This window comes from Chryseobacterium sp. 7, assembly GCF_003663845.1.
GTDB lineage: Bacteria > Bacteroidota > Bacteroidia > Flavobacteriales > Weeksellaceae > Chryseobacterium.
On the sequence record NZ_RCCA01000001.1, the window covers coordinates 3,748,643 to 3,806,313 of the forward strand.

At 35.7% G+C, this 57,671-nt stretch carries 49 protein-coding genes and 2 tRNA genes (2 of these 51 running past the window's edge); 25 read left to right on the top strand and 26 right to left on the bottom strand.

The window, feature by feature from the left end; translation table 11 throughout:
- A protein-coding gene (locus tag CLU97_RS17190) for a hypothetical protein (RefSeq protein ID WP_121489016.1) crosses the window boundary here: on the top strand, positions 1-1,254 show its 3' portion. 1,974 nt of this gene lie to the left of the window's left edge; the window shows 1,254 of its 3,228 coding nt (coding positions 1,975-3,228); the start codon falls outside the window, past its left edge; it ends in the stop codon at positions 1,252-1,254.
- A gap of 114 nt (positions 1,255-1,368) precedes the next feature.
- Positions 1,369-2,364 (top strand): tRNA dihydrouridine synthase DusB, encoded by a 996-nt coding sequence (gene dusB / locus CLU97_RS17195; protein ID WP_121489017.1) that lies wholly within the window; start codon positions 1,369-1,371, stop codon positions 2,362-2,364.
- Positions 2,365-2,417: 53 nt separating this feature from the next.
- Here the strand turns inward: dusB and deoC are convergent, their stop codons facing one another.
- From deoC to CLU97_RS17220, 5 genes are all read right to left on the bottom strand, one after another.
- Positions 2,418-3,161, bottom strand: coding sequence for a deoxyribose-phosphate aldolase (gene deoC / locus CLU97_RS17200; RefSeq protein ID WP_121489018.1), 744 nt, complete (start codon positions 3,159-3,161; stop codon positions 2,418-2,420).
- Positions 3,162-3,165: 4 nt separating this feature from the next.
- Positions 3,166-3,636, bottom strand: coding sequence for an Lrp/AsnC ligand binding domain-containing protein (locus CLU97_RS17205; protein ID WP_047379047.1), 471 nt, complete (start codon positions 3,634-3,636; stop codon positions 3,166-3,168).
- 28 nt (positions 3,637-3,664) lie between these two features.
- Positions 3,665-4,600, bottom strand: coding sequence for an endonuclease/exonuclease/phosphatase family protein (locus tag CLU97_RS17210; RefSeq protein WP_121489019.1), 936 nt, complete (start codon positions 4,598-4,600; stop codon positions 3,665-3,667).
- Between the two features lie 375 nt (positions 4,601-4,975).
- Complete coding sequence (gene trmD / locus CLU97_RS17215; protein ID WP_121489020.1) at positions 4,976-5,650, bottom strand: tRNA (guanosine(37)-N1)-methyltransferase TrmD; 675 nt, start codon at positions 5,648-5,650, stop codon at positions 4,976-4,978.
- Entirely contained in the window at positions 5,647-6,909 is a 1,263-nt protein-coding gene (locus tag CLU97_RS17220; RefSeq protein WP_121489021.1) for an NAD(P)/FAD-dependent oxidoreductase, read from the bottom strand. Before CLU97_RS17220 ends, trmD begins: the two co-directional genes overlap by 4 nt.
- 66 nt (positions 6,910-6,975) lie before the next feature.
- Here CLU97_RS17220 and CLU97_RS17225 point away from each other — a divergent pair, with 66 nt between their 5' ends.
- Positions 6,976-7,839 carry a glycoside hydrolase family 25 protein gene (locus CLU97_RS17225; RefSeq protein ID WP_121489022.1) on the top strand — a complete coding sequence of 288 codons (864 nt, stop codon included), beginning with the start codon at positions 6,976-6,978 and terminating at the stop codon, positions 7,837-7,839.
- A gap of 111 nt (positions 7,840-7,950) precedes the next feature.
- Here CLU97_RS17225 and CLU97_RS17230 read toward each other — a convergent pair whose 3' ends face one another.
- The gene (locus tag CLU97_RS17230) at positions 7,951-8,463 is read right to left on the bottom strand and encodes a 5' nucleotidase, NT5C type (RefSeq protein WP_121489023.1); all 513 of its coding nucleotides are present in this window, start codon (positions 8,461-8,463) and stop codon (positions 7,951-7,953) included.
- A 205-nt stretch (positions 8,464-8,668) separates the two neighbouring features.
- Between CLU97_RS17230 and CLU97_RS17235 the strand changes: the two genes are divergently transcribed.
- A complete protein-coding gene (locus CLU97_RS17235) occupies positions 8,669-10,561 on the top strand; it encodes an ABC-F family ATP-binding cassette domain-containing protein (protein ID WP_121489024.1) in 1,893 nt (630 codons plus the stop codon).
- 161 nt (positions 10,562-10,722) lie between these two features.
- On the opposite strand, the gene CLU97_RS17240 is transcribed toward CLU97_RS17235, so the two are convergent.
- Positions 10,723-11,778: a Gfo/Idh/MocA family oxidoreductase gene (locus CLU97_RS17240; protein ID WP_121489781.1), complete on the bottom strand. Its 1,056-nt coding sequence runs from the start codon at positions 11,776-11,778 to the stop codon at positions 10,723-10,725.
- Positions 11,779-11,957: 179 nt separating this feature from the next.
- On the opposite strand from CLU97_RS17240, the gene CLU97_RS17245 reads away from it, so the two are divergent.
- From CLU97_RS17245 to CLU97_RS17255, 3 genes are all read left to right on the top strand, one after another.
- A complete protein-coding gene (locus CLU97_RS17245; RefSeq protein ID WP_121489025.1) occupies positions 11,958-14,231 on the top strand; it encodes a TonB-dependent siderophore receptor in 2,274 nt (757 codons plus the stop codon).
- Positions 14,232-14,326: 95 nt separating this feature from the next.
- Positions 14,327-14,842 (top strand): hypothetical protein, encoded by a 516-nt coding sequence (locus CLU97_RS17250; protein ID WP_121489026.1) that lies wholly within the window; start codon positions 14,327-14,329, stop codon positions 14,840-14,842.
- Positions 14,843-15,109: 267 nt separating this feature from the next.
- The gene (locus tag CLU97_RS17255; RefSeq protein WP_121489027.1) at positions 15,110-15,700 is read left to right on the top strand and encodes an outer membrane beta-barrel protein; all 591 of its coding nucleotides are present in this window, start codon (positions 15,110-15,112) and stop codon (positions 15,698-15,700) included.
- 96 nt (positions 15,701-15,796) lie between these two features.
- Here the strand turns inward: CLU97_RS17255 and CLU97_RS17260 are convergent, their stop codons facing one another.
- The gene (locus CLU97_RS17260) at positions 15,797-16,432 is read right to left on the bottom strand and encodes a peroxiredoxin (RefSeq protein WP_121489028.1); all 636 of its coding nucleotides are present in this window, start codon (positions 16,430-16,432) and stop codon (positions 15,797-15,799) included.
- 95 nt (positions 16,433-16,527) lie between these two features.
- Here CLU97_RS17260 and CLU97_RS17265 point away from each other — a divergent pair, with 95 nt between their 5' ends.
- Complete coding sequence (locus tag CLU97_RS17265) at positions 16,528-17,415, top strand: mechanosensitive ion channel family protein (RefSeq protein WP_121489029.1); 888 nt, start codon at positions 16,528-16,530, stop codon at positions 17,413-17,415.
- Positions 17,416-17,873: 458 nt separating this feature from the next.
- Here the strand turns inward: CLU97_RS17265 and sucC are convergent, their stop codons facing one another.
- The 5 genes from sucC to CLU97_RS17290 form a co-directional block, all read right to left on the bottom strand.
- Positions 17,874-19,064 (bottom strand): ADP-forming succinate--CoA ligase subunit beta, encoded by a 1,191-nt coding sequence (sucC, locus tag CLU97_RS17270; protein WP_034694875.1) that lies wholly within the window; start codon positions 19,062-19,064, stop codon positions 17,874-17,876.
- A gap of 131 nt (positions 19,065-19,195) precedes the next feature.
- The gene (locus CLU97_RS17275; RefSeq protein WP_121489030.1) at positions 19,196-20,473 is read right to left on the bottom strand and encodes a chloride channel protein; all 1,278 of its coding nucleotides are present in this window, start codon (positions 20,471-20,473) and stop codon (positions 19,196-19,198) included.
- Between the two features lie 2 nt (positions 20,474-20,475).
- On the bottom strand, positions 20,476-20,862 hold the full coding sequence (locus CLU97_RS17280) for a DUF423 domain-containing protein (protein ID WP_121489031.1): 387 nt from the start codon (positions 20,860-20,862) through the stop codon (positions 20,476-20,478).
- A 1-nt stretch (position 20,863) separates the two neighbouring features.
- A complete protein-coding gene (locus tag CLU97_RS17285; RefSeq protein WP_121489032.1) occupies positions 20,864-21,934 on the bottom strand; it encodes a hypothetical protein in 1,071 nt (356 codons plus the stop codon).
- Between the two features lie 166 nt (positions 21,935-22,100).
- A complete protein-coding gene (locus tag CLU97_RS17290; protein WP_121489033.1) occupies positions 22,101-23,429 on the bottom strand; it encodes a hydroxymethylglutaryl-CoA reductase, degradative in 1,329 nt (442 codons plus the stop codon).
- Positions 23,430-23,585: 156 nt separating this feature from the next.
- Here CLU97_RS17290 and CLU97_RS17295 point away from each other — a divergent pair, with 156 nt between their 5' ends.
- Both CLU97_RS17295 and CLU97_RS17300 read left to right on the top strand, forming a co-directional pair.
- Positions 23,586-24,845, top strand: a complete 1,260-nt coding sequence (locus CLU97_RS17295) for a putative DNA modification/repair radical SAM protein (RefSeq protein WP_121489034.1) — start codon at positions 23,586-23,588, stop codon at positions 24,843-24,845.
- Between the two features lie 177 nt (positions 24,846-25,022).
- The gene (locus CLU97_RS17300) at positions 25,023-25,781 is read left to right on the top strand and encodes a TIGR03915 family putative DNA repair protein (RefSeq protein ID WP_121489035.1); all 759 of its coding nucleotides are present in this window, start codon (positions 25,023-25,025) and stop codon (positions 25,779-25,781) included.
- Between the two features lie 309 nt (positions 25,782-26,090).
- On the opposite strand, the gene CLU97_RS17305 is transcribed toward CLU97_RS17300, so the two are convergent.
- Positions 26,091-26,891 (bottom strand): DNA alkylation repair protein, encoded by an 801-nt coding sequence (locus tag CLU97_RS17305; RefSeq protein WP_121489036.1) that lies wholly within the window; start codon positions 26,889-26,891, stop codon positions 26,091-26,093.
- Between the two features lie 95 nt (positions 26,892-26,986).
- Here CLU97_RS17305 and CLU97_RS17310 point away from each other — a divergent pair, with 95 nt between their 5' ends.
- The 4 genes from CLU97_RS17310 (at position 26,987) to gap (ending at position 30,386) form a co-directional block, all read left to right on the top strand.
- A complete protein-coding gene (locus CLU97_RS17310; RefSeq protein ID WP_121489037.1) occupies positions 26,987-27,337 on the top strand; it encodes a winged helix-turn-helix transcriptional regulator in 351 nt (116 codons plus the stop codon).
- 63 nt (positions 27,338-27,400) lie between these two features.
- Entirely contained in the window at positions 27,401-28,279 is an 879-nt protein-coding gene (locus CLU97_RS17315) for a DUF4846 domain-containing protein (protein ID WP_121489038.1), read from the top strand.
- Positions 28,280-28,362: 83 nt separating this feature from the next.
- Complete coding sequence (gene pfkA, locus CLU97_RS17320) at positions 28,363-29,349, top strand: 6-phosphofructokinase (RefSeq protein ID WP_121489039.1); 987 nt, start codon at positions 28,363-28,365, stop codon at positions 29,347-29,349.
- 32 nt (positions 29,350-29,381) lie between these two features.
- Positions 29,382-30,386, top strand: coding sequence for a type I glyceraldehyde-3-phosphate dehydrogenase (gene gap, locus CLU97_RS17325; RefSeq protein WP_047096698.1), 1,005 nt, complete (start codon positions 29,382-29,384; stop codon positions 30,384-30,386).
- A 67-nt stretch (positions 30,387-30,453) separates the two neighbouring features.
- On the opposite strand, the gene CLU97_RS17330 is transcribed toward gap, so the two are convergent.
- Positions 30,454-32,310 (bottom strand): hypothetical protein, encoded by a 1,857-nt coding sequence (locus CLU97_RS17330; protein ID WP_121489040.1) that lies wholly within the window; start codon positions 32,308-32,310, stop codon positions 30,454-30,456.
- A 144-nt stretch (positions 32,311-32,454) separates the two neighbouring features.
- Here CLU97_RS17330 and CLU97_RS17335 point away from each other — a divergent pair, with 144 nt between their 5' ends.
- From CLU97_RS17335 to recA, 3 genes are all read left to right on the top strand, one after another.
- Entirely contained in the window at positions 32,455-33,255 is an 801-nt protein-coding gene (locus CLU97_RS17335) for a response regulator transcription factor (RefSeq protein ID WP_121489041.1), read from the top strand.
- Positions 33,256-33,328: 73 nt separating this feature from the next.
- Complete coding sequence (locus tag CLU97_RS17340) at positions 33,329-34,519, top strand: oxygenase MpaB family protein (protein WP_228437772.1); 1,191 nt, start codon at positions 33,329-33,331, stop codon at positions 34,517-34,519.
- A 229-nt stretch (positions 34,520-34,748) separates the two neighbouring features.
- On the top strand, positions 34,749-35,750 hold the full coding sequence (recA, locus tag CLU97_RS17345) for a recombinase RecA (RefSeq protein ID WP_121489043.1): 1,002 nt from the start codon (positions 34,749-34,751) through the stop codon (positions 35,748-35,750).
- Positions 35,751-36,067: 317 nt separating this feature from the next.
- On the opposite strand, the gene CLU97_RS17350 is transcribed toward recA, so the two are convergent.
- On the bottom strand, positions 36,068-37,501 hold the full coding sequence (locus CLU97_RS17350) for a hypothetical protein (protein ID WP_121489044.1): 1,434 nt from the start codon (positions 37,499-37,501) through the stop codon (positions 36,068-36,070).
- A gap of 154 nt (positions 37,502-37,655) precedes the next feature.
- Entirely contained in the window at positions 37,656-40,556 is a 2,901-nt protein-coding gene (locus CLU97_RS17355) for an alpha/beta hydrolase family protein (protein WP_121489045.1), read from the bottom strand.
- A 154-nt stretch (positions 40,557-40,710) separates the two neighbouring features.
- Between CLU97_RS17355 and htpG the strand changes: the two genes are divergently transcribed.
- Positions 40,711-42,606 carry a molecular chaperone HtpG gene (htpG, locus tag CLU97_RS17360; protein ID WP_121489046.1) on the top strand — a complete coding sequence of 632 codons (1,896 nt, stop codon included), beginning with the start codon at positions 40,711-40,713 and terminating at the stop codon, positions 42,604-42,606.
- Positions 42,607-42,956: 350 nt separating this feature from the next.
- Complete coding sequence (locus CLU97_RS17365; protein WP_121489047.1) at positions 42,957-43,349, top strand: helix-turn-helix transcriptional regulator; 393 nt, start codon at positions 42,957-42,959, stop codon at positions 43,347-43,349.
- A gap of 293 nt (positions 43,350-43,642) precedes the next feature.
- Here CLU97_RS17365 and CLU97_RS17370 read toward each other — a convergent pair whose 3' ends face one another.
- Positions 43,643-43,939, bottom strand: a complete 297-nt coding sequence (locus CLU97_RS17370; RefSeq protein WP_121489048.1) for an MGMT family protein — start codon at positions 43,937-43,939, stop codon at positions 43,643-43,645.
- 75 nt (positions 43,940-44,014) lie between these two features.
- On the opposite strand from CLU97_RS17370, the gene CLU97_RS23790 reads away from it, so the two are divergent.
- Positions 44,015-44,161 carry a hypothetical protein gene (locus tag CLU97_RS23790; protein ID WP_183084601.1) on the top strand — a complete coding sequence of 49 codons (147 nt, stop codon included), beginning with the start codon at positions 44,015-44,017 and terminating at the stop codon, positions 44,159-44,161.
- 322 nt (positions 44,162-44,483) lie between these two features.
- Here the strand turns inward: CLU97_RS23790 and CLU97_RS17380 are convergent, their stop codons facing one another.
- The 4 genes from CLU97_RS17380 to CLU97_RS17395 all read right to left on the bottom strand — a co-directional run bounded on the left by CLU97_RS17380 (position 44,484) and on the right by CLU97_RS17395 (position 48,111).
- Positions 44,484-45,455 (bottom strand): deoxyhypusine synthase family protein, encoded by a 972-nt coding sequence (locus CLU97_RS17380; protein ID WP_121489050.1) that lies wholly within the window; start codon positions 45,453-45,455, stop codon positions 44,484-44,486.
- A gap of 453 nt (positions 45,456-45,908) precedes the next feature.
- Positions 45,909-46,289: a GreA/GreB family elongation factor gene (locus CLU97_RS17385; RefSeq protein WP_121489782.1), complete on the bottom strand. Its 381-nt coding sequence runs from the start codon at positions 46,287-46,289 to the stop codon at positions 45,909-45,911.
- Between the two features lie 367 nt (positions 46,290-46,656).
- A complete protein-coding gene (gene arfB / locus CLU97_RS17390) occupies positions 46,657-47,049 on the bottom strand; it encodes an alternative ribosome rescue aminoacyl-tRNA hydrolase ArfB (protein WP_121489051.1) in 393 nt (130 codons plus the stop codon).
- A gap of 39 nt (positions 47,050-47,088) precedes the next feature.
- On the bottom strand, positions 47,089-48,111 hold the full coding sequence (locus CLU97_RS17395) for an AMP-binding protein (protein ID WP_121489052.1): 1,023 nt from the start codon (positions 48,109-48,111) through the stop codon (positions 47,089-47,091).
- 99 nt (positions 48,112-48,210) lie between these two features.
- Here CLU97_RS17395 and CLU97_RS17400 point away from each other — a divergent pair.
- From CLU97_RS17400 to CLU97_RS17410, 3 genes are all read left to right on the top strand, one after another.
- Positions 48,211-48,281, top strand: a tRNA-Gln gene (locus tag CLU97_RS17400).
- 166 nt (positions 48,282-48,447) lie between these two features.
- Positions 48,448-48,518, top strand: a tRNA-Gln gene (locus CLU97_RS17405).
- A 94-nt stretch (positions 48,519-48,612) separates the two neighbouring features.
- Complete coding sequence (locus CLU97_RS17410) at positions 48,613-50,151, top strand: T9SS type A sorting domain-containing protein (protein ID WP_121489053.1); 1,539 nt, start codon at positions 48,613-48,615, stop codon at positions 50,149-50,151.
- Between the two features lie 84 nt (positions 50,152-50,235).
- Here CLU97_RS17410 and CLU97_RS17415 read toward each other — a convergent pair whose 3' ends face one another.
- The 4 genes from CLU97_RS17415 to CLU97_RS17430 form a co-directional block, all read right to left on the bottom strand.
- Entirely contained in the window at positions 50,236-50,868 is a 633-nt protein-coding gene (locus CLU97_RS17415) for an HdeD family acid-resistance protein (RefSeq protein WP_121489054.1), read from the bottom strand.
- 232 nt (positions 50,869-51,100) lie between these two features.
- Complete coding sequence (locus CLU97_RS17420) at positions 51,101-52,207, bottom strand: agmatine/peptidylarginine deiminase (protein WP_121489055.1); 1,107 nt, start codon at positions 52,205-52,207, stop codon at positions 51,101-51,103.
- A 343-nt stretch (positions 52,208-52,550) separates the two neighbouring features.
- Positions 52,551-53,969 carry an amino acid permease gene (locus CLU97_RS17425; RefSeq protein ID WP_121489056.1) on the bottom strand — a complete coding sequence of 473 codons (1,419 nt, stop codon included), beginning with the start codon at positions 53,967-53,969 and terminating at the stop codon, positions 52,551-52,553.
- Positions 53,970-54,281: 312 nt separating this feature from the next.
- Entirely contained in the window at positions 54,282-54,575 is a 294-nt protein-coding gene (locus CLU97_RS17430; protein ID WP_121489057.1) for a helix-turn-helix domain-containing protein, read from the bottom strand.
- A 184-nt stretch (positions 54,576-54,759) separates the two neighbouring features.
- Here CLU97_RS17430 and ccoN point away from each other — a divergent pair, with 184 nt between their 5' ends.
- A complete protein-coding gene (ccoN, locus tag CLU97_RS17435) occupies positions 54,760-57,039 on the top strand; it encodes a cytochrome-c oxidase, cbb3-type subunit I (RefSeq protein ID WP_121489783.1) in 2,280 nt (759 codons plus the stop codon).
- 19 nt (positions 57,040-57,058) lie between these two features.
- Positions 57,059-57,671, top strand: partial view of a cbb3-type cytochrome c oxidase N-terminal domain-containing protein gene (locus tag CLU97_RS17440; protein WP_121489058.1) — the 5' portion only. It continues 275 nt past the right edge of the window; only the first 613 of its 888 coding nucleotides appear in the window; its start codon is at positions 57,059-57,061; its stop codon lies off the right edge, out of view.

The following is a 57,671-nucleotide window of genomic DNA, read 5'->3' on the forward strand; positions in this document are numbered from 1 at the left end:
TACATGCGAGATAATGACTCTGTGCGGGATAACAGGCTTCAGAACATGAACCATATTTTGGGATTCATGGCAGAAAGCCAGATTATCAAAACGGAAAAAACTACTTTAAACGCTTTAATCCATTACAGAAAATTCTTCTACTCCGGGGCGGAAGGCGATGTAGCCAGAAATAATGACTTCGTGGTTGGAAACATTTTATACAATCAGCAGCTTTTCAGAAACGGTATGCGTCTTCAGGCTTTCTATGAACTTGGAAACGGACAGGAAGCGCAGCGGGAATTCCAATACATTAAAGTAACGGATGGACAAGGTGTCTACAAATGGACGGATTACAACGGAGACGGCGTTCAGCAGCTGGATGAATTTGAAATTGCAGAATATTCCGACCTTGCGCAATATATCCGTGTTTACACCAATTCTGTGAGGTATATTCCTTCCAATAAGAATAAATTACAGTTAGCTTTATTTGTCAATCCGGCCATTGTTTTTAATTCGGAGAACGGATTTTTAAAGCGCTGGAATTTCAATATTTCATTAAATTCCCAAAACTCCTTCTATAAAAAGGATAAAGTGCTTGTTTTGAATCCTTTTGAAAAGAACAGTGATCAGATTCTTAAAAATCAGAATATCCTTGCTTCCGTACAGTTCAATCCGACAGACAAATCCGGCTGGAACGGAAACTACAGATTCATCTCCAATGATAATCTCATCAATGCCAATTTCAGTAATGAAGAACGTGAGCAGACTTCTCATTTCCTGAATATCGGGTATTGGTTTAATAAAGAATTCAGGGTAGATTGGGAAAACTCTGTTCACGATATTAAAAACTCCTCTCAATTATTTGGAACCAGAGATTACCGTCTTAATAATTTTGAAACGAAGCCTAAGGCAACTTATAAGTTCACAAATGCTATTCAGGCAGAATTATCTTCGGCTTTCCGCCAGAAACAAAGATTGGATGGTGAAGAGCTTCTGAAAGCCTTTGATGTTACAGGAACCATCCAATGGGAGCGCAGAAAAACGTCTATCCGTGGAAACTTCTCATTCATCAGCAACAATTTCACAGGAAACAATTTCAGCATTGTAGGAAACCAGATGCTGGACGGTTTGAAGCCGGGAAAAAACCAGGTATGGAGTGTATTCATCCAGCAGGCTATTAACTCATTTATCCAGCTTAACCTTAACTACGAAGGAAGAAACTCGGGTGACCGAACCATTCATATCGGAAGTATGCAGGTGAAAGCCAGTTTCTAAGACCAACGGTTATTATTTCCATAAAAAATCCCTTAAATAAATCAGCAGAAGTAAAATACATATCTATTTAAATTTATAAAATATTGTTTTTTCAAAATTTCGTAAATTTGCACCATGATAAAAATAGGCAACATAGAACTGCCGGAATTTCCACTTTTGCTGGCTCCAATGGAAGACGTAAGTGATCCTCCGTTCAGACGTTTGTGTAAAATGCACGGTGCAGACTTAATGTATTCGGAATTTATTTCTTCCGAAGGATTGATTCGTGACGCTATTAAAAGCCGTAAAAAGCTGGATATCTTCGATTATGAAAGACCCGTAGGTATACAGATTTTTGGTGGAGATGAAGAGGCAATGGCTATGTCTGCAAGAATTGTGGAGACCGTAAATCCGGATCTGGTAGATATCAATTTCGGATGTCCTGTAAAAAAAGTAGTCTGCAAAGGTGCGGGAGCCGGTGTTTTGAAGGATATTGACTTAATGGTTCGCCTTACAAAAGCTGTTGTAAGCTCTACCCACCTGCCTGTAACCGTAAAAACCCGTTTAGGATGGGACAGCCACACCATCAATATTGATGAAGTAGCAGAACGTCTGCAGGAAACAGGAATCAAAGCTTTAACTATACATGCCAGAACCCGTGCTCAGATGTACAAAGGGGAAGCAGACTGGGAACATATTTCAAGAATTAAACAAAATCCTAATATTGAGATTCCAATCTTTGGAAACGGAGATATAGATTCAGCTGAAAAAGCATTAGCATACAAACAAAAGTACGCATGTGACGGCATCATGATAGGCCGTGCTGCTATCGGCTACCCATGGATATTTAATGAAATCAAGCATTTCTTTAAAACTGGTGAGCATTTACCTGAACCTACAATTTCAGACCGTTTACTGGCCGTTCGTCAGCATGCGGAATGGAGTGTAGAATGGAAAGGTGAAAGATTAGGATTGGTAGAAATGAGACAGCATTACAGCAATTATTTCAGAGGAATTCCTCACTTTAAGGAGTTCAGAAAAAAATTCCTGGAGGTTTTCACATTGGAAGAAATGAATAGCTTAATTCAGGAAACCCAACAGTTCTACGAAGAATTTCAGGCACAGGCATAAAAATAAAAACCATCAGTAAAACTGATGGTTTTTTTTATGATTTAAAATTTAAATTAATATCCTTCTGATGAAGATTCATTTTGAATTAATGCTAATGCTGAAGAAGTTCCGATTCTCTTTACTCCCATGCTGATCATTTTCTCTGCATCTTCAGGAGTTTTCACTCCGCCTGCCGCTTTTACAGGAAGTTTCCCTGCATTTTCAAGCATAATAGCGATTCCTTCAAAGGTTGCTCCGTTAGGTTTTCCGTCAGTAGTTTCATAGAAACCTGTGGAAGATTTAACAAAGATCTTTGGCCAATCATTTTCAGAGAAGTTTTCCTCTGCCCAGGTAGAAATATTTTTAGTAAGATCTGCAATCTGTTCATGAGTCAAAGCAGCAATTTCAATAATCCACTTTGCTATTTTATGATGCTCAAGAGATAATCTCGTACATTTTACAAATTCTTCTTTTACCAATTGTAAATTTCCCTGTAGATAAGCGTTATAATTAATCACAAAATCCAATTCATCAGCACCATCTTCTATTGCTTTGGATGCTTCTGCAAGCTTTTCTTCAATAGAATAGTTTCCTTCGTGAAAGCCTATTACAGTTCCTACTGCAACATTTGAATTTTTTTCCTGAATATATTTTTTGACCTCAGATACATAATCTGGACGAATCATCACTGCAAAGATACCTTTATCTATTGCTTCCTGAGCGAGTTGAATATCTTTCTGAAGTGTTTCTTCATGGGAAATACCTGACTGTTCTGGTGTCTTGAGGTAAGTTGAATCCAAATATTGGGCTATGTTCATATCGTTATACTTTCAATTGTCTGTAAATACCTTGTTCCAAAGATATAAAAGTTTCTGTTCTTGTTACTCCTTTCAGCTTCTGAAGCTTATTAAGGATCTGCATTAGATGATCATTATCTTTACAAAGAACTTTCAGGAAAATTGTATAATTTCCTGTAGTATAGTGGGCCTCCACTACTTCGTTAATGTCATGTAAAGATTTTACTACTTCCGGATAGTGGCTTGGCTGATCCAGAAATACGCCGATGTAGGAAATCACCTTATATCCTATCTTTTTAGGATTAAGAAATGATATTGAATTTTCAATAACTCCCGCATGTTCGAGTTTTTTGATTCTTTGATGCACTGCAGTGGTGGAAATCCCTACATTTTTTGAAATGTGGGCTAAAGAAGTTTTAGCATTATCCATCAACATATAGATGATTTCTTTGTCAATAGAATCTAAATGGTAGCTTGTGTTGCTCGAATTTTTCATTTTCTACTTTTTTTATTATTTATGTTTTTTACTGTAAACTTTTAAATTTTACAAAAACCGGGAAGTGATCACTATATCCTCCTAAATACCGTGTACCAGCATATGTTCGGAAAGGTCGGCCTTCAAAATTTCTGGTTCTGCTGCGGATTTTTTCAGAATTGAATATATGTGCATCCTGAAAAGCCAGCGTCATATTATCAAGCAAAGATCTTGACATAATGATCTGATCATACAGCAATCCAGATTTATAATGAAAAGTAGAATAATTTCTTGTAGAAAACAATTGCTGAAAAGGGTTCGTTAAAACCTTCTCATGGTTATTGTCATAGAGAATCTGTACTAAATCTTCATCATCCGGGTTTTCGTTGAAATCACCACACAATATGACATGCTCTTTATCTGCATTTACAATTTTCATAATCCGTTCCCGGATCTCATTCATTATAAAGGTTCTCTTAGGTTTATTAATATCTTTTTCTCGCTTAGAGGGAAGATGGGCGATAAAGACATTAATAATTTCCCCTTTATACTTTATTTTTGAAAAAAGTACGTCTCTTGTTGTGTCGTAATTTCCTGTGTTTTTCTTTACTATTTCAAAAAAGAAAGTAATGGTTTCAGAATCTATAACCTCTACCTTATTTTTGTCATATAACATTGCTACATCCACTTTTCTTTCGTCCATAGAATTGTAATGTACAATCCCATATTCCGAATTAAAGGGTTCCATCTCCACGAGATTTTCCAGAACTTTTCTTCCGGAAACTTCAGATAATCCAATCATAAATGGCAATACACCATTATCTTCTTTCATTAACTGAAATACGTGTGAGATTTTAAAAAGCTTGTTTTTATATCTCTTTTCATCCCAATTCCTCAATCCTGACCGGGTAGGATCTAATTTGTGGACAGGTTTCGGATCGGGTAAAAATAAATTTTCAACATTATAAAAAGAGAACAGCTCCATCTACATTAATTTCTTTACTTTAGTTTATATATGTTCTTTTTTTAACGCTGTAAATTTATTATTTTTTTTCAAATTCCATTGATTCACGTTATAAAAGAAAATCAATTCTTGTTAAAAAACAGTTCAAATATAATAAAAATACCAATGATACCATATATAATAAATCAAATTTTCAACAATTAGGGAATTTTAACATATTAATCAAAATTGAGACAATACATTAAATCCCCGATTATTAAATAAATATTTCACATAAAATCAAAAATATTAATATTTTTTAATGTTTAATAAATATATAACAAATTTTATTCCATTTATCTGCATAACAAATGGAAGAATATCGATAGAAAAGAACTGGGTGAATTTCAATGATTTTTATTCCAATAAATCTGGACGTTTCTCTTTGGTGATGCGTACTGCCTCATCATGACGCCACTCTTCAATCTTACCGGAATTACCACTCAGTAAAATTTTAGGAACATCCAGCCCTTTATAGCTTTCTGGTCTGGTATAAATTGGCGGTGAAAGAAGATCATCCTGAAAACTGTCAGTTAAAGCACTCTGCTCATCATTCAAAACTCCCGGAAGCAGCCTTATCACCGAATCGGCAAGAACACAGGCTGCCAGTTCGCCTCCTGTAAGAACGTAATCTCCTATTGAAATTTCTTTTGTAATATGAAGATCTCTTACTCTTTGGTCTATTCCTTTATAGTGTCCACACAGAAAAATCAGGTTCTTCTTTATGGAAAGTGTATTGGCTATTTTCTGGTTCAGGGTAACGCCATCTGGTGTCAGATAGATGACTTCATCATAATTTCTCTGGGACTTAAGCTCTGAGATGCATTTATCCAGCGGCTCAATCATCATTACCATTCCAGCTCCGCCTCCGTAAGGTTCATCATCAATCTGCCTGTGCTTATTGATTGCCCAGTCTCTCAGCTGATGAAAATGTACTTCTGCCAGCCCTTTATCCATTGCTCTTTTCAAAATAGAAGCTTGGAACGGACTTTCCATCAATTCCGGAAGTACGCTTATTATGTCAATTCTCATTGTAATGTTCCGTTTTTCTTAGTAGGTATAATAATTAATCTTAAAGAAGAATCTTTGTTGATATAGCTCCACATCCAGTTGAAGAATATGGCCAGCTTATTTCTAACGCTCAAAATTAGCATTAAATGGAGAAACATCCAGAAATACCACGCAAAAAATCCCTGGAATTTTATAAATGGGAGATCAACAACGGCTCTGTGCTTCCCAATAGTAGCTAAAGAACCTTTATCCTCATACTCATATTCTTTCCATTCATTCTGAGTCTTCTTTAATAAATTTTTACCTAAATTTTTAGCCTGATTAATGGCTACATTGGCTACCTGCGGATGTCCCTGCGGATATTTTGGTGTTTCCATATAGGCAATATCCCCAATGGCATAAATATTATCGTAACCTTTTATTTTATTATATCGATCTACAATATACCTGTTTCTTACTAATTTTTCTTCCGGGAAGCCTCCTACCACATTTCCTGTAACTCCGGCTGCCCAGATGACATTATTGGACGGAATTTCTTTTCCGCTTTTTAAATGAACTTTATCTCCGTCATAATCCGTAACCACTTCTCCGCTCATAAAAGTTACCCCAAGATCTTTTAGGTATTTTTCAGATTTTTCCTGAGCTTCACTGCTCATTACGGCAAGTGGCTTTTCTGTAGAGCTCACAAGAATAATTTTCAGATGATCAAAATTCATGTAAGGATAATCTCTTGGAAGGATATCTTTTTTCATTTCAGCAAAAGCACCTGCCAGTTCTACACCAGTAGGTCCGCTTCCTACAATAACGATATTCCAGTTTCCGTCATCGCTTCTGCTTTTTTCAATAATGAGTTTTTCGAAGGTCATCAGCACATGATTTCTGATACTGATGGCTTCCTGGGTATTCTTCATTCCAAAAGCTTTTCCTTCAAGATCTTTATTCCCGAAAAAATTAGTTTTACAACCAGTAGCAATAATGAGTTTATCGTAAGTAAATTCTGCTTCGTCAGTAATGACTTTATTGTTGGCAGGATCTATTTCTTTAACCTCTGTCATGCGGAACTGTGTGTTTCTGGACTGCTGAAAAATCTTTCTGAAAGGGAAAGAAATGTTGGAAGGCTCTATCCTCCCTGAGGCTACCTGATAAAAAAGCGGCTGAAACATATGGTGATTCATCCGATCCAGAACAATTACTTTTTTGTTCTTGTTATTCAATGTTTTTGCAAGCTGCAGCCCCGCAAATCCTCCTCCAATGATGATGATTTTTTCGCGTGTTTCCATAATACACAAATTTACTGATTTTATTTTAGCATTTCGCAGTGAAAAAAGTTAGTTTTGCAAAACTTTATGACACCTAAAAAGTACACCAAAAAAACTGCCAAACAAATCCATAAAACAAGACGGAAGAACTATTTTTTCCGAAGATGGGTGATATTGGCAATATTAATCATAGCGTTGGTAGGGACAGGGCTTTATTTAAGACAGTCCGTCAGCTATTATTATGCGCTGTACTTTAATAAATTCAGACATAAAAAACTTCATAACAGCGAAAAGGAATCCTTAAGAATTCAGAGAATACTAAGCAGCAATCTTGATAAAACTTATGGTTTTGATGTTTCCCACTATCAGAACAGGGAAGATATCAAATGGGATAGCTTAAGCATTGGCAACAAGACTATTCCGCTGGAGTTTGTAGTGATGCGTGCTACCATGGGAAACCGAAGTGCCGACAAGCATTTTGATGAATTTTGGGAAAGCGCAAAAAAGCATGATCTGATCCGCGGTGCCTACCATTTTTACAGAGCTGATGAAGACCCGGTAATTCAGGCGAATAATTTTCTGGAAAACGTAAAGCTGGAAAGCGGAGACCTTCCTCCAATTCTTGATATTGAAAAAATACCTAAGCGTAAAACCAATAAAAAATTAATTGAAGATCTGAAAGTATGGTGTAAAATTGTGGAGGAAGCTTATGGTGAGAAACCTATCATTTATACCTACTATCATTATTACAAAGATTTCCTGAAAGGTGAGTTTGAAGGCTATCCGTTATGGCTGGCCAATTACAATGATGTACCTACTCCTTCTCCCGATGATCAGTGGGATTTCTGGCAGTTTACAGAAAACGGGATCGTTCATGGCATTAATGCCAAAGTAGATCTTGATATTTATAACGGAAATTCCTGGTCGTTGAAAAGACTGACGCTGGATTAGAGGAGAGAAAGAATGATGGAAGCAGGAAGATAGAAGTTAATACTTAATAAACCAGCCTTCAAATCAGCTTCGCAATAAAACTTCCAGCCTCCAGCTTCCTTCTTCCCGCTATTAAAGGATATTCATCACTTCTTCCCAGGTATGAACTCTTTTGTAAGTTTCATTTTCTATAAATTCATTATGAGGCTGAGTGAATATAAGTCTCTGCCCGTCAAAATGATCTAAATTTTTAGGATAATCATCTATCATCACATCTCCTGCCACTACTTTTTTACTTCCGCAAAGAACAATTTGTTCCCAGGTGATAAACGGAAAATGTTCTGCCAGCCAGTCGTATTTTTCTCTCAAACTGTTCGGAAACTCCATTCCTGCAGATACGATGTAAAGGTCATATTTATCATTCAGATACTGCATTGCCTCGCGGCTTCCTTTCATTACAGGTAAGGTTCTGAAAAACCCTACTTCATTTACATGTTTTTTTCCGTTGGGAAAAGATTCTATTTCAGGCTTACCAGCCAAATCACTGATTTCAATTTCTCTTCCTGTATCTCTTTTCTCAAATTGTACCAGCTGATGGTATACATCTGCCATTACCCCATCCATGTCGACAATAACTTTTTTCATTACTTCAATCAGATTTTTGTATTAATATTTTTACTGTGTAAATTTTAGCATCTCAAATTTACTGATAAGTTTTTGCAGGCAATGGACACAGTCTATTAAAAAATCATAAATCTTAGTTTAATAAAAGCTGTTACAGAAAATTTTAGGCTACATTTTCGTATTTTTGCGGTTCTATTCAAAATTAAAATCAAACCATTAATTTCCAATGAATTACGTTTCTGCAGAAAATCTTACCAAATCTTACGGCATCAAAGTTTTGTTTGAAAACATTACTTTTCACATCAATGAAGGAGATAAAATTGCTATTGTTGCCAAAAACGGAAGTGGAAAATCTACCCTTCTGAAAATATTAATGGGTAAAGAAATTGCAGACAGCGGAACTGCGATCATCAATAAAGATATCCAGGTGGTATTATTTGATCAGGAAATTAATTATGATCCTAAACTGAGTATTGAAGAATTTATGATGACGCTGGATTCTAAACCTATTTTAGCTCTTAAGAATTATCATAAGTCACTTCACTCTACTGATCATGATTTTATTGAGAAAGCATTGGCTGATATGGAAGTCCATAAGGCATGGGATCTGGAAAATGAAATGAAGCAGATTCTTTCCCAGCTTAAGATTACGGATCTGGAAGCTAAAATGGGAACTCTTTCCGGAGGGCAGATCAAACGTGTGGCGCTGGCTAAACTTTTAACAGAAACAAGAGCGGAACACAGACATACTCTTCTTATCATGGACGAACCTACCAACCATCTGGATGTGGACATGGTAGAATGGCTTGAAAATTACCTGAATAAAGCAAAAATCACTTTACTGCTTGTAACCCACGACCGATATTTCCTGGACAGCGTCTGTGATATTATCTGGGAAATGGAAGATAGAAATCTTTATGTTCACAATGGTTCTTATGCCACTTATCTTGAGAACAAAATGATCCGTGAGGAAAATCTTAATGCTACTATTGATAAGGCCAACAACCTTTACAGAAAGGAACTGGAATGGATGCGAAGACAGCCAAAAGCCAGAACCACAAAATCAAAAAGCAGAATTGATGCCTTCTACGAAACGGAAAAAGTAGCGAAAACCGACACCAGAAAAGACGGACTGGAATTAGATTTTGAAATGAAACGTCTGGGAAATAAAATTCTTGAACTTAAACATATTGATAAAAGCTTTGGCCCGAAAGTCCTTTTAAAAGATTTCAGCTACCAGTTTCAGCGTGGTGAAAAAGTAGGAATCATTGGAAAAAACGGAGCAGGAAAATCAACCCTTCTTAATATTATCCAAGGTTTTGAAAAGGCTGACAAGGGTGAAATTGAAACGGGAGAAACAATATCTTTCGGTTATTTCGCTCAGAAAGGGCTTACTTATAAAGAGGATGAACGTGTGATTGATTTCATTAAAGAAATTGCAGAATTTTATCCTTTAGCAAACGGAAGAAGTCTTTCCGCATCACAGTTCTTAAGATTGTTCTTATTTGATGATCAGACGCAGTACTCTCCTATTTCCAAACTTTCGGGCGGTGAAAAGAGAAGGCTTCACCTGATGTATATCTTATATCAGAACCCTAATTTTCTTATTTTTGATGAGCCTACGAATGATCTTGATCTTCCTACATTAACGGTTCTTGAAAATTTCCTTCAGCAATTCCAGGGATCTTTAATTATCGTTTCCCACGACAGATATTTCATGGACAGAATTGTAGATCATGTTCTGGCTTTTGAAGGAGAAGGAAAAATTAGAGATTTTGTTGGAAATTTCTCAGAATACAGAGAAGCAAGAAGCCGTGAAGAGGCATTAGAAAAAAATACAGCAGTAAAATCTGAACCTGTAAAAGAAACAGCTCCCGCAGCAGAAAACAATACATCTTCCAGTGCTAAAAGAAAACTAACGTTCAAAGAACAAAGAGAACTGGAGACTATTGAAAAAGAAATGCCTGAATTAGAAGATCAGCGTTCCAAAATTCTTGATCAGCTCAACAATGAATCTGATTACGAAAAAATAGCCAGGCTTTCTGCAGACCTGGAATCCGTTTCAGAAAAACTGGAAAATCACGAAATGAGATGGCTGGAACTTCAGGAAATCCTTTAATAGTTATGAATTATGAATGAATTTAAGGTTCAACGTTTAAAGTTTAAGGTTGATTGTAGTCGTTTTCAACTCGTTTACACTCAACCTTAAACTCTCTAACTCTCCAACCCATTGGATTCATTCATAATTCATAACTCATCATTTATAATTAAATAACATTTTTATAATTGAATGATTCTTCCTTCTTTTGCGCTTTCCAGTGAAGCATCAATGATTTTCATATTCTGAATAACCTCTCTTCCCGGAGACGGCAATACATATCCAAAAACAATGTGCTCATAGATCTGCTGGTAATAATCCATATAATTTCCTGATTCACTGGAAGTCAGAATTCTTTCTGTTTCGGAATTGTCGTTCAGGAAGTTTAAAATTCCATCCGGTTCGTCTAATGGCTGTGTCCATTCTTTACCATATACAGGAATAGCGCCTGCCACCAGTTCATTTTCCTGATTATCTGTTCTTTCCTGTAAGAAGCTACCCTTGTCACCATGAATAGTATAGGCGTAATGACCTTCTTTACTGAAAACAGAAGTCTTCAGTCTTACTCTCAGATCATTTTTATAAAATAAGAGGATTTCGAAATAATCATTGGCGAATTCTTTTCCTTTCATAGAAAATACATCTGCAAAAAGTTTTTCAGGATATCCAAAATACTGTACAGCCTGATCTACAAGGTGGGCACCCAAATCATGAAGCGTTCCTGATCCTACCTGATCCGGACTTTCTTTATGTTGTTTTCCACTAGGTGTTGTACGGAATCTGTCGAAACGGATCTCAGCTTCTTTAATATTTCCTATTTTTTTATCATTTAAAATTTTTTGAACCTGTAAAAAATCCCTGTCGAATCTTCGGTTTTGATACACACTCAGAAACAACCCTTTTTCTTCTGCCAACTGCACCAGCTCTTCTGCTTCGGAAACATTTACTGTAAAAGGTTTTTCCACAACAATATTTTTCCCGGCCTCTAACGCTTTCTTTGCATACTCATAATGGGTTTGAACCGGAGTATTGATAATTACCAGCTCTACATCTGCCTGCTGAAGCATTTCTTCTACAGAACGGTAAATGGTTGCTTCCGGATACTTTTCTTTTGACTCTTCTTTACTTCTTTCTACTACAGCAGAAATGAAAAATCCCGGATGTTCCTTTAAAAAGGGAGCATGGAATACTTTTCCGCTCATTCCAAAGGCGCAAAGCCCTGCTTTTACCAATTGCATATTAAAATTTTTAACAAATATATTCATAAAAACACTTCATTCCCAGCTCCAAAAGAGGTATAGAAATAATCCATGCCATTATTGATAGAATATGATTTAAATCATAAAATTATTTTTATCTATTCTAAACAAATACTTACATTTGCGCCTTATTTAAATCTGTTCTACATAAAAATAAAATGAAAAGACAACTACTTTCTTTAAGTCTGTTATTCGTCGCTGTTTCAGCAAGTTCCCAGATGAAAAATGCTGAAGCCGACACTATCAGAACCCAGACTATTGAGGATATTAATCTTCACAAAACAGGAAATCCTAATCAGGCAAGACCATTATCAACAAAATCTAACCTGACGATAATGGAAACCCCACAGCCTATTGCTATTGTTACTCATGAAATTATTGAGCAGCAGCAGGCAAAACAGCTGAGCGATGTTCTTCAGAATATCAATGGAATGTACGTTACTTCTTCAAGAGGAAATTCCCAGGACAGCTTTGGTGGACGTGGTTTCATTTTAGGAAATGATAATATCTTCAAGAACGGATCAAGGATCAATAGTGGAGTTTTCCCTGAAGTAAGCGGTCTGGAAAGAGTAGAAGTTTTAAAGGGGGCAAACGCAATGCTTTACGGAAATACGGCTGCCGGAGGTATTATTAATATGATTACAAAAAAACCGAAATTCAATTTTGGCGGAAGTATAGGATTAAATGGTGGGAGCTGGAATTCTTACAAACCAACAGTGGATGTTTACGGACCATTATCCAAGCATGCTGCTTTCAGAATAAACGGGGCTTATGAATATGCTGAAAGCTTCAGAGATGTTGTACAATCCGAAAAATATTACTTCAACCCTTCATTTTTATTTAATTTAAGTGAAAAATCTCAATTAATTGTAGAGGCAGATTACCTTAAGAATAATTTCACACCTGATTTTGGTCTTGGATCGATTACTGAAAAAGACCAAAGCTATAGATTGAATGATAATATTTCCAGAAATGTTTTCTTCGGAACTGACTGGCAATATCAAAATGTACAGCAAGCTTCTACAAACGTAACGTTTAATCACCAGTTCAACGAAAGATGGTCTTTAAATGCTACAGCTTCTTACCAAAACTATACTAAAGATTATTTTTCTTCTGAAAGAGTACAATGGGGCTACAGCTCACCTACTGCTACAAGACTTTCATGGAACAGACCTTTTGGTAAAACATACAATGAACAAAACTATACTTCTGCGCAGGTAAACTTAAACGGTGAATTCAACACAGGGAAAATCAACCATAAAGTTTTAATTGGTTCTGATGCAGATTACAGCCAGGCAGATGCTTATGCATATACTTTAGCTGCAACTTCTAATATTTTATATTTAGATGATCCTTCAACATGGGGAAGTATTAGCATGCCAAATTCTACTCTGAATACAAGAACTAGAATCAACACAAGAAGAATCGGAATATACGCACAGGATTTCATCAGCTTAACAAAACAGCTTAAAGTTATTGCTGGTTTAAGATGGTCTTATGTAGAGAATATGCCTACATTAACTACTCGTTTTACATTAAATGATAAATTTGAAGTAGCAAATTCTTCAACGGCGGATAATGCATTTTCTCCAAAAGTAGGTTTGGTTTATGCTCCCAATGAAAACCTTTCAGTATTTGCAACCTATACAAATTCATTTGCTTCCAATGCAGGATATACTTCAGATCAGTTTGGTACAGTAAATACCAACCAATCTGTTGCGCAGGTTCAAAATCAGTTAAATGCTTTATCAAAACAAAGCATAAAACCATCCACAGTAGATCAATACGAAATTGGGGTTAAAAAGAATTTCTGGAACAATGCTTTAGCAGTTAACCTTACGGCTTACCAGATTATGTACAATAATTATTATCAGACTTATTGGTTTGCTTCTACTCCAAACGGAACTCCGGTAAATGCTACAGACGCGAATCTTAAAGAATTTGCAGGAAATATGAGAAGCCGTGGTGTAGAGCTGGACATTACAGGAAATCCAACGGAAAACTTATCCATCATCGGAGGTTTCTCTTATAACAATTCTGTTTATACAGACACTCCTGAAAAGGGATATGTTGAAAACCAAAGACTGGTAAGAACGCCTGCTACAACAGCAAATGCTTCCGTTTTCTATAAATTTACAAACTATGTAAAAGGGTTGAAAATTGGAGCCGGAGTTTACTACATCGGAGACAGAATCGCTGGATGGAATGATACAAAATCAACCAATACAAGCAGAAACAATGTGAGCAGAATGTTTGATCTAAAAGATTACACCACTGTTTCCGTTTCAGTTGGCTACGAGTGGAATAAATTCTCTATTCAAGGGAAAGTGGGTAACTTATTTGATGTTGTAAACTATAATGTTCACGAAAACTATTCAGTGAATCCAATTACACCAAGAAACTATTATTTCACGCTGACATACAGACTTTAAAAGTCTTTATATAATAATTCTTTCATGAAAAGTGGAAATTGCAATGTTGCAGTTTCCACTTTTGAAATTTTAAAACAAAAACAAAACAAAAAGATATGGATAAGATTAAAGACACAAGAAGCTTCATGAGAATTACACACCGTTATCTGGGATATTTTCTTGCCGGGATCATGGCTGTATATTCTTTAAGTGGGATTCTTCTGGTGTACAGAGACACAGATTTTCTGAAGAACGAAAAGAAGTATGAAAAAAGCATCGCAGCCAATCTTTCTGAGAAAGAACTGAAAAAAGAGCTGAAGATGAAAGGTCTGGAAGTGGAAAAAACAGAAGGAAGCGTTCTTTATTTTAAACAGGGAACTTACGACAGCGCCACAGGAAAAGCAAAATATACCAAAAAGGAATTGCCTTTCGTACTGGATAAGATGGTTTCTCTTCACAAGTCACAATCCAAAGATGCTATCTCTCCTTTAAGCGTATTCTTCGGGGTTTCTCTTTTCTTTTTTGTGATTTCCAGCTTCTGGATGTTTAATCCTAAAACAAAAGCATTCAAACGTGGTATCAAGTTTACTATTGCAGGATTAATTATTTCTCTTATTCTTTTATTTATTTAAAATAATCAGGAAACTACGCAAAGAAAAAAAGCATTTTGGAAGATTAATGATCTGACAACTATTTTTATCATTTTCATTTTAAAACCTCTGTTTTATTTTCTTTATGTTTACAGAATTCTCAATGAATATGTTAAAAAAATAATATATATATCCTTAATTACATTAACGTTTATTTAGAAAAATTACCTAAAATTAAGATTATGGCACATTTATTGTTTTTTCTATAATTCGTGAATAATAAACATTTAATTATTAAAATAATAAATTATGAAAAAACTTATTTTAACAGGGATATTAGCCGTAGCAGGCTTAACAGCAACTGCAAACGCTCAGATTCAGAAAGGTAATTGGATGGTAGGTGGTAACCTTGCAGGAGCCAACTTCGGTTTAAACAAAGGAGGTGGTTATGATTTTAATATTCAGCCTAAAGGAGCCTATTTCATTGAAGACAATGTTGCATTAGGAGGTTATGTAGATTTAGGTTTCAAAGGAGCTAAAGATGCACCAACTACTTTTACATATAACGTAGGGGCATTAGGACGTTACTATCTTAACCCGGGAGAGCAAGGTGTAAATAACCTGCTACACCACGGAAGATGGTTCTTAGAAGGTAACTTAGGTATAGGAGGTACATCTATCTCTAAAGGAGGGTCTTCTTCCAACGGTCTTAACTTTGGATTCGGACCTGGTTATTCTTACTTCATCACTCCGAACATCGGATTGGAAGGTTTAGTAAAATATGATGCTAACGCAGGATTCGGAAGCGGTGGATATACAAACAAAATTACTTTTGGTTTAGGATTCCAGATTTATCTTCCAACCTCTAAAGGTAAGCAAATCATCAACGACGTTAAGTAATCACTGAAATACTTATAAAAAAATGAAATCGCCTCGAAAAATTTTTCGAGGCGATTTTCGTACAAATTAAAACTAAACTATAAAAAATCAAATAAATCATGCATTAGGCTGTGGGGTGTATCTTAAGTACGGTTTTATTTCCGTTACACCTTTTGGGAATATCTCTCTGGCCTCCTCTGTAGAAATAGTAGGCGGAATAATAACATCTTCCCCATTTTCCCAGTTAACAGGCGTAGCCACGCGATAGTTATCCACCAGCTGTAAAGAATCCAGCACTCTAAGGATCTCTTCAAAATTCCTTCCTGTGGAGGCTGGGTAGGTAATAATCAGTCTTACTTTTTTAGAGGGATCAATGATCAGGAGAGAACGTACAGTGGCAGTTGCAGACGCATTCGGATGAATAAAATCATACAGCTCGGAAACTTTTTTGTCTTTATCTGCAATAATAGGAAACAGAACAGTCGTATTCTGGGTTTCATTAATATCTTTCACCCAGTTTTGATGATCTTCTACCCCATCTACACTCAAAGCAATTACTTTGGTTCCTCTGGCATCAAATTCAGACTGCAGTTTAGCAGTATATCCCAGCTCTGTAGTACATACCGGCGTATAATCTGCAGGATGCGAAAACAGAATTCCCCAGGAATCTCCCAGATAATTATAAAAATTAATGTCACCTACAGATGACTCTGCCTGAAAGTTGGGTGCTGTATCTCCTAGTTTGATTGACATATTGTTCTTTCTTTATAGTCTACAAATTTAGTAGACTTTTTGGAACTGGCAAATTTTTTGATGAAAATTTATATATTTAATTAAAATTTTTATTCATGGAGAAAACGAGCCTCAGGTATGTAGATGTGGTTTATAAAGTATTGGAAAGTTGGTATGTGACATTTGCTGCGCTTACTCCCAAACTGATTGTCGGAATTTTAGTGTTTACATTTTTTCTGATTACCAGTAAATATTTAAGCAAAGGAGCTGTAAAGCTATTTCATAAATTTTTCCCGAAAAGTCAAAAAGAAAGTTCATTAGTTACCTTGATCAGTATTTTCAGATTCCTGATTATGCTGATGGGAACTTTTATTGCTCTTGAAATAATGGGTTTCAGCGGTTTTCTCTGGAAGTTTATCGGAAGTTTAGGAGTTGCCGGGGTTATTGCCGGGGTTGCTTTGAAAGATCTTGTTTCCAGTATTTTCTCCGGAATGCTGATTGGTATTGATAAAGCTTATAAAGTGGGAGATTATATTACCATTGGAGCACATTCTGGTACAGTGCAGGAAATTGGTTTTTTAACCACAAAACTTCTTACTGATGATGGAAAGAAGGCATATATTCCCAATCAGGTTGTTTTCAATGCTCCTTTCTACAATATTACCGCTTCACCACAACGCAGGATTATTTTAAATTTTGAAATTCCGGCGGATGAAGATATCACAAAAGCACAGAAAGGAATTATGGAGGTAATTAAAAACCTTGATAATGTGGATAAGCTGGACACTATAGAAGTAATTTTTACAGACCTTAAACAGGGAGCATTTAACCTACAGGTAAAATTCTGGATAAAAGTAGGTGCTAATCTTGCTCAAATAAGAAGTAAGGCCTATTTAGGGATTAAAGACCGTTTTGATACGGATAAAATTCAGCTGGTAACGCCTACAAGTATTAGTATTACAAGCGGAGAGAATATTTTACCGGAAAGCCATCAGGATAAGTAAAATCATTTAAAAATATAAGGACCATTTCAAATATTGAAGTGGTCTTTTTTATGAGGATTAACAGAGGAGATAAATATAAACCTATAAGGTTTGGGATTCACAAAGGCACAATTTTTCCCTCTTAATATCTTTTAATTAAGAAGCACCTCACACTGATTTTGTAGATGAAACTCTATTCATAAAGGCTAGATACCGCAAAGGCGCAATTAATCTCCCTCTCTACTATTTCAATTTTAAGACGCAAGGATTTTATCTCCGATAAAATTACATCCTGTATATCACATATTAATTCTTTAGGTGATATGGATCTTAATAAAAATCTGTGGGATTTGCGTGATCTGTGGTAAAATTTAATCCAAGAAAATTCTTACAAAAAAATTTATACTTCCAGATTTAGAAACAAAAAAAACCGTCCCAAAAAATGAAACGGTTTTTCTTATTTATCTGAAAATTTTAGATTAAGCTAAAACTTCTTTTACTTTGTTTGCAGCTTCTTCTAAAGTAATTGCAGAGTGTACAGGAAGACCAGACTCGTCAATTAATTTTTTAGCTTCCACAGCGTTAGTTCCCTGTAATCTTACGATCAATGGAACCGGAAGGCTACCCATAGCTTTGTAAGCATCTACAACCCCCTGAGCAACTCTGTCACATCTTACGATACCTCCGAAGATATTGATCAAGATAGCTTTTACGTTTGGATCTCTTAAGATGATTCCGAAAGCAGTCTGTACTCTCTGAGCATCTGCAGTACCACCTACGTCAAGGAAGTTAGCTGGGTTACCACCAGATAATTTGATGATATCCATAGTTGCCATTGCAAGACCAGCACCGTTTACCATACAAGCAACGTTACCGTCTAGTTTTACGAAGTTAAGACCAGCTTCACCAGCTTCTACATCCATTGGATCTTCTTCTCTTGTATCTCTAAGCTCAGCTAAGTCTTTGTGACGGAACAATGAGTTGTCATCCAAAGTTACTTTAGCATCTACAGCGATAATTTTGTTATCAGAAGTTTTTAATACAGGGTTGATTTCGAAAAGAGAAGCATCAATTCCTGTGTAAGCATTGTAAAGAGAAGAAATAAATTTCACAAATTCTTTGAATGCATTTCCTTCAAGACCTAGGTTGAAAGCAATTTTTCTAGCCTGGAAACCTTGAAGACCGATTGCTGGATCAATTAATTCATTGTGGATCAAATGAGGAGTTACTTCAGCAACGTGCTCAATATCCATACCACCTTCAGTAGAATATACGATTGTATTTTTCCCTTCAGCTCTATCTAAAAGAATAGAAACATAAAATTCTTTAGTTTCAGATTCTCCAGGATAATAAACATCTTCTGCAACCAAAACAGAGTGTACTTTTTTACCTTCAGCAGAAGTTTGTGGAGTTACCAACTGCATTCCGATGATATTCTGAGCGTTTTCTTTAAGTTTATCCATGTTTGGAGAAAACTTAACACCCCCACCTTTACCACGACCACCTGCGTGAATCTGTGCTTTTACAACCCAAGCCTGTGCTCCGGTTTCAGCAGTCAATTTTTCAGCAGCTGCTACAGCTTCATCTACGTTGTTTGCAACGAAACCACGTTGGATAGCTACTCCATACTTTGATAAAATCTCTTTTGATTGATACTCGTGAAGATTCATATTATTTTTATTATTTTATTTTAATATTTAAAGGTTGACAAATTTACTAAAAAGACACGGAAGTTCAAGTTTATTGACTTAAAAATTAAAGTCTGATGGACTTGATTTTTAACATATCCGTCTATTTTCCTTTATTCTTCCGCTAATTTCTCAGACTGCGATCCGATAAACGGAATTTTCGGAGCCAGGAAATATCCGGTAAGGCTGGCAAATAATATCGGAACAAAATAGGTAAATCCGGTAAGTGTTCCTAAAATAATCGTTGTACTCATCGGGGTTCTTGTCACACATGCATTGATAGCTGCCATACAGCTTACAATGGCTAAAGTGGTATCTACTACCGGAAATAGATTATGAATAATCAGTCCCAATGTAGTTCCTACAAAGAACAAAGGAATAATGAAACCTCCTCTCCATCCGGAAGTTACTGTAATAGCTATAGCTAATATTTTAAACACAAGAATCAGGATTAAAAAATTCAGTCCGAAATTCCCTCCGATCAGCTGATTGATTTCATTATGTCCGAAGTATCTTGTAATGGGGAAATTATAAGCGATAATTCCTAAAATAATTCCACCTACGAATGTTTTAATATAAATCGGAAATTTTCTGTATTCAAAAATCTTTTTAAAAAATTTGACTACAAAAATGAAAATCCAGCCGAATAAAGTTCCTACAATTCCAAATGCAGTAGCATAAGCAAAATCATAGACTCCTGTATAATGGTAAGCTTTTAAATCCCATGTTGCCCCGATTCCCAAATGAATAATCAAAGCAAACATCAGATAACTGAAACAGCTGGCTACCAAAGCAGGAATAATAGCTTTATAATATTCTACAGCATGTTTGTGATGCAGAATTTCCAGAGAAAAAAGGCTTCCTCCAAGCGGAGCACCGAATAATGCCGTAAAACCGGATGCCATACCGGCAATACTCAAAGACCTCAGCTCTTCCCCTTTCAGCCTGAAAATTTTTCCAAGCCAGGTTCCCGTAGATCCGGTGACTTGTACCAATGGTGCTTCAGGACCTAAACTTCCCCCAGAAGCTACACAAAAGAGTGAAGAAAGAATCATGGAAGGATTATTCTTCGGTTCCAGTTTTCCTTTATTGAATCGGATGTTATTAACAATCAAATGAATTTCTCCCGGATCACCAATAAAATGAATCACCAATCCAGCCAGCAAACCACAGATTGCCATGGTTGGAATTACCTGCCAGCCTTGAAATCCGGCTAAAAATTCTGTAAAATGTTCCAGTACGATCCAATATCCTCCGGCGATAATTCCGCCCACAAGACCTGTAACCGCCCACATAAAAAAAGTACGGCTGAACACAAACGGGTTGAATCTGATAGGTTGATCTAAGAGATTGAATGTTCGTATTAACCGTCTTCTTCTGTTAATCTTCATTCTTATATTCTGTTTTTAGCAAAATATAAGATCAGCATCCCCCAGCTTAAGATCATCATCAGACCTCCAAGCGGAGTGATAGGGCCTAAGAATTTAAGATTCATTCCCAGATAATCTTGCATGCTCAGGAAATAGATACTTACGGAGAATAAAAGTGTTCCTGCAATCATTAAAATGGAAGTCCATTTCTCCGCAGAGGTTTCGAATTTTAAGATATACCCGATGATCAGCAGGAAAAAAGCTGCATACATCTGGTATCTTACTCCTGTTTCAAAACTTTCCAGTCTTTCCACGGCTAATATTTTCTTTAAAGCGTGCGCTCCGAATGCACCCAGGATTACAGAAACCATTCCGTAAACGGTTCCAAAAACTAAAGTAATTGTTTTCATTTTATAACTCTTCTAATTCTAGGGTTAAATATTTTTTTGTTTTATGATCCTGCCACGTTCCGATGATTTTATTTCCTTTCAAATCAGCTTCTATTAAGGCTTTTGGTATCCATTCCTTCAGTTCCTCACTGTGGTAATCATCTTCTGTGATAGAAAAATGGTCATGGACAAATTCTCCTCTCCAATTGACCGGCTTTTTATTCTTGTCATACCAATAGGTTGCTGAAAAAGAATCATCCTCATTGATTTCATTAAACAAAACTGTGATAGGATATTTTCCGTCAATTTTTCCTTTGTATAATTTATTTCCGGGACCCGTTTGACCCACCTTTTCAGAACCTGATATCAGATTCTTTCCATAAACGCTCAGGTATTTTTCAATTTCTTTATAAGTGAATTCAAGTTCGTGGCTTCCCAGATCATCTAAAGCCCGCATCGCATGATTGGAACATCTGCCTGCTACAAAAGTGAGTTTATCCTTTCCAAAAAAATATCGGATGCCATTCAAAGTATAATCCATGAAACATCCTTCATATAAGCCAATCTGCTCCTGAACTTCTTCTGACGGATTCTTTTCGGATTTTAATTTTACGAGAAAGTCATCGACTCTTTTTTTGATTTTTTTCTGAATCAAACCTGCAACCGTTTTGGAAGCACTTGTTTGAAATAAAGCCTCAGCATTGATATAATTTCCTGTCCTCAAATCAAAATTTTTCCAGTCTGAAAATTCTTCCGGATAGGCTCCCGAAGCTTCTCCATTGATATTTATACTTAAAATATTTTTAGGGGTTTCCAATTTTTTCCAATCATAAAAATAAACATAATTGGAATAGGAATTCGTAGCGGTAGAAGCCAGTTTAAAAGGATTTCCTCCTGAATTCGGAATATATTCCAGTTCGTTTACCTGAAGAAATGTATTGATCTTATTGGCAACCACGGGATTTCCTGCGTAAGAAACAACTGGAAACACAAAGTTTTCTGATTTGGGCTGCAAATTATTTATTTTTAAATCTTTCTGCTGCGAAAAACTTAATCCTGAAATCAATAAGAAAAATACAATACTCTTTTTCACTATTTTGATTTTAAGTACATTAAAATGAACTTGGCAACCAGTGTGGAAATTCCCAGTATGATAAACATATTGGCAAATTTCTTGGAACTTTTGAAACCTTCATTATTTGTTTTTTTTAGAAAAAATCCAAAAACAAGGAATACGATGGGCAAAATGATCTGTAACATTAGTTTCCTCTCATTCTGTTAAATTCATTGATCACCTCATGGTGGCTTACCGTCTTGTCTTTGAAATACGTCACAAAGTACTGCTTTTCTTCTTCGGTAGCTCCCAGCTGGTTCAGAATATTCAGTAAGTGCATTTTCATATGTCCTTTCTGAATTCCTGTGGTCACCAGAGAACGTAAAGCACCAAAGTTTTGTGCAAGACCAGAAACGGCAAGAATACTCATCAATTCCTGTGCAGAAGGTTTTCCAAGAAGTGCCAGAGAAAATTTTACCAAAGGGTGAAGATTGGTAAGTCCTCCTACTACTCCTACAGAAATCGGAAGATCAATCCAGAATCTGAATACACCGTTATCAGTTGTACAGTGGGTCAAAGATCTGTATTGTCCGTCTCTTGCAGCATAAGCATGTGCACAGGCTTCTGTAGCTCGGAAATCATTTCCGGTAGCAATTACCACAGCATCTACCCCATTCATGACTCCTTTATTGTGAGTGGTTGCGCGGTAAGGTTCAATTTCTGCAATGGTAACGGCCTGTTTGAATTTAGCAGCAAACTCTTCAGGAGAAATCCCGCTGTCATCTTTTAGATCTTCCATTTTACATGAAACCTCAGCTCTTACGATACAATCAGGGGTAAAATTGGAAAGAATATTCATTACAATCTGCAGTGAATTCTTTTCTTCCTGGGTAAAATCTTCGCTGGTAGCCACTTCCTGTCTCAGCGTTTTTCCAAACTGCTCAAGGCATGAGTTAATAAAGTTTGCCCCCATTGAATCTACGGTATCAAAGCTTGCTTTCAACTGGTAATAATTTGGCATTTCTGCTGTTTTATCCACCAAGCTGATATTAAGAATACCTCCACCACGTTTTCTCATGTTGGACGTAATATCTTCCGTTGTTTCAAATAATTTTTTCTTTAAACTGAAATTAAAGAAATGTAATAATTTGTGAGGTTCTACATTAAAAATAAAGTGGGTATGTCCCAGCTTTTCGGTATTAATAATAGTCGTTTTAAAACCTCCTTTGTCGATCCAGAATTTAGCGGCTTTGGAAGCTGCTGCTACTACAGAACTTTCTTCAACGGCCATTGGAAGTGCCAATAGTTTTCCGTCAATTAAAAAGTTCGGAGCAATTCCGTAAGGCATATAAAAATTAGAGATGGTATTTTCAGAGAATTCTTCGTGAAGCTTCTGAAGATCTGCATCATCATTCCAGTATTGTTTTAATATATTTTGATATTCCTGGTTTCCTTCAAGATATTCGTTTACGAGCCATTCGATTTTCCCCTGCTTTGGAAGCTTGGAAAAACCTTCGATTGGTTTATGATTCATGATATAAACTTTAATGAGCCGTAAATATAATGATTTTGAGACTCTTTTTTGTTGATAACTTCTATGAAAAAAGATTGACATTTATCAATTTTGGAACTAAATTTGAACAATATTAAATTATTATCTTGATACAAAATAGATCAATCACTTAAAAATATGAATTTTGACCGCCTTAAAGAAAAGCTTGAAATCCTTGCAGATGCAGCGAAATATGATGTTTCCTGTTCATCAAGCGGAGGTACGAGAAAGAATAAAAAAGGAGCTTTAGGAGACAGTTCTCCGAGCGGGATTTGCCATACCTATACGGAAGACGGCAGATGTGTTTCTCTGCTTAAAATTCTATTGACCAATCATTGTATTTATGATTGTGCCTATTGTGTTTCCAGAAGTTCCAATGATATTAAAAGAGCTGCTTTTACAGTAGAAGAAGTGGTAGATCTTACCATCAATTTTTACCGAAGAAATTATATTGAAGGTTTATTTTTGAGTTCAGGAATATTCAAAAATGCCGATACCACGATGGAAAGATTGGTAAGGGTTGCTAAAAAACTGCGTCTGGAAGAAAACTTTAATGGGTATATTCATCTTAAATCTATTCCGGGAGCGAGTGATGATCTGATGCAGGAAGCAGCTTTATATGCAGACCGTTTATCCGTAAATATTGAAATTCCGACCGAAAGCGGATTAAAATTGTTGGCTCCTGAAAAAAACAGACAGGATATGATCAGCCCGATGAGGTATATTCAAAAAGGGATCATTCAATATAAGGATGAAAAGAAGATTCTGAAAAAAGTTCCCAAGTTTGCTCCTGCCGGACAGTCTACACAAATGATTGTAGGTGCAACCAATGAAAATGACTTACAGATCATTAAAGTTGCTGATCATTTTTATAAAAATTTTAATCTGAAAAGGGTGTACTATTCCGGATATGTTCCGGTGTTGGAAGATCAGAGGCTGCCTTCTTTAACGACGGAAGTTCCCATGCTTAGGGAAAACAGATTGTATCAGTCGGACTGGCTGATGAGATTCTATGGTTTTAAAGCGGAAGAAATTTTAGACCCGAATATGCCATTCCTGGATCTGGAAGTAGATCCGAAATTAAGCTGGGCACTGCGAAATCTTGATCAGTTTCCCATTAACCTTCAGACCGCAGAATATCAGTTGATCTTAAGAATTCCGGGAATTGGAGTAAAAACGGCTCAGAAAATTGTGAGTGCAAGGCGTTTTCAGATTTTAACCATAGATCATTTAAAAAAACTGGGAGCGGCTGTGAACCGTGCAAAATATTTCATTGATTTTAATGCGGGTAATGCTTATCTGAGATATCTAACGGATAAAAATTTCAGAAGATTGCTAATAGGTGGAAGCTCATCCAAATTCCATAATCAGTTTTCACAACAGCTGACTTTATTTTGATTCTGATATTAAACACAAATAACACTAATATGTTCACGAATGGCCACTAATTTATTACTTCGACTTAACAGCACATTTGTCATTCTGACGAAGGAAGAATCTCTTCAATTAACCAGATTCTTCACCTCATTTATCTCATTCAGAATGACAAGCACAAATAAATTGTAAATTAAATATATGACAACCTTGCTCTATGATGGAAGTTTTGACGGCCTTTTAACTGCAGTATTTGAAGTTTTCGAATACCGTTATAAAGATGTGGAGATTGCAAGTAAAGAAAGATTTCATCAGGAAAATATTTTTGCGGAAATTCATGAGGTCATTACACAAACAGACAAATCTGAAAGGGTTCTGAATAAACTGGAGCAGAATATTGGGAAACCGGGGATTTACAAACTTTTAAAAGTTTTTTTATCTGAAGATCCGGATCTTGAAAACCTCACCTTATCTGCGGTAAGGCAATCAGTAAAACATCCGGAAGACAATATTCTTGAAAATTTTGCTGATTCTGATGTTTTAAAAATTTCAAAAATCTGCAAATCTGTAGACCGGGAAAGACACAGAATGACTGCTTTTGTCCGTTTTGAAAAAATGAAAGATGATGTTTTTTTCGCTAAAATAGATCCCGACTTCAATGTGCTCCCATTAATCAGAAAACATTTTAAAGACCGGTACCAGGATCAAAAATGGATGATCTATGACCTTCGAAGAAACTATGGACTTTTCTATGATCTGGATGATTGTGAATTTTTCTACCCCGATGAAAAAATTGATCTCCATCATTATCAGCAAAAGTTCCATGATGAAGAGAAGAACTATCAGGTACTTTGGCAGCGCTATTTCACAAAAACCAATATTGTGGAAAGAAAAAATATAAAACTCCATATTCAGCATGTTCCGAAAAGATATTGGAAATATCTGACTGAAAAATGGTAGTGAAATTCCATATTGTGGATAACTTTTTATTTCGACTAAAAAATAGATCATTTTCAGTTCTTTTGTGAAGCCAATTATTTAATCAACTCATTTCATGTAATATATAATCCCCACTCATCGAAAATCCATATTGTGGATAACTTTTTAGTTAACATTCAGTTAATATTAAAATTTTTTAAATCTTATTTTTATCAGAAAAAAGAGCAGAATATTACCTACCCAACGAAGAAAAATGGTTTTTAAAAGTCTGAAAATATGTAATGTATGCGATAACGAATTATATCTGCATTCATTTTTTGTGGATAACTCTTACTTTTTAAGGGTTCGCAGGGCTTTTTTAACGATGTACTGTGTTTCTTTTGTTGGACTTTCCCGAAGCCATTCATCACAGATTTCCACTACAAATTCAGGTTGTGACTTACTGGCATCATTGAGCCAATTTCCAACGCTGTCTTGTACATATCGGGATGAATCGGATCGTAAAGGTTCCAGAATTTCCAATCCAAGTCCCGGATTTTGTTTTAAAACATTAATATGCTCGCACCAGACTCCTCTAGGTCTTGTAGATTCGCTGGCAAAACGTCTCACATTTTCATTCTCATGCATTGTCCATTCTGATAAAACAGATAAACTTTCCTCCAGATTTTTGGAAATATCCGGACGTACAGCCATCCAGCAGATTTCTCTCACTCCAAAATGGGAATCAGAAGCAAATGACTGAATTTTATCTAATTTTTCTTTTAGTTTTAAATCATTATTTCTTCCAATGGTATAAGCTGCCCAACACCGTACAAGATCTGCCGGATGGGTTGCCAGCTTCATAAGAAATTCATCATCTTTATTTTTTACAGCCAGATGAAGCAGGCCAATTCCGATGGTTTCATTAATGGTATTCACCGTTTGTTTTTTCAGCTGGTCTACATTTTCTAAAATCGGTTTCAGGTAATCTTTACGATTATTCTGCAATAGTAAATTTTCCAGCAGCAGCCTTTGATCTACTGCCAGCCATTCTGTAAGATTGGCGGTTTCAATTTCTCCTCTGTTCAGCTTCTCCAGAATATCTGGTGGAATATCTTTGATGGAACGGGCTCCTTTTCGTTTTTCTGCCATACTATTTTAATGATTATCTTTACAAAAGTCTGAAAGTAGGCGCACAAAAACAATACCGCATATTTTTCACCCATAGGGATAAAAAAGTCAATTTTATGGAAACAAACGAAAGAGCTGAAGAAAATAAAATTTGTCCATTGGAAGTTGCAGTGAATACCATTAGTGGAAAATGGAAAATTCCTATCGTCTGGCAGATTAATGAAGGGAAAAAACGTCCCAGTGAATTTTTGCGGGGTATTGCTAAGCTTGACAGGAGAGTTCTCAATCAGCAGCTGAATGAAATGGTGGAAGATGGTATCTTAACAAAACAATCTTTTAATGAACTCCCTCCAAGGGTAGAATACACACTGACAGAACTGGGCGAAAAACTGGTGGAAATCCTCTGGCAGCTGAATGATTGGGGAAAACTGTTGATTCCTGAGAAAGATGAACTACTGAACCCATAAGTTTTCCTGTAATATATTGGCAGGTAAGCGAAAAAAAATGATATTTGTGTTCACTAAAAACACATGAAAAATATTATCACCGGAATCGCAGCGTTTTTAATTCTCACAGGCTGTATAAAAGAAAAATCATCAGATCGCCAGCTAGCCGAGCCAGATAAGAACGAACATTTAATCACAGAAAATTCTTTAAAGATTCATAAAGATAAAAATACCATCCGGGAAAGATTTTCTCCGCCAGAAGGCTATGAATGGGTTGAAGAAAAACCAGATTCTTTCGGGCATTTTATCGAAAATTTTAAATTGAAACCTTACGGCAGCCAGATTGTAAAATATGATGGGACGCCTATTTCTACCCAGCATCTTCATGAAGCTGTTTTTGATATAGACACCGGAAATAAAGATTTGCAGCAATGTGCTGATGCCGCCATCCGGATAAGGGCTGAATATCTTTATAAGTCGAAAAAATTTGACGAGATTAAATTTCATTTTACAAGCGGTGATCTTCTCAGCTGGAACGATTATAAAAACGGAACGAGAGCTTTTGTTAATGGAAATTCAGTCAACTTCAGAAAAATTGCAACTTTTGATGATTCTTATGAGAGTTTCAGAAATTATCTGGATCTGATTTTTAATTATGCCGGAACGATTTCATTAAACAAAGAAACAAAGCCTGTAATGAGGAATTCTGATCTGAAAACGGGAGATATTCTGATTACACCAGGCAGTCCGGGACATATCGTTTTTATTTCCGGGGTCTGCGAAAATCAGAAAGGAGAAAGATTATTTTTATTGAGTGAGGGATTTACACCGGCTCAGTCGGCTCATGTACTTTCCAATCCGTTTAATCCCTATTTTACGCCCTGGTACGATCTTGACGTGAATGCTGCGGAAACAAAAACTGCGCGATATTTTTTTAAACCTACAAACTTCAGAAGCTTTTAATAATTTATATTCAAAACTATTGGAAAGTTACTACGATAATCTGAACTTGTTTTTGTAAATTTGTGTTCGAAATTTTTTACTTGATGAAAGAGAGTGCTGTAAAAAAGATTGCAGTTCTTACTTCAGGAGGTGACTCTCCGGGTATGAATGCGGCATTAAGAGCGGTAGTAAGAACCGCCAATTACTATAATATCGAATGTTACGGAGTAAGAGAAGGTTACAATGGCCTTATCAACGATGATTTCCTGAGAATGGGAGCACGTTCCGTAAAAAATATAATCAACCAGGGTGGAACGATTCTAAAATCTGCCAGATCCGCTGAATTCAGAACCAAAGAGGGCCGTCAGAAAGCTTACGACAACTGTGTAAAGCTTGGAATAGACGGATTGGTATGTATTGGAGGAGACGGAACTTTTACCGGTGCCAAAATCTTTAACGAAGAATTCGGAATCAGAGTAATCGGTATCCCGGGAACTATTGACAATGATATTTTCGGGACAGATAATACCATCGGTTATGATACTGCATTGAATACTGCCATGGACGCCATTGATAAAATCCGTGACACGGCAACTTCCCACAACAGAGTTTTCTTTGTGGAAGTAATGGGTCGTGATGCCGGTTTTATTGCATTAAACAGTGGATTGGCAACAGGAGCTTTGGATATTTTAATTCCTGAGAAAAAAGACAGTATTGATGAACTTTTTGCAAAATTCCGGAATGCAGAAAAAACAGGAAAGGCATCAAGCATTGTGGTGGTTGCAGAAGGTGAAAAACTGGCCAATGTGTATGAACTTGCAGAAAAAACAAAAAATACATTCCCGGATTATGACATTCGTGTAGCCATTTTGGGACATATGCAGAGAGGAGGTTCTCCAAGCTGTGCAGACAGAGTTTTGGCAAGCAGACTAGGATATGGTGCTGTAACAGGACTCATGGAAGGACAAACCAATGTAATGGCAGGAATGCGTTCTAATGATCTAACGTATACGCCGATTGAAGAAGCCATTAAAAAACATAACGAAATCAATGAAGATCTTTTACTGATTTCAAAAATTTTAGCAATCTAATTATTTTTATAATCTAATAAAAACAAACTATTATGTCAACAATTAAAGTAGGTATCAACGGTTTTGGTAGAATTGGACGTCTTGTTTTCAGAGCAATGACTGAAAGAGACAACATTGAAGTTGTAGGAATCAATGACCTAATCAATGCAGAATACATGGCTTACATGTTAAAATATGACTCTGTACACGGTATTTTCCCAGGTGAAGTTTCTGTAGAAGGAAATGATCTTGTAGTAAACGGGAAAAAAATCAGAGTAACTGCTGAAAAAGATCCAAGCAACCTAAAGTGGAATGAAATCGGTGCAGATTACGTAGTAGAATCTACAGGTTTATTCTTAGATAAAGAAAGCGCTGCAAAACACATTACTGCAGGTGCAAAGAAAGTAATCCTTTCTGCTCCTTCTAAAGATGATACTCCAATGTTCGTAATGGGTGTAAACCACAAGGAACTTACTGATGATATCAAAATCTTATCAAACGCTTCTTGTACTACAAACTGTTTAGCTCCTCTAGCTAAAGTAATCCACGATAACTTTGGAATCGTAGAAGGTTTAATGACCACTGTACACGCTACAACAGCTACTCAGAAAACTGTTGACGGTCCTTCAATGAAAGACTGGAGAGGTGGTAGAGCTGCTCTAAACAACATTATCCCTTCTTCTACAGGTGCTGCTAAAGCGGTAGGAAAAGTAATCCCTTCACTAAACGGAAAATTAACTGGTATGTCTTTCAGAGTACCAACTGTTGACGTTTCTGTAGTAGATTTAACAGTGAGAATTGAAAAGGCTGCTTCTTATGAAGAAATCTGTTCAGTAATCAAAGCTGCTTCTGAAGGTGAATTGAAAGGTATCCTAGGATATACTGAGGAAGCTGTAGTATCTCAGGACTTCGTAGGAGATAAGAGAACTTCTATCTTCGACAAAGATGCTGGTATCATGCTTTCTCCTAACTTTGTGAAGCTTGTTTCTTGGTATGACAACGAAATGGGTTACTCTAACAAGTTAGTTGATATGCTTGTACACGCTGCTTCTTTATAAGCAATAATAAGCGATAAGCAATAATATAAAACCTTCCCGATGGGAAGGTTTTTTTTGTTATAGTTAGCTATCGCAGATTTTTAATTAATGCTCTTGCATCCCTTGTAAGACTGTAGGTGAGTGATGCAAATATACCTACTCTATATTTATCTCTAGAATAAGATGTTAAATCATCAGCCGCAGGCACTTGAAGACCTAAATAACCATCTTTCAATTCTCTTACATTTTTTAATGATGCACCCAAAGTGAAAAATATCCTATCTTTTTTACCAATCAACATTGTTGGTCCAATGAAAAAATTTGATATTTGTATTTTACCACCAACAACATCTAAACCCATTCCTGCACTTCCTCCATAGGCTATATAACCCGTTCTTCTATAACTCATGGTAACCATCCCAACAAGTGACGAAGAAACAAACTTCTTTTCAAAAGTTGTAAGTTTATTATCAAGACCTATTTCATAACGAGAAACATTTCCGTAATAGGCAGCTGCTAATCCCAAACTAAAATCTACACGGGTTCCACCATAAATTGGTTGTCTATATGTGAACTTTCTTGATTTATCATTTTTGGGAGGTTTAGTCTTATCTCGAAGTTCAATATTAATCTTAAACTCAACCATATCATTCTCGGGTTGAAAAGGCTCTGACTTTACAGTATAGTTTTCCAAATTTTCCAATTGAGTTGTTATTGAAAATGCTTGCCTTATAACTTCATCAGAATGATATTTCACAAACCACATATTAAGCTGATCTGCCTTTTCTTTCTGAAATTTTGGATAAGAAAGAATTTTATCTATACCACTTTTTTCCATAATAAGATCCAAATTATTCATGGTTACCAATTTCACATATGCATCACTCAACTCCGAAAAACTTTTTTTATACTCATCAATTTGCGTTATTCCAGATAATAATTCTTTTGAACTTGCTTGTATTTGTGCTTGATAATCTCTTATATATTTTAACGAATCAAGATCAGGTATTTCCGAAATCGTATTTACCTTTTTTGTAATACGTAATAAACCGAAAATGTAGCGACAATCACCAATAAAATTTTTATATTTTTTGTTGAAATCTTCTAATAAAATTTGGTACTCTTTAGTCTTTTCATTAATAAGACCTTCATTACTTTTTATTTTGGAATTATTATCCTCAATTTTACTTTTATTTTCGTTGTATACAGAAACTAACTTCCCTAAACGCTCTACAGAAACGGTATCATTACTTTTCTTTACTTCTAGAATTCTTTCTGCAACTGATATTTTATTTTTACGCAGTATATCGATTCCAAAAGAATCTAATTGACTTAAAGCCATTACCATAGCATTTTTTGATTTTTGATTTTCCTGATTTAATATCTGATTTTGTCCGATTGCAGAAATTGCCTTTCCATTTTCTTTTTTCTCGGTAGAATTACCTTTCAAATCGTTATTTACAATTACTTCTGCCTGCTTAGGAGCATTATTGCTAGCATCAGTCTGTTCCTGAGAAAGTTTGTCTTCACCTTTTTGTAATTCTTTTTCAGTAAAAAAATTCATAAATTCTTTATCAAATTTAGATTCGCCAACTATAGAATCTTTTGGGGTAATTGTTATCTTATAAACAAATGGGTTAACATTCTTTATTTTAAAAACAACAGGTGTATGTGCTCTTATTTTATGAATATCTTTCGAATAGTCTCCTATTTGAAAATCGTAAATAATATGCTGTGTTGAATCAATATACATACTTGACTTCTTTTTTACAGTATCTTTTTTATACTTTCCTTTCTTAAGATCATATATAACAAATTCAGTCTTAGGAGCTATATATACCTTTGGTAATTTTTCTTTAGCTGCCGGTTGGATTTCATTTTGTTTTTGTCCCCAAAATAAAAATGGGTAGATAACAACAAGAAAAAGATAAATTTTTGTTTTCATGGCTATTTATTTTTCAGATTAAATTTTTTTTGAAATGGTCATTAGTTGTTATTTAAAACTACAATACTTTCCTGCCACACGAAATACCACAAAAGGGTGATTTTATTTAACATAATTTTATTATTTTTAAGAAAACATTAACCAATGAAGAAAAAATACCTGACTCACGCAAAAAAACCTCATCCCCTTATTAAGGTCTGGAATGACTATCCTGAAATTTTACAGAATAACAACAGAATATTACCCGTTCCTACCATTGAAAACATAATCGGAGAAATTTTTGCTCCCGGAAAATTCTACTATTATGTCATCAATTTTGCAGACAGCACTATCACTTGTGATCACGATGAGGATATTTTAGCAATACATGGCCTCAATAAATATCCTGTACATCTGAAAGAAATTATAGACCTCATCCATCCCGATGATCTGGAATTTGTAATGGAAGCAGAAAGAATGTCTATAGAAAAAATAAAAGAAATAGACGGTTTTAATTATCAGCAGGAACTGAAAACCAGCTACTGTTTCAGAATGAGAACCTCAAAAGGCAATTATGAACTGTTTCATCACCAGGCTTTACATACCTATAAAGATGAAGAAGGCAGGCTCTTGCAGGCAGTTAACATCCATACCAATATTGAACACATCACCCATCAAAACTCCTATGTCGTATTAGTATCCGGAATTAACGGTCGTGAAGATTTTCACCAGATGCAATGGATGGGAAGCAATAAATCTCATGAGCCTAATTTCGTCATTTTTACCAAAAGAGAAGTTGAAGTCATCAATTGTATTGCAAAAGGATACTCAACATGTGAAATTTCTGATCTTCTGAATATTTCGGAAGAAACGGTTCGCACCCACAGGAAAAATATTTTAAGAAAATCTGACTGCAAAAACAGTTCTGAACTCATCAAAAAAACCTTTGAATGGGGTTATTTGTAGAAACCAATAGGCAATCCTGATAAATCTCACCGAAGAAGTTCAGCATAAAACTTGTACTTTTATAGGTAAAGGAATGAACATGATACAACCCCGTTTTAAAGATGCTCCCCATTTCAGGAATTTTTGGGAAAAAGGTAACGGAAAACAGCTTATTGAATTTTCCGGAGCCGAAGTGAGCTTTGAAAAATTTGAAAAATTTGCACCTTATTTTCATCATATAGATGAAACGGGTGACGAGGTGGTAAAAGACATTTATTTCACGAAAAAATTCCACGAAGCTTCAAGAGAAATTGAGAATTACATCAGAAATGGGGTTTCGGAAACAGATTCCGTACCTGAAAGTGTAAAAAAACTTTTCAGCCAAACCCAGAAAATCCCCGAATGGTTAGATTATAATTTACTTAAAAGCGGTGCTGAACTTTGTATGAGAAGCAACCTAGATTCTTTGATTTCCCTGAGAGATTATTGTCTGATTGGTGGTTATGATTATGCTTACCTCAACAAACCGCTTATTGTAACAGAAGCATTGAAAAAAGGTGCCGTAAAGCGTCTTTCGGAAACATTGGATTTTTGGGTGAATGCTACCCGATATAATGCACTGGAAATTCATGCAAAGGGCTATGAATTTGCCATCAAAACCCGTTTGATTCACTCTTACGCAAGACTTTCCATTAAAAAACATTATCAAGGCTGGGACTCTGAAAACTGGGGAGAGCCCATTAATTCGTGGGATATGATGGCAACGTATATCGGGTTCAGTTTGGTTTTTCTTCACAGTCTTCAGAAATTAGGAAATCGCTTTTCCATCGAAGAGGAACAGGGAATTTTTCACCTTTGGAAATATGTAGGCTATCTTTTGGGAATTCCGGAGCAGCTTCTTCCCGACAATAAAAAACAGGCAACGGAGTATTTTTATTTATGGACTTCGGTTCAGCCGCCATCGGATAAGGATTCTGTTCTTCTGGCTCATTCTCTTTTAGATGAATCACTGGAAAACCCTATTTTAAAATATAAATTTCAGAGAAAAAATCTGAAGTATCTGCACGTCTGCTGTACCTGGTTTCTTTTGGATGATGAAGTTTGTAAAAGATTACAAATTCCGGAAGTTCCTTACAGAAACCTGTTTCCAAAATCTAAAATACTTTTCAACAGAATTTATGATCAGCTTGTCAGTCGGAAAGCCAGAATCCAAAGAGGTAATAAGGATCAGATGAAAGTTTTGGAAGATTATCTTACGATCACTAAAAATTCAAATTTTCATTAAAGCATTTTTTGATTGGAAATCGTAAAGATTTCTAACAAAACACCTTCTCATATTTAGTAAAGAAGATTAAAAAAACACTTTAGATACCACATTTCGCATGTGCTTCGTTATGAATAAGATCAGTAATAAAAATTTATCATTTTTTAACTCTAAAAACAGCTTTCCAGAATAAATAATATTAGCTTTTGACATATAAATTATGTATTTTTGAGAAATTATTTTAATAGAGATGAGTAACATTGATGATAAGAAAAAAGCACTCGCTTTAGTGCTTGACAAGCTAGATAAAACATATGGAAAGGGAACAGTAATGACTTTAGGTGATGAATCTATAGACAATACTATTGAAGTAATTCCTTCCGGTTCTTTAGGTTTAGATATTGCTTTAGGAATAGGCGGATATCCAAAAGGAAGAATCATTGAAATATATGGTCCTGAATCTTCAGGTAAAACAACGTTGACCCTTCACGCTATTGCTGAGGCTCAAAAAGCAGGAGGTATTGCTGCATTCATTGATGCAGAGCACGCTTTCGACAGAACTTATGCTGCAAAATTAGGAATTGATCTTGAAAACCTGATCATTTCTCAACCAGACAACGGTGAGCAGGCATTAGAAATTGCTGATAACTTAATCCGTTCAGGAGCTATTGACATTGTTGTCATTGACTCTGTTGCTGCTCTTACTCCAAAAGCAGAGATTGAAGGTGAAATGGGAGATTCTAAAATGGGGCTTCACGCAAGATTAATGTCTCAGGCATTAAGAAAACTTACTGCTACTATTTCAAGAACAAAATGTACAGTGATCTTCATCAACCAGCTGAGAGAAAAGATCGGTGTAATGTTCGGAAACCCTGAAACAACTACCGGAGGTAATGCTCTTAAATTCTATGCTTCTGTAAGAATTGATATCAGAAAAGCAAGCGCCCCTATCAAACAAGGCGATGAAGCTATCGGTAGCCGTGTGAAAGTGAAGATTGTGAAAAACAAAGTAGCACCTCCTTTCAAGCAGGCAGAATTTGATATCATGTATGGTGAAGGAGTTTCTAAAGTAGGAGAAATTCTTGATACTGCTGTAGATATGGGAATTGTGAAAAAAAGCGGTTCTTGGTTCAGTTATGAAGAGACTAAATTGGGTCAGGGACGTGATGCTGTAAAAGATGTTTTAAAAGAGAATCCGGATCTTTCTGAGGAATTGGAAAACAAGATTAAAGAAGAAATGAAAAACAAATAGTTTTCAGAAAAATATAGAAAAGGCAGTCTTACGATTGCCTTTTTTGTTTTAAATGATTCTGTTTTTTAACGCAAAGTTTTTATCTGCATACTATCATATTTTTAAGAGAGCAAAGGTTGGAATCAATTTTATTGATTTTTACTAAGCGAATGTATTTACTCAAAACTTCATCAGCGACAAAGTCGTAAATCTTTGCTTCCTTAGGATCAGCTTTCGAACTGTTATTTTTTTGCGTTTAAGTCATAAACTAATTACTAGAAATAAAAAAGAAGTCATTCCATAGAACAACCTCCTCAAGTTTTTATATTTAAAAAAAATTATTCAGCAATTCTACCCTGCAGCTGAACGGCTCCGGTTACTTTCATTCCTTTGGTAAGCGTTTCCATTCTCATGTTCTCTTTATTCACAAAAGCATCAATCGTAAAGAAGTCTTCATTTTCTTCATTTGTAATCAGCTTTAACTTCAGAATATATCCTTTAACGCTTCCATCATCAAGCAATGCTGTTTCCTTAAAGTCAACAAGCTGAGCGATGAAATCAAAACATGCATAATTAGGAAGATCCTGGCTTGGCACATAGGTTGTGAAGTCTTCACTCATTTTAGTACCATCCGGTAAATCAGTATTGGTATGTACATCAAGGATTAAAACAACTCCGCTTATATTTACTTTCAAATGAGGCTGTGTAAGATATATACTTTTGTTTTCAGCATAATCTGTAGCAAAAAACCAAACTCCAAAAGTATTTCTGGCAGGTCCCGCAACAATCGCCTGTAAATCTAATGCATTTTCCCATTCTCTGATTGATCTTGTTTCAAAATCTAATGTATAATCAGTTTTTACTTCCGGAATTATCGTGCTAAGTTCATCTGTCACAATTGTTTTGAATCTTACATCTTCAAATTCCGTTTTGTTTTTGCTTTCTCCCGTAGGATCAGCAACAGTAGACTGCATCAAAATAGTTGTAAGATATTGACCGTAATCTTTAGTTTGGAAATTCTGGTGGCCAAAAATCCCGCTCCAAGTATTCACAAGATTATGAATATTAGACTTTCTGATAATAATTCCTGCTTCATTTGTCATTTCCGGAGCTGCAATTCCCTCTGTATTCGGGAAATAATCTCTACCATCCACTAACTGATGATTCATGATTGTATTATTCTCTTCATGAGAAAACTCTGCAAAACCTTTATAAGTGACATTCTGATTTTCGAAAACATAAGGCAGACCTGTTTTTGCTTTATCGTGACCTGCAAAGTGATATGCAAGAGAAATTCCCTTGAAATCGCCTTCCTGAATTGCCGGCGTATGATTTCCGTTATGATCAAACTGAGAATGATACAGAATCATATAAGATTTAATCTTTCCGGCCTGAAGCTCAGTTTCAAACTTTTCTTCCATCTGCGCAATTGCCTGTTGTGGAGGAAGTGCATAGGCATCTTCAGTCACCATATAGGCAAAGCCTTCTACCTCACCATTTTCTTTTTCAAAAGCGGAAAGCGGTGTATACTCTCCTCTTAACTGAAGCGCGATAGAATACACGATATAATCGTTATAAATCCTGATTTTTTCAAATTCTTCATTTACTTTTGGTTCTTCTACCTGCTGTGAAGGAATTTCCGGTATTGTTTCCACAACTTCCTCCGCCACTTCCTCTAGTATTTTTTCCTCCGGCATTTCCATTTCCTGAACCGGAGTACTCACATTTTCCTGATTGTTATTCTTTTTCTTAAAAAAATCAAAGATTCCCATACTGTTATTTATAATTGGCGGTAAATATAATAAAAGCGATCAACAGACCCATCATAAAAAAATGCCATTGTGTCAGTTTCTTCTTCCTTATTTTTCTGAAAATTTATTTTGAAATAAAAAATTCCGGCGGAGCTAAAGCTCCGCCGGAATCTTATTAGTTAGGTTTCTCATCTGTCAGCTCAAATCCCCAATCTTTTCCTTTTTGAGTGGCTGGAACTCCTTTTGTCATCCAAACCGGAGCTTTAGCTCCTTTCAGATAATAATCAAAAAACTGCTGTTCTCGGATTTGAATATCTTTTCTGTTCTGGCGTTTCATAAGGTTATGATCATCTCCGTTATAGTTCAGAAGCCATACAGGTTTCCCGAGACGGCGTAACGCGGTAAACATTTCGATTCCCTGGTACCAAGGCACTGCCCCATCTTTATCATTACTCATAATGACTACCGGAGTTTTTACCTGATTAATGGTAAAAAGCGGTGAGTTTTTAATATAAAGCTCCGGAGCTTCCCACAAGTTCTTCCCTAGTCTGCTCTGAGATTTTTCATACTGAAACTGTCTGTTCATTCCTGAAGTCCAACGGATTCCTCCATAGGCAGAAGTCATGTTGACAACAGGGGCACCACTCCATGCCGCTGCATACATATTGGTATGGGCAATAAGATAGGCTACCTGATAACCTCCCCAGCTTTGTCCCTGAATTCCTATTTTAGTTCCGTCTACCCAGGAATTTTGCTTTAACTTTTCAACTCCGGAATTAATATACTCCATTGCAGATTCTCCCGGTAAACCGTCTGTATAGGAAATATCAGGAGTGAAAACCAGATATCCGTTGCTCACAAAATAAGAAATATTTAATCTTGAAGGTGTAGGAGCTGGTGCCACATAACGGTTTAAGTTATCCGAAAGTTTTTCATAGAAATAGACAACCATAGGATATTTTTTATTCGGATTGAAATCTTCCGGCTTGTATAAAATTCCTGTAGAAGAATGTCCTTTTGGTGTTGTCCAGTTTACCAATTCATCTGTTCCCCAGTTATATTGACTTTGCTGCGGATTGGTATTGCTCAGCTTTTCTTGTTCTGAAAAATCTGAGGTTGCAAAAATATCGGGAGAATCTGTATAAGATTCTTTTACCCAAATATATTCTTCAGCATTTTTCGCCTTTTGAAGAGTCCTGTATCCCCAAACATTCTCCATTTGAATTTTTACAGGATCAGCATTCGACTGAATGGATGTTTTGAAAATTCCGTTCGCTTTAGTTGTATTATCAAATGCTGATAAATAAATGGGAGATTTTCTGTTTAAACTTTTAATATCTTTATCTAAATCGTAAGTATCGAATGTTATTTTATTTTTACGCCCAAATCCATTGGTTATGTTTCTTGGCTTTTTTGAACCGTTCAGGAAAAATTCCCAAAGATCATAACGGTCTCTGATAATAACAGATTCATCTTTATCCGTCCATGATGCGATTCCATAAGAATTCGGGAAATCCGGCATATCAAATTCCTCGTCAACGAAGGAAACAGGTAAGCCGGTATTCAATGGAAGAGTTTGTTTTGTTTTCACATTATAGCTCAGCCATTTTCCTTTTTCTCTGTCAAAAATCACAACAAAATTTCCAAGTGGAGATACAGCAACAGCGCCATCCAGATTTTTAATAACTTCTGTTCGCTCCCCTGTTTTATTATCAATCAGGAAGTACGTTTTCTTTGTTGAACCTTCCCACTGCGAAGAAATACGGTTATTAAGACTTGTAATACCCATTGCAAATTCTGCATTTCCTTCGTTCACCAATCGTAAAGTGTCCAGATCTTCCCCATCAATATTTCTAAAGAAATCCGGCTTTTCTGTTTGCATTACTGCGGCATAGGATTTTTTCAGATCATCCTTCAACTCTTTTAGCTGTACTGTCTGCAGATAATCATCTCTGTAATTCCAGATATCTACTACCGCGTGGTCATTCGCAATCATTGCCGTATCTTTTGCGATAGGTTTTGGAGCAACACCAAAATACAGCTGTTTTCCGTTTTTACTGAAAATAGGTAATCGATTTTCAGAAATTACCCAGCTCTTTTTCATCTGAGCATTTTCATTGGTAACAATTTCTTTTTTGTTTCCTTTAAAATTAAAGTAGTACAACTGATACAATTTTACCAGGTCATTTTGCGCCGAAGAAGTTCCTACATAAGCCAACTGGTTTCCTTCTTCGTCAAAAGATAACTGCGAAAAATCTCCCTCCATTTCAGAAACTTTATTGACAGTCCCTTTTTGCAGATCTATTACCTGTACCGTTTGAAGCGTATATTTCTTTGGTTTTGATTTGTCCGTAACTTTTTTATCCTCAGGTTTATTATCTAATGAATCTTTCTTTTCTTTTTTATCTTTGCTGCTCTTTTCTTCAGGCTTTTTAGTCACAAAAACAAGCTGCTTTCCATTTTTACTGAACTCGTAGCGTACTACATTATCATATGTTTTACTTTTTCCATCCAAAAGATTTCGCACTACCAATTGTAATGGTTTTGCATTTTTCTCTTCATCTTTATTTTCGTCTCCGTCATCTTTATCAGAACCGTCATCTGATGATTTATCTTTTGTATTTTCCAGAAGATAAGCAACGTAAGAGCCAGCTTTTTCAGGAGTTTTAAATCCTTTTACATTTGGAATTTTCTCTGTTTTATCATTCAAAAAATCAACGATAGCAAGACTATCTTTTGTTAATTTATTTTGTTTGAGCTTTTTATCTTTTACCGCCTTTATGTCTTTATACTCCGGACGGATTTGAAAAACAGCAAACCTTGAATCATTTGTAAAATTCACTTTTGTAGCTCTTGCAAACTTCTTTGAGGTCTTATTTTTAACGGAATATAAAAAAAGGTTGGGATTTCCTTCCTGAGCATCCACAGAATAGGCAACCCATTTACCATCATTTGAGATTTTTCTCGAGCCGATATTTTGCCAACTGTCATAAACAGAATGGTCTAAAGGCTTTTTCTGCGCATACACAAAACAGGTCATGATGAGCAGAATAAAAACTGTACATTTCAACTTCATTTTTAAAGAATTTTAAGAATTAAAAGTAAGATATTTCTTTGAAAAATCCACATGATATACCTGTTTCATAATAAATCGAGAAAATGTCATTCTGTCACATTCCTGTGGATGGTATTTTTTTTGAGAAATATTTGAAAATTAAAAATTATAAAATATGACAACTAAAGGAAATATTAATGTATCTGTGGAAAACATTTTCCCACTTATTAAAAAATTTCTTTACAGTGACCACGAAATATTCTTAAGAGAATTAATTTCCAATGCTACTGACGCAACCCTAAAATTAAAACATTTAACAAGCATCGGCGAAGCAAAAGTTGAATATGGAAATCCAAAACTTGAAGTTAAAATTGATAAAGACCAGAAAACTTTATGCATCATAGACCAAGGGATTGGTATGACGGGTGAAGAAGTGGAGAAATACATCAACCAGGTTGCTTTTTCAGGCGCTGAAGAGTTTTTGGAAAAATATAAAGATTCTGCTAAAGATTCAGGAATTATCGGACATTTTGGTCTTGGATTCTATTCTGCATTTATGGTGGCGGAAAAAGTAGAAATTCTTACAAAGTCTTATAAAGATGAGCCGGCAGTACGTTGGATCTGTGACGGAAGCCCGGAATTTACGCTTGAAGAAACTGCTGACAAAACGGACAGAGGAACGGAAATCATCCTTCATATTGCTGAGGATTCTGTAGAGTTTTTAGAAGAAGGAAAAATCCGTGAATTGTTATTAAAATATAACAAATTTATGCCTGTTCCAATTAAATTCGGTACAAAAACACATACTCTTCCTTTACCGGAAGGAGCTCCTGAGGATGCTGTAGCTGAAACGGAAGAGGTTGACAATATCATCAACAATCCGGTACCGGCGTGGACAATTGCTCCAAGTGAACTGACCAATGAGGATTATATGAAGTTCTACCACGAGCTGTACCCAATGCAGTTTGAAGAGCCATTATTCAACATCCACCTGAATGTTGATTATCCTTTCAACCTTACCGGAGTTCTTTTCTTCCCGAAACTGAGCAATAATTTAAATATTGATAAAGATAAAATTCAATTATACCAAAATCAGGTATTCGTAACAGATGAAGTAAAAGGGATTGTTCCAGACTTCCTGATGCTTCTGAGAGGGGTAATTGATTCTCCGGATATCCCATTGAATGTTTCCCGTTCTTATCTTCAGGCAGACGGTGCTGTAAAGAAAATTTCTTCTTACATCACGAAAAAAGTAGCCGACAAGATGGCATCTCTGATCAACGAAAACCGTGAAGATTATGAACAAAAATGGAATGACATTAAAGTAGTTATTGAATACGGAATCGTTACCGAAGAAAAATTTGCTGAAAAAGCTGATAAATTCACTCTATATCCTACAACAGACGGAAAATATTTCCTTTGGGATGAATTGGTAGAGAAAATCAAACCAATGCAGACTGATAAAGATAATAAGTTAGTTGTATTGTATGCTACCAATGCTGATGAACAGCACAGCTACATTCAATCTGCAAGAGATAAAGGATATGAAGTCCTTTTATTGGATTCTCCTATCATTTCACACGTTATTCAGAAACTTGAAACTTCAAAGGAAAATATTTCTTTTGCAAGAGTAGATGCGGATCATGTAAACAACCTGATCAAAAAAGATGAGCCGGTAATTTCAAAACTGAATGAGACCGAAAAAGAATCTTTAAAAAAGAATGTAGAAGAGGCTATTCAGGATGCTAAGTTTACGGTTCAGCTTGAAGACCTTGACAGCAATGATGCTCCGTTCACGATTACCCAGCCAGAATTCATGAGAAGAATGAAGGAAATGCAGGCTACAGGCGGAGGTGGAATGTTCGGAATGGGAGGTTTCCCGGAGATGTACAATCTTGTGGTGAATTCGAACAGTGAGCTTTCCAATCAGATCTTAAAGACTGAGAATGCTGAAGAGAAGGAAAGCTTAATCAAATATGCTCTGGATCTGGCAAAACTTTCACAAAACTTACTAAAAGGAAAAGACCTGACAGATTTTATACAAAGAAGCTATAAGCAACTTGAAAAATAATTTACAAAAGACTGTTTCATTTTGAAGCAGTCTTTTTTTGAGATTGGAAGACGCAAAGATGCAAGGATTTTGCCTCTGATAAAATTGTGTGCTGCTAATACAAACCTTATAGGTTTCTAAAACCTATAAGGTTTAAATTTATTCTCTTATCACATAATCTTTGATCAGTCGGAAGTTATTGCAAAATAAACGACTAGTGTGAAGAAAATTTTCAACAATTAAATAAAATAATACTCCTATTTTTAAGTTTAGTTTCATTTTATCTTTAATCTTATTCTTTACTACCTATTTTTTCTATTTTTTATTGTACAGGTTATGCTTTTTTGCCATTTTTGTATAAAATGTAGGTCATGCAAAAAGAAAAATTACGCGTCATCAGAAAGCAAAAAGGCTATACTCAGCAGCAGGTAGCAGATTTTATCGCAACAGATGTATCCAATTACAGCAGAAAAGAAAGCGGTGATGTAAGGATCGTAAGGGATGAATGGGAAAAACTTGCCCGTTTTTTGAATGTACCGGTAGAAGATATTTATGAAGAGGAGGAACCAATAGTAATTGTTAATAATGACCATCCTGTATTTAACGATAGATCTTCTTCTTCAGGAGTAATTACTAACCAGAATAATTATGATAATATTCCGGGAGCTATCATTGAAAACCTACAAAACTATATTACTTTATTAAAGGAGGAAAACGAAAGGCTGAAAGAAGAACTGAAAGGTCTCCCAAAGGGAAGGAAATAATACGGTTTTAAACCATAAAAATATTAGTGTCACTCATATTAAATTATTGAGTGACATTTTTTTTGTGATGGAAGGTTCTGAGGTGAGAGCTTTTTTGACGCAAAGGATTAATGATTCTTATGCTTCATTTCAGGAGGAAAAGAGTTGCGACTTTGTCGCTGATGAAGCTTTAAGTAATACGTTCACTTAGAAAGAATCAATTTCATTGATTCCGGCTTTGCTTCCTTACATACTAAAGAAAACAAATGAAAACTTTGCGTTAAAAAAATCCTTTGATTTAAATTCTTTGAAATTTATAATTCCTCCAAAGGATCCCAAAATAGTTTTTTGAAATTTTTTATTCTAAGATTTTCCACAACAACTCCTTCTTCTTCCAGTTTAGGTTGAAATTCCGGAACAGATAATATTCCTGAGCTTGAAATGACACGGTGAGCAGGAACATCCTTCGGGCAGCCTCCCATCGCTTTTCCTACATGCCTGGAATGATTAGGATAACCAACAGCCTTTGCTATAGCACCATATGTAGATACTCTTCCTTTTGGAATAAGTCTCGCTACTTCGTATACCTGTTGTTTGAAAATCTCGTCCATATCTGCCAATTATCTTTTTTTGCATCATTTTTGAACTCTATTAAGCTCGGTAATGTTTCATTAAAAGATAAAGATATGAAAAAATCATTTTTCAAACTGCTGAATGCGCTTAATAAAAAAGTTCTCCCGAAATTGAGTGGTAAAGATCCCAATCATCTTACTAAGATGGAAAAGGGAATTCTGGCGTATCGTTATTTTGTGCTGGTGAATTCATTGGATTGATTTTTATTTTCCCACAGATAACGCAGATTTTCACAGATGTTTGTGCAGAACATTATGAAAACACAATTGTAGATCATTATTTATTTGAACTGTTAAGTTCATTTTAGTTTTTAAGAGATTTAGAGAATAACTAAAGCTATTTTTAGCGTTGTCCTTTATTTTACATCAAAGATGGAACTTAATTATTCTTATCATCTTCATTTTTCTTAATGGTTTAAATAGTTTCGGTTTTCAAAACAAATCTATTTCCAAATCCTAAAATAAAAAGCGCTCCAAATGAATTGAAGCGCTAATATTGTAATCTCTTGTGAGAATTTTGTTCTTAGTTTTCTAAGATATAAGAGAACATCAATGGTGCACAGATGGTAGCATCACTTTCAACGATAAATTTCGGTGTAGTGATATCCAGTTTACCCCAAGTGATTTTCTCATTTGGAACAGCTCCTGAGTATGAACCATAAGATGTTGTAGAATCAGAAATCTGGCAGAAATAAGACCAGAAAGGAATGTCATGCATTTCCATATCCTGATACAACATTGGAACTACGCAGATAGGGAAATCTCCTGCGATACCTCCACCAATCTGGAAGAATCCTACTCCTTTTCCTCCTGAGTTTTTAGTATACCAGTCAGCAAGGTAAGTCATATATTCGATACCTGATTTCATTGTAGTAGCCCTAAGCTCTCCTTTGATGCAGTAAGAAGCGAAGATGTTACCCATTGTAGAATCTTCCCATCCCGGTACTACAATTGGTAAATTGGCTTCTGCAGCAGCAATCATCCAAGAGTTTTCTCTAGGAATTTCATAGTACTGTTCCAATACTCCTGAAAGGATCATTTTGTACATGAATTCGTGTGGGAAATATCTTTCTCCTTTAGCTTCTGCATCTTTCCAGATCTCTACGATATGTTTTTGTAGTCTTCTGAAAGCTTCTTCTTCAGGAATACAAGTATCTGTAACTCTGTTCAGACCTCTTTCTAAAAGATCCCACTCATCCTGAGCAGTTAAATCTCTATAATGAGGAACTCTTTCATAGTGAGAGTGTGCTACAAGGTTCATTAAATCTTCTTCAAGGTTAGCCCCTGTACAAGAGATAAAATCTACTTTTCCCTGACGGATCATTTCAGCAAGAATCTTTCCTAACTCAGCAGTAGACATTGCTCCTGCCAAAGTAATCATCATTTTTCCGCCATCTTTAAGATGTGCAACATATCCTTTAGAAGCATCCACCAATGCAGCTGCGTTGAAGTGCAGGTAATACTTTTCTATGAACTCAGTTATCGGTTTGCTCATTTTTAAAATTTTTGCAAAGATAAAACTTAAAAACGGAATGCAGTCAAAGCACTTGAAGAAAGTGTGATAGAGGTGTATTTTTTTATCATTTGTTAAATGGAAAGGTATAAGTTGTTGGAAAATACAAGGGCGCAAAGGATTTTAAAGCTTTGTAAATATTGTAAGGCGCAAGAAAATCGAAGATTTTCAGCAAGGGAAACCATCATTTTTTGCACAAATTGCACAGATTTTTATTTTATATTATCCGAAAAATCAACATGCTATAAAAAACAAATTATATATAAAATTTTCTCGAAGATAAAATCCTTACGCCTTAAAGCAGGAGCCATGTCAAAAAATTTGCGACTTTGCGTTTTCCAACATTAAAATTAAACCTTTAAGTTTATAAAAAAGCGCAGCCCAAAATGAGCCACGCTTTTATTGTAATTCAACTTAATACGATTCAACAAAGATTTATCCTTCCCAGGTTTCCACTTTTAGAATCTCAATTTTCCTTTCTCCTTCTCTGAAAGGCCAGTCTATGATATCCCCTACCTTGTATCCTACTACTGCCAGAGCAATATCCGACAGAATGGAATGTTTATTCTTCTTAAGCTTTGCTTTGGTAGACGGCACAAAAATATATTCGTGTTCAAAATCTAATGTGTGGTCTTTTAACGTTACCTTTCTGTCTACTGTTACAATATCAGCAGGAAGATCTCTTCTCAGCACCTGTTTCGCTTTTCTAAGTTCTTCAGTAAGTCTTTTTTCTTCTCCGGCACTCACTTTTTTTCTTCTGAGTGTATCTTTTATAGCATCATAAATTCCCGTGGTTACAATAATATGATTGGACATTTTTTCATTTTTTAAAATTAAGATGCAGTTAATCCCCAATGATCCAATGTAGAATCCAGGCATATAACAGCCTTCTTCTATGGAAAACTGCAAAAAGTAATAAATAAATCGGAAGTGATTCCCCGTCTTGGATCCTGACAGGGCCTACATGATGAAGTCCTTAGAACTTTTCAGAAAAGAATCTGTATGACGATAAAGTAAAGACATCAGCAATCCTGAACGGCGGTGTTGTGCAGATAAAAAGATTGTTGCGGTCATTATCAATTATTATTAACTCTAACAAAGATAGGATTTAAAAACGAAATGCAGTAGCTATACTTAGAGAAGTGCTTTATAATATTTTTTTTATCAGCTATGAAGTTTTACATTACAACCTGAAACGCCTGTTTTCTTTCTTGTCGGAAAGTTTTTTCTTGTTGTCCAATCTTTTTTGTTTCTGTCCTTTTGATGGTTTTGTTGCAGTTCTTTTTTTTGGAACAATGAGCGCTTTGTTGACGATTTCGATTATTTTTTCAATGGCTTTATTTTTATTCATCAGCTGGGTTCTGCTTTCAGAAACTGTGAGAAATAAAAGACCATCTGCATTGATTCTGTTTTTCAGTTTATCCTGAATTAATACTTTCTGATCATCATTAAAGAATTCTGATGCATCTACTTTCCAAAGTACGGTAACAGCAGTCTCTACTTTATTAACGTTTTGCCCGCCCGCTCCACTGCTGCGGGAAGTTTTAAAATTGAGTTCTTTTGAAAAGTCTTTCATTTTTTAAAGATTTTGAGATACTAGAATCAAAAGCCCAAACTAGAGATTTATATTTTTATAGAGTTCCATTCTGCTTACTTTTCCATTAGGTGTTCTTGGAATTTCACGGATAAAAATAATGTCTTTTGGCTTGTGGAAACTCTTCTCAAAGGGCATTTCTGTAATTTTCTTTATTACCTCATCAGATTTATTTCCTTCAATAATAAGTACCAGTTTTTGTCCCAAAGTTTCATCCGGCAAACCCACAAATACAGCTTCGTTCGGGATTTCTTTTTTCACTAATGCTTCAAGTGTTTCCGGGAAAATTTTTGCGCCTCCTGAATTAATTACATTGTCAATTCTTCCAAGAAATTTAAACTGTTTTTCATTTCTAATATCAACTAAATCATTAGTTTGTAATTCTTCAGCATTTACATTGGGTGCAAAAATCTTCAGACAACCTCTGTCATCTAAAGAAATAGTTACATTTTCAAAGACTGTGAAATAATCTTCCTGCTCCGGCATTAATTGTTTTAAGCCAATATGAGAAAGGGTTTCAGACATTCCGTAGGTTTCAAAAATCTGGTTTGAAGGACTAAGGTTCATCTGTAAAATTTTATTTTTCAGGCTTTCTGAGACGGCAGCCCCTCCAATGATCAGATTTTTGATCAGGTGAAGTTTTTCAAGTGAGTTTTCTACCTGAAGCGGTGTCATAGCGCAAAAATTGATTTCTTCTTCCAGATTTTCAACAGGCTTTAAAGATGGATCGGTAATTCTTAATTTTAATTTCCTCTCTACAGAACGCACAATCATCATTTTACCTGAAATATATTCTACTGGCAGGCAGAGCAATGCGATATCACCTTCTTTTAATCCCAAAAAATTACAGGTCATCACTGCTGAGCTGACCATTTTCTTTTTCTCAATTTCAAAAATTTTTGGAACTCCTGTAGAGCCTGATGTCTGGACATTTACTCCTTTTTTTTCTGAAAACCATTCTTCCAGAAAAATTTTCACTTTCTTTTCAAATTCGGTATTGAAAGATAATTGATTAATATTGAGATTATTGAAGTCTATCAGCATATTTTCCGTGAATAAAATCTACAGTAAATTTAAAAAAAAAATCAAAAAGTTCTTGTATATAAATAAAAAAGCTTTAAATTTGCACCACCAAAATAAAACAGACCTATAGTGTAACGGTAACACTCCGGTTTTTGGTACCGTCATTCGGGGTTCGAATCCCTGTGGGTCTACAAACCATCCTTTTTTAAGGATGGTTTTTGTTTTTAGAATGGATAGGGTATTGGGGTATAGAAAAATTCAGACTTTACCCTTTTTCACCTTAAAAAGTAAGAATTTTCAAAAGAGGTATTTGTAAATAAGAAAAAAATATATAAATTTGCAAAACCAAAATAAAACAGACCTATAGTGTAACGGTAGCACTCCGGTTTTTGGTACCGTCAGTCGGGGTTCGAATCCCTGTGGGTCTACAAACCATTCTTTTTAAGAATGGTTTTTGTTTTTATTTTATACTCTTGTTTCTGAGCAGACTAAGAGATAATCAATAAAAAAAACTATAACCTTATGAAAAAAAAATATTTTTTATTCTTTTCAATTATCAGCATTTTTTTTAACGCCCAAAGTTTTAGTTTTGATACTACATTTGGAAATGGCGGTTATTGTATGTATGATAATTTCTATGAGACATCGGATGCCGTCATGCTTCCGGATGGTCAGTTTATTACAGCCACATCCACGGGTTCTATCACGATCAGAAAGGTAAATCAAAGTGGAATTCTTGATACATATTTTGGAACAAAAAACTATAATATGGACACAAGTACCATTGATAAAAGCGAATCCATCAAAAAAATTATTTTAAATAATAATAAAATATTGATCTATGGAAGGGTAAATGCCACTCCTACTCACAGCTTATATGATTGGTTTCTAACGAGAATTAATCTGGACGGATCCCTGGACACCAGTTTTGGCACCAATGGTTTTACCACTCAATCTGTAAGTCAAAATGGTACAGCAGATGATTTTGCGGTGGATCAGAACGGAAACAGTTACCTTCTTATTTCCAACATAGGTTCTTATATGGTAAAAGTAAACTCTAATGGAGTGATTGATTCTAATTTTGGTACCAACGGGAAGTTGCCACTTAATACATTTTATCCTAAAAAATTCTACGTACAAAATGACGGAAAACTTGTAATGGCAGGTACCAAAACCAACACATTAACCTACACCGAGGACTCTTATATCGAAAGAAGGCTGCCTGATGGTACTTACGATTCTACATTTGGTAATAATGGAGCTGTTTTTATTCCTAATACTGATGGCTCTGTTATCAGAAATTTTGAATATGATTATGCCAATAATTCCATCTTAGTGCTGCATACAAAAAATACTACATATGGAGGTACTTTCTATTTGTCTAAAATTCAAATTTCAGACGGTGCTTCTGTTTCTGGATTCTCTAATAATGGAAGAACACCTGATTATAGTTTTAACACTGCACAGCAATTGACATTAGGGCAAATTACCGTATTACCTAATTCAAAAATAGTAGTAATGGGAGCCTTAATGAACATGTATAATGGTACTCCCAATCTTATTCAGCAATTATTCGTCACAAGACTGAATGCTAATGGCAGCGTGGATTACACTACTTCCAGCACTGGTTTTCAATATTTCATGGCTGCTCCTCCCACCGCATCCATAAGAGCTGATTATGTGAAAAAGTTATTTAACCTTAATGACGGCTCACTTGTTCTTGCCTATTCCGGTGGCAGCGTAACGTATGGCTCTAAATCTTTTTTGGCTAAGTTTAACAGTGGTTTCCTGGGAATGGAGAATGTTTCTGCCAAAGATCAAAACAATAATTTCACCCTCTATCCTAACCCGGCTAATGATAACGTTACGATACAAAACAAGAAATACAGTAACGAAAGTTTTGATTACAACATTTTTGACCTGTCCGGAAAAACAATTCAAAGCGGTTCTTCAAAATTCAATGAACAAATGAACATTCAGAGATTAGAAAAAGGAAATTATATCATCCAGGTTGAAGCTAAAAAAGGAGACAGACAGTCTTTGAAATTAGTAAAAAAATAAAAGCTAACATTGGTCTAATTATAAAATAAAACCATCCTTTTTAGGATGGTTTTATTTATTCGGTCAATACAATTTTATTATTTATTATTTTTTAAGATCATCAATCTCGTCCTGTATAGATTTGATTCTGTCTCTTAATTCCTGACTTACTTTTCCCGGAATCTTTTTTACTTTTCTTAAATCCAAAGCAAGCATAATGGAAGCTATTCCCATAAAAATGAAAGAAACACCGGTAAGGGTAACTAATGAAATTCCTGTAAACACCGGATTAAATATCAGTAACAGAGAAAAAATAATTCCTCCCACACTGGCAAGGGCTACATTTCCCCAACTCATTATTCTCATGCTTTTAAGATCGAATGCGAATCCCAATAATTGAAAGGAACGGAACAGCAATGTAAACCCAATCACGAACGGAAGTACTGTCATGGAAATCTGAGGATTCGCGATAAGATACACTCCTATTGCAGTCGTTAGCAATCCACTTACCAGAAACCAGCCCCAGCCTTGTAAGGACTTACTGTTTTGTAAGGAAAAGAAAACTTCTGTAATTCCCGAGAATAAAAATGAAACACTGAAAAAAATAGAGAGTGTAACATACGTTGCAAGAGGTACGCTGAATACATAGAAACCACAGAGAAGGAAAATTATTCCGAAGATTAATGGAATGTACCAGTGTTTTACAGTATTGGTAAGAGTTTGAAATAAATTGGCCATAGGTGTCTTTTTTGGTTCTGCCTACTTTTTGTAACGGTTTTCGGCTTATCCGCAGGTATTTCAAACAGATTATAAATTTCACCTTAATTTGAAATATAACCTCCTACCAATATACGGAAAATAACCGGGGAAAGTGTCAAATTTTCAGAATTGTTTTCATAAAAAACATCAGATAAAGCCAATTTATGAATTGATTTCATCTGATGCACAGTATATTATTTAATTTTTGAATTTATTTTACTGGATTTCCGGCGGGTTGCTGCTGGGTTACACAATGTACCATTCCTCCGTTCTCATATAAGTTTCTTACGTCTATTCCTATTACTTTTCTATCCGGATACTGATCCTGAATAATCTTGTTCGCAATTGTATCATTAGGATCTCCATAATTTGGAACAAGTACCACGTTGTTGGCTACATAATAATTGACATAGGAGCCTTTATCTTCCAGCTGCTTTCCATACGCTGTTTTCACTCTGCTCTTAGTGGCCGGAACATACACTTTCTTGTATTCTTTTCCATTTACATTGGTTGCTGTATAAAGGGTATTGACATCTTTCTCTGAAAGCCCCAGCTCAAGAAGATCATCTTCTTTCATGGTAATCATGGTATTCTGATTACTAAATTTCATAAAACCGTCGATATGCATATCGGTAACATCCAATCCCGTTACGCCGTCCAGCCAAATTACTTTGGAAACTCCGTAATAGGTTTCAAACATTTCCTCAGCTTCTTTCTGAGTGATATCTTTATTTCTGGTAGCTCCTTTTTTCTGACTGATGACTGAACTCTTACAAGCCATTAAAACACCGTTTCCATCTGTTTCCACAGCTCCTCCTTCATTTACCATTTCTTCATTCAGATTAATGACTTTTATTCCCAGATCAGTGCCTATCTTTTGTGGTATTTTATCACAGTTTTCGGAATCAAAATTTCCTCCCCAAGCATTAAATCCCCAGTCTTCGATGAGTAAGTTTCCTTTGTTATCTTTTACGAAGATAGGTCCGCTATCTCTGATCCATACATCATCGGTAGGATACACTCTGAAATCAATGTTTGTCATTGGAATTTTGTTTTCCTCCAAAAGATTAACAATTCTGTTTTTTTCTTCATTATTATAAGCAATAATGTGAACTTTCTCTCCAGACTGAAGGGCTTTTGTCATATCTATCCATGTCTGCTCTACCCTTTTACAATAAGTCATTCCGAACTGATAATGGTGTGGCCATTGCAGCCAGGTTCCTTCATGCTTTGAAGATTCTTCGGGAAAATGATAATCTGTCTGTGCCATACTGATTACAAAGGTTAATGCTAAAGTGAGTGTAAATAATTTTTTCATATCATTAAAATTTCTTTCCTATAAATACAACGAAATTTAATACCTGTCTCAAAATTTGTGATGGGTCACAAAAAGAAAGTAATAAGATGAGCAGAAATGCATTTTTCATTCTATTTTTTTTGAAGTTTTACAATGCAAATTCATCATTGTGATGATTTACAGATGCAAAATTACATCTCTCAAAAAAGCAAATCTTGTCCTAAATTGACAATCTTTTCCTACAGCGGGAAATAAATAATGTGATCATATTTTCTATTCTAAATTACTGAAAATAAAAACAAAAAAAGGTGAAAATCAATTGATTTTCACCTTTCCAAAACATGTTTAGATCTGTTTTATATTTTTATTTCGGTTTGTATAATTTGTACATCACAAACAAAAAGCCTATCCATATCGGGATCAGAATTACCTGAATCTCCATCCCTGTAATACTCATAAGTCCTAAAATCAAAACTAAAAAAGCAATACAGATATAGTTGGATATCGGGTAAAATATAGAAGGAAACTTTGAATGGATTCCATCTGCATTGATCGATTTTTTAAACTTCAAGTGGGTGTAGCATATCATCAGCCAGTTGATAATTAATGTAGATACCACTAAAGCCATCAGGTATTCAAAAGCTTTTTCCGGTACTAATTTATTGATGATGATACAAATTCCTGCAAAACACGAAGAAATAATGATTGCGTTGGTAGGAACAGAATTCTTGTTTAGTTTTTTCAAAAATTTAGGAGCATTCCCTTGCTGAGCCAACCCGAAAAGCATTCTGCTGTTACTGTAAACACTACTGTTGTAAACCGATAAAGCAGCTGTTAAAACAATCAGGTTCAGAACATTCGCAATTAATGTATTGAACTGAATAACCTTACCAAAAAGACTGAATTCAAGACCATTCAGATTTTGAAATACCATTACAAACGGACTGGATCCTTCTGTAATGTCTCTCCAAGGGCTTAATGAGAATAAGATCACCAAAGCTCCTACGTAGAAAATAAGAATTCTATAAATTACCTGATTGGTAGCCTGTGGAATTGTTTTTTCAGGATTTTTCGCCTCTGCAGCAGTAATTCCAATAAGTTCAAGCCCACCAAATGAGAACATGATCATGGCCATGGCTGCAAACAGCCCCGAATATCCGTTTTCTGTTTTATTAAATAATCCTTTTGGAAAGAACCCTCCATCATTCCACAGATTGGTAATGGTGGCTTTTTCTCCTCCTGTACCACTTATTAAAAGATAAATTCCGAAAATAATCATTGCAATAATAGCAACTACTTTAATGATGGAAAACCAGAATTCTGTTTCACCATAGACCTTCACAGAAGCAAGGTTAAGTGCATTGATGACTATAAAAAAGAATAAACTGGAAACCCAGAGTGGTATTTCCGGCCACCAGAAGTGAATATAATGTCCAATTGCTGTAAGCTCCGCCATACTTACCAGAATATAGAGAATCCAGTAGTTCCATCCGGAAGCAAAACCTGGAAAATTTCCCCAATATTTGTAGGCAAAGTAGCTAAAACTTCCCGAAACGGGTTCCTGAACTACCATTTCACCCAGCTGACGCATAATAAAAAAAGCGATAATTCCTGCCAAAGCATAGCCTAAGATTACGGATGGTCCTGCCAATACTGCAGCGGGTCCAATTCCCAGAAATAATCCTGTTCCTATGGCACCTCCAAGGGCAATTAATTGTATATGTCGGTTTGTTAATCCTCTAACTAAAGTCTCGTTTTGTCCTGTTTTATTTTCGTTGCTCATTGAATGAATTATTCGGTCGCTAAATATATAAAAACTTTTCAGAGAAATTCACATTCCATGGGGTAAATTGAGAATTCGACTTCATCCTGGAGCGCACACCCCTTTTATTTTTACTCTATTTCTGATAAAGTTCAAAATACATTTACCAAAACAGCCTTGACAAGTGAAATAAAGATTGAATTTTAAAGTTTTGATATGAAATTATTTGCTATTCATCACAAACGTATTTCAAAAAAATGATCTCCTTCCGCTATGGAAAGAGATCACTTTTTTATCATGATTTACATTGAATATAAAACGGAAAGCAAAAATTTATAAAAACTCTTTAGGAACTGAAATATTATTTTTTTTCATGTATTCCAAAAGACTTTGATATTTATCTTCGTATTCATCATTTCCGCATTTATGCGAAATACTACAGATATCAGATGGTTTGATGTCTAAAATATCAGATATTTTAGTCAGTATCTCCAGATTGATCTTCACTTTGGAATTCTCAATATCGGAATATGCTTTTTGGGAAATTCCCATTTCAAATGCCATGTATTCCTGCGTAAGATCTCTGCTCCTACGTATTTTCCTGATATTTTGTCCACATACTTTCATCGTTTTTGTTTTAGTAGTTTTCGGTATATTTTAGAAGATTAGCTATTAGCCTTCAACAAAGTTAATAAATACCTTTGGCAAAACATTATACACGTTACATGATATTTATTTTCAATAGAGAAAAGGTTTAAAAACAGGTCTTTTTTCAGAGAAAATATCACTTCGGTAAACACTATTGGAATTTATGGAGACGCAAAAATTTAATTATGACAATAATATTGTCAGAGCATTCCTCTATGCGACTGTCGCATTCGGACTTGTAGGATTTCTGCTGGGGCTTACAGCTGCATTGATGCTTTTTTATCCTGAACTGCCTGAATTTTTATTCGGTACTGACGATACAACTATTAAAAGCCTAGCCTCGGGTAATATTCAGGGACTGATCAATACTCAGGGAGCTATGGGCTTCGGGAGAATCAGAATGCTTCATACAAGTGCTGTCATTTTTGCTTTCGTCTGTAATTCCTTTTTCTGCGGTGCTTACTACAGTATGCAGAGACTCCTTAAAACCAGATTGTACAGCGATACCCTTTCATGGATTCACTTCTGGTCCTGGCAGTTTATGATTGTAACTGTAGTGATTACATTCCTGATGGGAATCAATACTTCTAAAGAATATGCCGAACATGAATGGCCTATTGATATCTTAATTGCATTCTCTTGGATCATTTTCGGAATCAATATGTTCGGAACGATTGCCAAAAGAAGAGTGAGACATTTATACGTAGCCATCTGGTTCTATATAGCCACCTGGATTGCAGTAGCGATGCTTCACATCTTCAATAACCTGGAAGTTCCGTTATCTTTCACAAGCTGGAAATCTTATTCTGTATATGCAGGGGTAAAAGATGCATTAGTACAATGGTGGTATGGGCACAATGCAGTAGCATTCGTATTAACCACCCCTGTATTGGGTCTGATGTATTACTTTATGCCAAAAGCAGCTCAGCGACCGGTATTCTCATACAAACTATCCATTATTCACTTCTGGTCGCTGATCTTTGTATACCTTTGGGCCGGCCCTCACCACCTGCAGTATACAGCTTTACCGGCATGGGCACAGGCAGTAGGAACAGGTTTCTCTATCATGCTGATTGCACCGTCATGGGGAGGAATGCTGAATGGCCTTCTTACGTTAAGAGGAGCATGGGATAAAGTAAGAGAAAATCCGATCCTTAAATTCTTTGTGGTAGCGGTTACCTGCTATGGTATGGCTACTTTCGAAGGACCTTTATTAGCAACAAAATCATTAAATAAAATTGGGCACTATACCGACTGGGTGATTGGCCACGTACACTTAGGAGCTCTTGGATGGAATGGTTTCATGGCATTCGGGGTGGTATATTATCTGGTTCCAATTATGTGGAGAACATCCCTTTGGTCTAAGAAACTGGCCAACTGGCACTTCTGGCTGGGAACACTAGGAATTATCTTCTACGCAGTTCCTATGTATATTTCAGGATTTACACAGGGATTAATGTGGAAACAATTCAATCCGGACGGAACACTATTATGGAAAAACTGGCTGGATACGGTAACTGCAATTATTCCATACTTTAAAATGAGATTCTTAGGTGGGGTACTTTATTTGTCGGGAGCGATTTTAATGGTGATCAACGTTATCAAAACGATCAAGGCTGGTTCATTCCAAAAAAATGTTCCTGCAGAGGCTCCCGCATTAGCCAATATCGGAACTTCAAGAAAAGAAGGTGAAGGCGTACACCTTTGGTTGGAAAGAACACCTACTCTCCTTTCTGTATTAGCTTTCATTACCATAGCAATTGGTGGATTGGTGGAAATTGTTCCTACGCTGTCCCTGAAGCAAAGTGTTCCCACAATTACCGCAGTAAAACCTTATACACCATTGGAACTTGAAGGAAGAGACTTATATATCCGTGAAGGCTGTAATTCCTGCCACTCTCAGATGATCAGACCTTTCCGTGATGAGGTGGTAAGATTTGAAGGGAAAAACGGACAGTATTCCAAAGCGGGAGAATTTGTTTACGACAGACCTTTCTTATGGGGTTCTAAGAGAACAGGACCTGATTTACATAGAGAAGGAGGAAGAAACCCGGATTCATGGCACTTCAAACATATGTACAACCCAAGAATTACGTCTGCCGGTTCTATCATGCCACGTTTCCCATGGTTAATCACCAATAAACTGGACAAAACTCAAATGGTGGATAAAATGAAACTGATGAAAAATGCCTTCGATGTTCCTTATACAAAAGCTCAGATCGATTCTGCTAACCAATGGGCGGATAACCAGTCAAAAGCAATTGTACAGAGAATTTACGCTGAAGCAACGGATGTAAAAGATCAGATGGTAAAAGAAAAAGCAGCCAAAGGATCTGCTTATGTACCGCTTGAACAGAGAGAAATTGTAGCGATGATTGCTTACCTGCAAAGATTAGGTACAGACATTAAAACAACACAGGTACAAACCGCAAGCGTAGAGTAACATTTAAAATTAAACTGCAATGAAAACGAGAACCCCCATTTCAATATATATCGCAGCAACGATAGGTTTAACGATCATGGCCTTTGAAATGTTCGCCAGTGATTCAGGATATTTTTCTTCTCCTTTTTTCTGGGCGCTGATATTAATCGCCACGATCCTGCTGCTGATCATGAACTCTATTGGAGATCTGGTAGAAAATGAAACCTTCAGCAAATTATCTGAGGAAGAGAAAAAACAATATCTGGAAGAGAAAAAAGTTCCCTATTACCAGAAATTATGGAACTCTGCCTTCAAAAAACAAACCGCTACGGAAGAAAAAGATATTCTTATCGACCATGGTTTTGACGGAATTACAGAGCTTGACAACTCTCTTCCAAAATGGTGGATCGGTCTGTTCTGGTTCGGATGTATCTTCTGTGCTGTGTATCTGTTTGCTTTTTCTTTCACAGATTATGCTCATCCGGATGCAGAATATACCAAAGAAACAAAAACTATGTTAGCTTCTATTGAGGAATATGAGAAAACTGCACCTCAGATCAATCTGGAATCTGCAAAATACAGTGCAGATAATATCGCAGAAGGACAGGAATTGTTTAAAACAAACTGTGTAACCTGCCACGGAGACGGTGGAA

Excerpts from the sequence above, each read along its gene's own strand:
- dusB (WP_121489017.1), top strand. The coding sequence starts at position 1,369 with ATGATAAAAATAGGCAACATAGAACTGCCGGAATTTCCACTTTTGCTG.
- deoC (WP_121489018.1), bottom strand. The coding sequence starts at position 3,161 with ATGAACATAGCCCAATATTTGGATTCAACTTACCTCAAGACACCAGAA.
- CLU97_RS17205 (WP_047379047.1), bottom strand. The coding sequence starts at position 3,636 with ATGAAAAATTCGAGCAACACAAGCTACCATTTAGATTCTATTGACAAA.
- CLU97_RS17210 (WP_121489019.1), bottom strand. The coding sequence starts at position 4,600 with ATGGAGCTGTTCTCTTTTTATAATGTTGAAAATTTATTTTTACCCGAT.
- trmD (WP_121489020.1), bottom strand. The coding sequence starts at position 5,650 with ATGAGAATTGACATAATAAGCGTACTTCCGGAATTGATGGAAAGTCCG.
- CLU97_RS17220 (WP_121489021.1), bottom strand. The coding sequence starts at position 6,909 with ATGGAAACACGCGAAAAAATCATCATCATTGGAGGAGGATTTGCGGGG.
- CLU97_RS17225 (WP_121489022.1), top strand. The coding sequence starts at position 6,976 with ATGACACCTAAAAAGTACACCAAAAAAACTGCCAAACAAATCCATAAA.
- CLU97_RS17230 (WP_121489023.1), bottom strand. The coding sequence starts at position 8,463 with ATGAAAAAAGTTATTGTCGACATGGATGGGGTAATGGCAGATGTATAC.
- CLU97_RS17235 (WP_121489024.1), top strand. The coding sequence starts at position 8,669 with ATGAATTACGTTTCTGCAGAAAATCTTACCAAATCTTACGGCATCAAA.
- CLU97_RS17240 (WP_121489781.1), bottom strand. The coding sequence starts at position 11,778 with ATGCAATTGGTAAAAGCAGGGCTTTGCGCCTTTGGAATGAGCGGAAAA.
- CLU97_RS17245 (WP_121489025.1), top strand. The coding sequence starts at position 11,958 with ATGAAAAGACAACTACTTTCTTTAAGTCTGTTATTCGTCGCTGTTTCA.
- CLU97_RS17250 (WP_121489026.1), top strand. The coding sequence starts at position 14,327 with ATGGATAAGATTAAAGACACAAGAAGCTTCATGAGAATTACACACCGT.
- CLU97_RS17255 (WP_121489027.1), top strand. The coding sequence starts at position 15,110 with ATGAAAAAACTTATTTTAACAGGGATATTAGCCGTAGCAGGCTTAACA.
- CLU97_RS17260 (WP_121489028.1), bottom strand. The coding sequence starts at position 16,432 with ATGTCAATCAAACTAGGAGATACAGCACCCAACTTTCAGGCAGAGTCA.
- CLU97_RS17265 (WP_121489029.1), top strand. The coding sequence starts at position 16,528 with ATGGAGAAAACGAGCCTCAGGTATGTAGATGTGGTTTATAAAGTATTG.
- sucC (WP_034694875.1), bottom strand. The coding sequence starts at position 19,064 with ATGAATCTTCACGAGTATCAATCAAAAGAGATTTTATCAAAGTATGGA.
- CLU97_RS17275 (WP_121489030.1), bottom strand. The coding sequence starts at position 20,473 with ATGAAGATTAACAGAAGAAGACGGTTAATACGAACATTCAATCTCTTA.
- CLU97_RS17280 (WP_121489031.1), bottom strand. The coding sequence starts at position 20,862 with ATGAAAACAATTACTTTAGTTTTTGGAACCGTTTACGGAATGGTTTCT.
- CLU97_RS17290 (WP_121489033.1), bottom strand. The coding sequence starts at position 23,429 with ATGAATCATAAACCAATCGAAGGTTTTTCCAAGCTTCCAAAGCAGGGG.
- CLU97_RS17295 (WP_121489034.1), top strand. The coding sequence starts at position 23,586 with ATGAATTTTGACCGCCTTAAAGAAAAGCTTGAAATCCTTGCAGATGCA.
- CLU97_RS17300 (WP_121489035.1), top strand. The coding sequence starts at position 25,023 with ATGACAACCTTGCTCTATGATGGAAGTTTTGACGGCCTTTTAACTGCA.
- CLU97_RS17305 (WP_121489036.1), bottom strand. The coding sequence starts at position 26,891 with ATGGCAGAAAAACGAAAAGGAGCCCGTTCCATCAAAGATATTCCACCA.
- CLU97_RS17310 (WP_121489037.1), top strand. The coding sequence starts at position 26,987 with ATGGAAACAAACGAAAGAGCTGAAGAAAATAAAATTTGTCCATTGGAA.
- CLU97_RS17315 (WP_121489038.1), top strand. The coding sequence starts at position 27,401 with ATGAAAAATATTATCACCGGAATCGCAGCGTTTTTAATTCTCACAGGC.
- pfkA (WP_121489039.1), top strand. The coding sequence starts at position 28,363 with ATGAAAGAGAGTGCTGTAAAAAAGATTGCAGTTCTTACTTCAGGAGGT.
- gap (WP_047096698.1), top strand. The coding sequence starts at position 29,382 with ATGTCAACAATTAAAGTAGGTATCAACGGTTTTGGTAGAATTGGACGT.
- CLU97_RS17330 (WP_121489040.1), bottom strand. The coding sequence starts at position 32,310 with ATGAAAACAAAAATTTATCTTTTTCTTGTTGTTATCTACCCATTTTTA.
- CLU97_RS17335 (WP_121489041.1), top strand. The coding sequence starts at position 32,455 with ATGAAGAAAAAATACCTGACTCACGCAAAAAAACCTCATCCCCTTATT.
- CLU97_RS17340 (WP_228437772.1), top strand. The coding sequence starts at position 33,329 with ATGAACATGATACAACCCCGTTTTAAAGATGCTCCCCATTTCAGGAAT.
- recA (WP_121489043.1), top strand. The coding sequence starts at position 34,749 with ATGAGTAACATTGATGATAAGAAAAAAGCACTCGCTTTAGTGCTTGAC.
- CLU97_RS17350 (WP_121489044.1), bottom strand. The coding sequence starts at position 37,501 with ATGGGAATCTTTGATTTTTTTAAGAAAAAGAATAACAATCAGGAAAAT.
- CLU97_RS17355 (WP_121489045.1), bottom strand. The coding sequence starts at position 40,556 with ATGAAGTTGAAATGTACAGTTTTTATTCTGCTCATCATGACCTGTTTT.
- htpG (WP_121489046.1), top strand. The coding sequence starts at position 40,711 with ATGACAACTAAAGGAAATATTAATGTATCTGTGGAAAACATTTTCCCA.
- CLU97_RS17365 (WP_121489047.1), top strand. The coding sequence starts at position 42,957 with ATGCAAAAAGAAAAATTACGCGTCATCAGAAAGCAAAAAGGCTATACT.
- CLU97_RS17370 (WP_121489048.1), bottom strand. The coding sequence starts at position 43,939 with ATGGACGAGATTTTCAAACAACAGGTATACGAAGTAGCGAGACTTATT.
- CLU97_RS23790 (WP_183084601.1), top strand. The coding sequence starts at position 44,015 with ATGAAAAAATCATTTTTCAAACTGCTGAATGCGCTTAATAAAAAAGTT.
- CLU97_RS17380 (WP_121489050.1), bottom strand. The coding sequence starts at position 45,455 with ATGAGCAAACCGATAACTGAGTTCATAGAAAAGTATTACCTGCACTTC.
- CLU97_RS17385 (WP_121489782.1), bottom strand. The coding sequence starts at position 46,289 with ATGTCCAATCATATTATTGTAACCACGGGAATTTATGATGCTATAAAA.
- arfB (WP_121489051.1), bottom strand. The coding sequence starts at position 47,049 with ATGAAAGACTTTTCAAAAGAACTCAATTTTAAAACTTCCCGCAGCAGT.
- CLU97_RS17395 (WP_121489052.1), bottom strand. The coding sequence starts at position 48,111 with ATGCTGATAGACTTCAATAATCTCAATATTAATCAATTATCTTTCAAT.
- CLU97_RS17410 (WP_121489053.1), top strand. The coding sequence starts at position 48,613 with ATGAAAAAAAAATATTTTTTATTCTTTTCAATTATCAGCATTTTTTTT.
- CLU97_RS17415 (WP_121489054.1), bottom strand. The coding sequence starts at position 50,868 with ATGGCCAATTTATTTCAAACTCTTACCAATACTGTAAAACACTGGTAC.
- CLU97_RS17420 (WP_121489055.1), bottom strand. The coding sequence starts at position 52,207 with ATGAAAAAATTATTTACACTCACTTTAGCATTAACCTTTGTAATCAGT.
- CLU97_RS17425 (WP_121489056.1), bottom strand. The coding sequence starts at position 53,969 with ATGAGCAACGAAAATAAAACAGGACAAAACGAGACTTTAGTTAGAGGA.
- CLU97_RS17430 (WP_121489057.1), bottom strand. The coding sequence starts at position 54,575 with ATGAAAGTATGTGGACAAAATATCAGGAAAATACGTAGGAGCAGAGAT.
- ccoN (WP_121489783.1), top strand. The coding sequence starts at position 54,760 with ATGGAGACGCAAAAATTTAATTATGACAATAATATTGTCAGAGCATTC.